This window comes from Nitrospira sp. Vd2, from assembly GCF_979581665.1.
On the sequence record NZ_CEFZSK010000001.1, the window covers coordinates 56,373 to 111,630 of the forward strand.

57 protein-coding genes and 1 tRNA gene (2 of these 58 only partly in view) are annotated in these 55,258 nt (G+C 60.9%); 35 read left to right on the top strand and 23 right to left on the bottom strand.

All coding sequences use genetic code 11. The features are described from left to right. Together AC1U7K_RS00285 and AC1U7K_RS00290 are read left to right on the top strand one after the other, a co-directional pair. Positions 1-121, top strand: the end of a protein-coding gene (locus AC1U7K_RS00285; protein WP_480248811.1) for an efflux RND transporter periplasmic adaptor subunit. 1,133 nt of this gene lie to the left of the window's left edge; 121 of the gene's 1,254 nt are visible here — the last part of the coding sequence; its start codon lies off the left edge, out of view; it ends in the stop codon at positions 119-121. 4 nt (positions 122-125) lie between these two features. Then, positions 126-3,296, top strand: a complete 3,171-nt coding sequence (locus tag AC1U7K_RS00290; RefSeq protein ID WP_480248812.1) for an efflux RND transporter permease subunit — start codon at positions 126-128, stop codon at positions 3,294-3,296. Positions 3,297-3,309: 13 nt separating this feature from the next. Here the strand turns inward: AC1U7K_RS00290 and AC1U7K_RS00295 are convergent, their stop codons facing one another. Together AC1U7K_RS00295 and AC1U7K_RS00300 are read right to left on the bottom strand one after the other, a co-directional pair. Next, entirely contained in the window at positions 3,310-4,476 is a 1,167-nt protein-coding gene (locus AC1U7K_RS00295; RefSeq protein ID WP_480248813.1) for a cation:proton antiporter, read from the bottom strand. 272 nt (positions 4,477-4,748) lie between these two features. Further along, on the bottom strand, positions 4,749-5,567 hold the full coding sequence (locus tag AC1U7K_RS00300) for an HAD-IIB family hydrolase (protein WP_480248814.1): 819 nt from the start codon (positions 5,565-5,567) through the stop codon (positions 4,749-4,751). Between the two features lie 72 nt (positions 5,568-5,639). Between AC1U7K_RS00300 and AC1U7K_RS00305 the strand changes: the two genes are divergently transcribed. Then, positions 5,640-6,035, top strand: a complete 396-nt coding sequence (locus AC1U7K_RS00305) for a hypothetical protein (protein WP_480248815.1) — start codon at positions 5,640-5,642, stop codon at positions 6,033-6,035. A gap of 5 nt (positions 6,036-6,040) precedes the next feature. Here the strand turns inward: AC1U7K_RS00305 and priA are convergent, their stop codons facing one another. Beyond that, positions 6,041-8,374, bottom strand: coding sequence for a replication restart helicase PriA (gene priA / locus AC1U7K_RS00310; RefSeq protein ID WP_480248816.1), 2,334 nt, complete (start codon positions 8,372-8,374; stop codon positions 6,041-6,043). Positions 8,375-8,433: 59 nt separating this feature from the next. Then, positions 8,434-10,020 (bottom strand): OmpA family protein, encoded by a 1,587-nt coding sequence (locus AC1U7K_RS00315; RefSeq protein WP_480248817.1) that lies wholly within the window; start codon positions 10,018-10,020, stop codon positions 8,434-8,436. A 138-nt stretch (positions 10,021-10,158) separates the two neighbouring features. Between AC1U7K_RS00315 and AC1U7K_RS00320 the strand changes: the two genes are divergently transcribed. From AC1U7K_RS00320 to AC1U7K_RS00380, 13 genes are all read left to right on the top strand, one after another. Beyond that, entirely contained in the window at positions 10,159-10,383 is a 225-nt protein-coding gene (locus AC1U7K_RS00320) for a hypothetical protein (protein ID WP_480248818.1), read from the top strand. Between the two features lie 201 nt (positions 10,384-10,584). Then, positions 10,585-10,968, top strand: a complete 384-nt coding sequence (locus tag AC1U7K_RS00325; protein ID WP_480248819.1) for an NADH-quinone oxidoreductase subunit A — start codon at positions 10,585-10,587, stop codon at positions 10,966-10,968. A 79-nt stretch (positions 10,969-11,047) separates the two neighbouring features. Next, positions 11,048-11,563, top strand: coding sequence for an NADH-quinone oxidoreductase subunit B (locus AC1U7K_RS00330; RefSeq protein ID WP_447978936.1), 516 nt, complete (start codon positions 11,048-11,050; stop codon positions 11,561-11,563). Between the two features lie 11 nt (positions 11,564-11,574). Continuing rightward, positions 11,575-12,069 (top strand): NADH-quinone oxidoreductase subunit C, encoded by a 495-nt coding sequence (locus tag AC1U7K_RS00335; protein WP_480248820.1) that lies wholly within the window; start codon positions 11,575-11,577, stop codon positions 12,067-12,069. After that, positions 12,056-13,339 carry an NADH dehydrogenase (quinone) subunit D gene (gene nuoD, locus AC1U7K_RS00340; protein ID WP_480248821.1) on the top strand — a complete coding sequence of 428 codons (1,284 nt, stop codon included), beginning with the start codon at positions 12,056-12,058 and terminating at the stop codon, positions 13,337-13,339. Before AC1U7K_RS00335 ends, nuoD begins: the two co-directional genes overlap by 14 nt. A 99-nt stretch (positions 13,340-13,438) precedes the next feature. Continuing rightward, a complete protein-coding gene (locus tag AC1U7K_RS00345) occupies positions 13,439-16,123 on the top strand; it encodes a molybdopterin-dependent oxidoreductase (RefSeq protein WP_480248822.1) in 2,685 nt (894 codons plus the stop codon). 10 nt (positions 16,124-16,133) lie between these two features. Continuing rightward, complete coding sequence (gene nuoI, locus AC1U7K_RS00350) at positions 16,134-16,721, top strand: NADH-quinone oxidoreductase subunit NuoI (protein ID WP_480248823.1); 588 nt, start codon at positions 16,134-16,136, stop codon at positions 16,719-16,721. Positions 16,722-17,047: 326 nt separating this feature from the next. Beyond that, positions 17,048-17,572 (top strand): NADH-quinone oxidoreductase subunit J, encoded by a 525-nt coding sequence (locus AC1U7K_RS00355; protein WP_480248824.1) that lies wholly within the window; start codon positions 17,048-17,050, stop codon positions 17,570-17,572. Positions 17,573-17,647: 75 nt separating this feature from the next. Next, positions 17,648-17,950, top strand: a complete 303-nt coding sequence (nuoK, locus tag AC1U7K_RS00360; RefSeq protein WP_480248825.1) for an NADH-quinone oxidoreductase subunit NuoK — start codon at positions 17,648-17,650, stop codon at positions 17,948-17,950. Beyond that, positions 17,944-19,956, top strand: coding sequence for an NADH-quinone oxidoreductase subunit L (nuoL, locus tag AC1U7K_RS00365; RefSeq protein ID WP_480248826.1), 2,013 nt, complete (start codon positions 17,944-17,946; stop codon positions 19,954-19,956). The genes nuoK and nuoL overlap by 7 nt, the downstream gene beginning before the upstream one ends. A 52-nt stretch (positions 19,957-20,008) precedes the next feature. Beyond that, on the top strand, positions 20,009-21,628 hold the full coding sequence (locus tag AC1U7K_RS00370; RefSeq protein ID WP_480248827.1) for a complex I subunit 4 family protein: 1,620 nt from the start codon (positions 20,009-20,011) through the stop codon (positions 21,626-21,628). Positions 21,629-21,632: 4 nt separating this feature from the next. Further along, positions 21,633-23,363: a complex I subunit 4 family protein gene (locus AC1U7K_RS00375; protein WP_480248828.1), complete on the top strand. Its 1,731-nt coding sequence runs from the start codon at positions 21,633-21,635 to the stop codon at positions 23,361-23,363. A 3-nt stretch (positions 23,364-23,366) separates the two neighbouring features. Beyond that, positions 23,367-24,863: an NADH-quinone oxidoreductase subunit N gene (locus AC1U7K_RS00380; RefSeq protein ID WP_480248829.1), complete on the top strand. Its 1,497-nt coding sequence runs from the start codon at positions 23,367-23,369 to the stop codon at positions 24,861-24,863. Positions 24,864-25,055: 192 nt separating this feature from the next. On the opposite strand, the gene AC1U7K_RS00385 is transcribed toward AC1U7K_RS00380, so the two are convergent. Both AC1U7K_RS00385 and AC1U7K_RS00390 read right to left on the bottom strand, forming a co-directional pair. Further along, positions 25,056-25,667, bottom strand: a complete 612-nt coding sequence (locus tag AC1U7K_RS00385; protein WP_480248830.1) for a hypothetical protein — start codon at positions 25,665-25,667, stop codon at positions 25,056-25,058. Next, positions 25,664-27,136, bottom strand: coding sequence for a sensor histidine kinase (locus tag AC1U7K_RS00390; RefSeq protein ID WP_480248831.1), 1,473 nt, complete (start codon positions 27,134-27,136; stop codon positions 25,664-25,666). The genes AC1U7K_RS00385 and AC1U7K_RS00390 overlap by 4 nt, the downstream gene beginning before the upstream one ends. Before the next feature lie 153 nt (positions 27,137-27,289). Here AC1U7K_RS00390 and AC1U7K_RS00395 point away from each other — a divergent pair, with 153 nt between their 5' ends. Next, positions 27,290-28,159, top strand: coding sequence for a phosphodiester glycosidase family protein (locus AC1U7K_RS00395; protein ID WP_480248832.1), 870 nt, complete (start codon positions 27,290-27,292; stop codon positions 28,157-28,159). 2 nt (positions 28,160-28,161) lie between these two features. On the opposite strand, the gene AC1U7K_RS00400 is transcribed toward AC1U7K_RS00395, so the two are convergent. Continuing rightward, a complete protein-coding gene (locus AC1U7K_RS00400) occupies positions 28,162-28,596 on the bottom strand; it encodes a rhodanese-like domain-containing protein (protein ID WP_480248833.1) in 435 nt (144 codons plus the stop codon). Between the two features lie 37 nt (positions 28,597-28,633). Between AC1U7K_RS00400 and AC1U7K_RS00405 the strand changes: the two genes are divergently transcribed. Further along, complete coding sequence (locus tag AC1U7K_RS00405) at positions 28,634-28,972, top strand: hypothetical protein (RefSeq protein WP_480248834.1); 339 nt, start codon at positions 28,634-28,636, stop codon at positions 28,970-28,972. A 10-nt stretch (positions 28,973-28,982) separates the two neighbouring features. Here the strand turns inward: AC1U7K_RS00405 and AC1U7K_RS00410 are convergent, their stop codons facing one another. After that, positions 28,983-29,816, bottom strand: coding sequence for a FecR family protein (locus AC1U7K_RS00410; protein WP_480248835.1), 834 nt, complete (start codon positions 29,814-29,816; stop codon positions 28,983-28,985). 438 nt (positions 29,817-30,254) lie between these two features. Here AC1U7K_RS00410 and AC1U7K_RS00415 point away from each other — a divergent pair, with 438 nt between their 5' ends. After that, positions 30,255-31,226: a PrsW family intramembrane metalloprotease gene (locus tag AC1U7K_RS00415; protein WP_480248836.1), complete on the top strand. Its 972-nt coding sequence runs from the start codon at positions 30,255-30,257 to the stop codon at positions 31,224-31,226. 12 nt (positions 31,227-31,238) lie between these two features. Here the strand turns inward: AC1U7K_RS00415 and pyrE are convergent, their stop codons facing one another. Then, positions 31,239-31,808, bottom strand: a complete 570-nt coding sequence (gene pyrE, locus AC1U7K_RS00420) for an orotate phosphoribosyltransferase (RefSeq protein ID WP_480248837.1) — start codon at positions 31,806-31,808, stop codon at positions 31,239-31,241. Between the two features lie 415 nt (positions 31,809-32,223). Here pyrE and AC1U7K_RS00425 point away from each other — a divergent pair, with 415 nt between their 5' ends. The 7 genes from AC1U7K_RS00425 (at position 32,224) to AC1U7K_RS00455 (ending at position 38,168) form a co-directional block, all read left to right on the top strand. After that, positions 32,224-33,858, top strand: coding sequence for an SGNH/GDSL hydrolase family protein (locus tag AC1U7K_RS00425; protein WP_480248838.1), 1,635 nt, complete (start codon positions 32,224-32,226; stop codon positions 33,856-33,858). A gap of 581 nt (positions 33,859-34,439) precedes the next feature. Then, positions 34,440-34,775: a hypothetical protein gene (locus AC1U7K_RS00430; protein ID WP_480248839.1), complete on the top strand. Its 336-nt coding sequence runs from the start codon at positions 34,440-34,442 to the stop codon at positions 34,773-34,775. Positions 34,776-34,822: 47 nt separating this feature from the next. Continuing rightward, entirely contained in the window at positions 34,823-35,263 is a 441-nt protein-coding gene (locus tag AC1U7K_RS00435) for a hypothetical protein (RefSeq protein WP_480248840.1), read from the top strand. 165 nt (positions 35,264-35,428) lie between these two features. Beyond that, positions 35,429-36,154: a hypothetical protein gene (locus AC1U7K_RS00440; protein ID WP_480248841.1), complete on the top strand. Its 726-nt coding sequence runs from the start codon at positions 35,429-35,431 to the stop codon at positions 36,152-36,154. A 149-nt stretch (positions 36,155-36,303) separates the two neighbouring features. Next, positions 36,304-36,672, top strand: coding sequence for a hypothetical protein (locus AC1U7K_RS00445; RefSeq protein ID WP_480248842.1), 369 nt, complete (start codon positions 36,304-36,306; stop codon positions 36,670-36,672). 276 nt (positions 36,673-36,948) lie between these two features. Further along, positions 36,949-37,446 (top strand): response regulator, encoded by a 498-nt coding sequence (locus AC1U7K_RS00450; RefSeq protein WP_480248843.1) that lies wholly within the window; start codon positions 36,949-36,951, stop codon positions 37,444-37,446. A gap of 227 nt (positions 37,447-37,673) precedes the next feature. Further along, entirely contained in the window at positions 37,674-38,168 is a 495-nt protein-coding gene (locus AC1U7K_RS00455; RefSeq protein ID WP_480248844.1) for a response regulator, read from the top strand. Between the two features lie 315 nt (positions 38,169-38,483). Here the strand turns inward: AC1U7K_RS00455 and AC1U7K_RS00460 are convergent, their stop codons facing one another. Next, a complete protein-coding gene (locus AC1U7K_RS00460; RefSeq protein WP_480248845.1) occupies positions 38,484-38,831 on the bottom strand; it encodes a hypothetical protein in 348 nt (115 codons plus the stop codon). A 247-nt stretch (positions 38,832-39,078) separates the two neighbouring features. Here AC1U7K_RS00460 and AC1U7K_RS00465 point away from each other — a divergent pair, with 247 nt between their 5' ends. Beyond that, positions 39,079-39,657 carry a response regulator gene (locus tag AC1U7K_RS00465; protein WP_480248846.1) on the top strand — a complete coding sequence of 193 codons (579 nt, stop codon included), beginning with the start codon at positions 39,079-39,081 and terminating at the stop codon, positions 39,655-39,657. A 23-nt stretch (positions 39,658-39,680) separates the two neighbouring features. Here AC1U7K_RS00465 and AC1U7K_RS00470 read toward each other — a convergent pair whose 3' ends face one another. From AC1U7K_RS00470 to AC1U7K_RS00490, 5 genes are all read right to left on the bottom strand, one after another. Then, the gene (locus AC1U7K_RS00470; RefSeq protein ID WP_480248847.1) at positions 39,681-39,824 is read right to left on the bottom strand and encodes a hypothetical protein; all 144 of its coding nucleotides are present in this window, start codon (positions 39,822-39,824) and stop codon (positions 39,681-39,683) included. A 19-nt stretch (positions 39,825-39,843) separates the two neighbouring features. Next, positions 39,844-40,131 (bottom strand): hypothetical protein, encoded by a 288-nt coding sequence (locus AC1U7K_RS00475; RefSeq protein ID WP_480248848.1) that lies wholly within the window; start codon positions 40,129-40,131, stop codon positions 39,844-39,846. A gap of 216 nt (positions 40,132-40,347) precedes the next feature. Next, positions 40,348-40,812: a GAF domain-containing protein gene (locus AC1U7K_RS00480; protein ID WP_480248849.1), complete on the bottom strand. Its 465-nt coding sequence runs from the start codon at positions 40,810-40,812 to the stop codon at positions 40,348-40,350. A 71-nt stretch (positions 40,813-40,883) separates the two neighbouring features. Continuing rightward, complete coding sequence (locus AC1U7K_RS00485) at positions 40,884-41,540, bottom strand: hypothetical protein (protein ID WP_480248850.1); 657 nt, start codon at positions 41,538-41,540, stop codon at positions 40,884-40,886. A gap of 121 nt (positions 41,541-41,661) precedes the next feature. Then, on the bottom strand, positions 41,662-42,087 hold the full coding sequence (locus AC1U7K_RS00490) for a response regulator (protein WP_480248851.1): 426 nt from the start codon (positions 42,085-42,087) through the stop codon (positions 41,662-41,664). Between the two features lie 608 nt (positions 42,088-42,695). Between AC1U7K_RS00490 and AC1U7K_RS00495 the strand changes: the two genes are divergently transcribed. Together AC1U7K_RS00495 and AC1U7K_RS00500 are read left to right on the top strand one after the other, a co-directional pair. Next, positions 42,696-42,899 carry a response regulator gene (locus tag AC1U7K_RS00495; protein WP_480248852.1) on the top strand — a complete coding sequence of 68 codons (204 nt, stop codon included), beginning with the start codon at positions 42,696-42,698 and terminating at the stop codon, positions 42,897-42,899. 39 nt (positions 42,900-42,938) lie between these two features. Next, positions 42,939-43,217, top strand: a complete 279-nt coding sequence (locus tag AC1U7K_RS00500) for a hypothetical protein (RefSeq protein WP_480248853.1) — start codon at positions 42,939-42,941, stop codon at positions 43,215-43,217. 403 nt (positions 43,218-43,620) lie between these two features. Here AC1U7K_RS00500 and AC1U7K_RS00505 read toward each other — a convergent pair whose 3' ends face one another. After that, positions 43,621-43,803, bottom strand: coding sequence for a hypothetical protein (locus tag AC1U7K_RS00505; protein ID WP_480248854.1), 183 nt, complete (start codon positions 43,801-43,803; stop codon positions 43,621-43,623). 717 nt (positions 43,804-44,520) lie between these two features. On the opposite strand from AC1U7K_RS00505, the gene AC1U7K_RS00510 reads away from it, so the two are divergent. Beyond that, on the top strand, positions 44,521-44,847 hold the full coding sequence (locus AC1U7K_RS00510; RefSeq protein WP_480248909.1) for a hypothetical protein: 327 nt from the start codon (positions 44,521-44,523) through the stop codon (positions 44,845-44,847). Between the two features lie 148 nt (positions 44,848-44,995). Here AC1U7K_RS00510 and AC1U7K_RS00515 read toward each other — a convergent pair whose 3' ends face one another. Together AC1U7K_RS00515 and AC1U7K_RS00520 are read right to left on the bottom strand one after the other, a co-directional pair. Continuing rightward, the gene (locus AC1U7K_RS00515; RefSeq protein WP_480248910.1) at positions 44,996-46,396 is read right to left on the bottom strand and encodes a PAS domain S-box protein; all 1,401 of its coding nucleotides are present in this window, start codon (positions 46,394-46,396) and stop codon (positions 44,996-44,998) included. Continuing rightward, positions 46,390-46,596 (bottom strand): hypothetical protein, encoded by a 207-nt coding sequence (locus AC1U7K_RS00520; protein ID WP_480248855.1) that lies wholly within the window; start codon positions 46,594-46,596, stop codon positions 46,390-46,392. The genes AC1U7K_RS00515 and AC1U7K_RS00520 overlap by 7 nt, the downstream gene beginning before the upstream one ends. Before the next feature lie 502 nt (positions 46,597-47,098). On the opposite strand from AC1U7K_RS00520, the gene AC1U7K_RS00525 reads away from it, so the two are divergent. Beyond that, the gene (locus AC1U7K_RS00525; protein WP_480248856.1) at positions 47,099-47,737 is read left to right on the top strand and encodes a response regulator; all 639 of its coding nucleotides are present in this window, start codon (positions 47,099-47,101) and stop codon (positions 47,735-47,737) included. A gap of 295 nt (positions 47,738-48,032) precedes the next feature. Here AC1U7K_RS00525 and AC1U7K_RS00530 read toward each other — a convergent pair whose 3' ends face one another. The 5 genes from AC1U7K_RS00530 to AC1U7K_RS00550 all read right to left on the bottom strand — a co-directional run bounded on the left by AC1U7K_RS00530 (position 48,033) and on the right by AC1U7K_RS00550 (position 51,439). Then, positions 48,033-48,605 carry a response regulator gene (locus AC1U7K_RS00530; RefSeq protein WP_480248857.1) on the bottom strand — a complete coding sequence of 191 codons (573 nt, stop codon included), beginning with the start codon at positions 48,603-48,605 and terminating at the stop codon, positions 48,033-48,035. Positions 48,606-48,819: 214 nt separating this feature from the next. Then, positions 48,820-49,128 (bottom strand): hypothetical protein, encoded by a 309-nt coding sequence (locus tag AC1U7K_RS00535; protein ID WP_480248858.1) that lies wholly within the window; start codon positions 49,126-49,128, stop codon positions 48,820-48,822. 132 nt (positions 49,129-49,260) lie between these two features. Then, positions 49,261-49,623, bottom strand: coding sequence for a PilZ domain-containing protein (locus tag AC1U7K_RS00540; RefSeq protein ID WP_480248859.1), 363 nt, complete (start codon positions 49,621-49,623; stop codon positions 49,261-49,263). Between the two features lie 179 nt (positions 49,624-49,802). Then, positions 49,803-49,889, bottom strand: a tRNA-Leu gene (locus tag AC1U7K_RS00545). A 62-nt stretch (positions 49,890-49,951) separates the two neighbouring features. After that, entirely contained in the window at positions 49,952-51,439 is a 1,488-nt protein-coding gene (locus AC1U7K_RS00550; RefSeq protein WP_480248860.1) for an AAA domain-containing protein, read from the bottom strand. A 137-nt stretch (positions 51,440-51,576) separates the two neighbouring features. Between AC1U7K_RS00550 and rplI the strand changes: the two genes are divergently transcribed. The 4 genes from rplI to AC1U7K_RS00570 form a co-directional block, all read left to right on the top strand. Further along, complete coding sequence (rplI, locus tag AC1U7K_RS00555) at positions 51,577-52,050, top strand: 50S ribosomal protein L9 (protein WP_480248861.1); 474 nt, start codon at positions 51,577-51,579, stop codon at positions 52,048-52,050. An 82-nt stretch (positions 52,051-52,132) separates the two neighbouring features. Next, positions 52,133-53,389, top strand: coding sequence for a serine hydroxymethyltransferase (locus tag AC1U7K_RS00560; protein WP_480248911.1), 1,257 nt, complete (start codon positions 52,133-52,135; stop codon positions 53,387-53,389). Between the two features lie 310 nt (positions 53,390-53,699). Beyond that, complete coding sequence (nrdR, locus tag AC1U7K_RS00565) at positions 53,700-54,164, top strand: transcriptional regulator NrdR (RefSeq protein ID WP_480248862.1); 465 nt, start codon at positions 53,700-53,702, stop codon at positions 54,162-54,164. A gap of 96 nt (positions 54,165-54,260) precedes the next feature. Further along, positions 54,261-55,258, top strand: partial view of a sensor histidine kinase gene (locus tag AC1U7K_RS00570; protein WP_480248863.1) — the 5' portion only. 127 nt of this gene lie beyond the right edge of the window; 998 of the gene's 1,125 nt are visible here — the first part of the coding sequence; its start codon is at positions 54,261-54,263; the stop codon falls past the right edge of the window.

Consider the following 55,258-nt stretch of genomic DNA (forward strand, 5'->3'; position numbering starts at 1 on the left):
GAAGCTCGGGGAATCGAACGGCGAGATGGTGCGCGTCCTGAACGGCCTCCGCGAAGGCGAGGCGGTCGTCACCGACGGAGGATTCGTGCTGAAATCCGAACTCTTCAGCGATCAGATCTAGCCGCATGCTTGCCGCCTTCCTCGGTGCGGTTCTCCGCCAGCGCGTGCTGATCATCCTGTTCGCCGTCGCCCTCGCCGTCGGCGGCCTCTATGCCTTCGACACCATTCCGATCGATGCGTTTCCCGACGTGACCACGATCATGGTGCAGGTCGTGACGAAGGCGCCCGGCCTGTCCCCGGCCGAGATCGAACGCTTCGTGACCTTTCCGCTCGAGCTGCAGCTCACCGGCGCGCCGGGCCTTGTCCAGATCCGCTCGTTGTCGAAGGTCGGACTCTCGATGATCGACATCATCTTCGAGGATTCCGTCGACATCTATCTCGCGCGCCAGATCGTGCTCGAACGGGTGCTCGAGGCGCAGGACCGGCTCCCGCCCGGAACCGTCTCGCAGCTGGTTCCCAATACGACCGGACTCGGCGAAGTGTTCCAATACTATCTGGAAGGCCCGGAGGATGCGGTCGAGGGCCACCGCGCGAGCGAGGCCGACTTGATGGAGCGACGCACGCTGCAGGACTGGGTGATCCGCCCGCTGCTCAAAGGCTTGCGCGACGTCGTCGAGGTCAATTCGATTGGCGGGTACGTGAAACAGTATCAGGTGATGGTCGAGCCGGGGTTGCTCCGCAAGTACGACCTCGCGCTCCACGAGGTCTTCGGCGCGGTCGCCAACAACAACGCCAACGCCGGCGGCAACATCCTCGAGAAGGAAGACGAGAAGTACATCGTGCGTGGTGTCGGGCTGATCAAGACATTGGAGGACATCGAGAACATCGTGATCAAACAGGTGCAGGGCACGCCGGTGTACGTCCGCGACGTCGCGGAGGTGCGCATCGGCCATGCGATTCGGCACGGGGCGGCCCTGCTGAACGGCGATCGCGAGGTCGTCGTCGGAATCGTGTTGATGCTGCGCGGGGCCAACGCCCGCGATGTCGTGCAAGCGATCAAGGGCAAGGTCGACGAGATTCATCAGAAGCGCATCCTGCCAGAGGGACTTCGCATCGTGCCGTTCTACGACCGGATCGATCTGATCCGGAAGGCCCTGAAGACGATCTACCAGGCGCTCATCGAAGGCATCCTGTTCGTCATCGTCGTGCTCTTCGTGTTTCTCGGGAACGTCCGGAGCGCGCTGGCCGTCACGATCATTCTGATCGTCGCGCCGCTCGCGACGTTCATCGCGATGAAGGTCTTCGGCCTGTCGGCGAATCTCATGTCGTTGGGTGGGTTGGCGATCTCGATCGGCATGATCACCGACGCGGCCATCATCCAAGTCGAAAATGTCGAACGCCACCTCGCCGAAGCCGCCAGCGAAGCACGCCGCTGGGTGGAGGCGCGGTTGCCGATCGTTCAGCGCGCCGTGCTCGAAGTCCGCGCCCCGAGTCTCTTCGGAGAGCTGATCATCGGCCTGACGTTTCTGCCGGTCCTGGCGCTGGTCGGCATGGAAGGCAAAATGTTCCACCCGTTGGCGCTGACCATCATGCTGGCCTTGTTCGCCAGCCTCGTCTTGTCGTTTACGCTCTCGCCGGTCTTGTGCTTGCTCATGCTGAAGTCGGGCAGCGAGGAAGACACCTGGCCTGTGCGTCTGGTTAAACGGGCGTACTTGCCGTTGTTACGGTGGGCGCTGGCGCATCGCGCCGCCGTGGTCGCCATCGCGGCCGTGGTCTTAGCCAGCAGCCTGGCGCTCTTTCCGTTCCTCGGCGGTGAATTCATCCCGATTTTGAACGAGGCGGCGATCACGCCCCAAACCATCCGCCACCCGAGCATTTCCCTCGATGAGTCGATCGAGATCGAGAAGGAAGTCCAGCGCGCGATCCTCGAGTTTCCGGAAGTTGAGAAGGTCGTCTCGAAGATCGGGCGATCGGAGTTGGGGAACGACCCGCAGGAGCCGAACGCGAGCGATCCGGTCGTCACCCTGTATCCGATGGACGAATGGAAGACGGCCAAGACCAAACCGGAACTCGACGATGCGATCCGGCAGCGACTGGAGAAAGTGCCGGGCGCGAATTTTCTGTTGAGCCAGCCCATTCAGCAGCGCGTCGATGAGCTGCTCTCCGGCGTGCGATCCGAAGCGACCGTCAAAGTCATCGGCGAAGATCTCGATGTCCTCCGACTAACGGCCGATAAGATTCAGGCGATCCTGCGCTCCGTCCGGGGGGTCAAAGACGTGCGAGTGGAGCAGCTCTTCGGGCAGTCGTATTTGACGATCGACATCGACCGCAGCAAGATCGCCCGTTACGGTATCAACGTCTCCCACATCCGGGAGATCATTACGACGGCGATCGGTGCCGAGCCGGCGACGCAGGTCTACGAAGGGCAGCGACGCTTCGATCTCGTCTTGTGGTATCCCAAGAAGTATCGGGACAGCGTCGAAGACATTCGCAATATTCTGTTGACGACGGCGACGGGCGCCCTGATCCCCTTGGGTGATCTCGCAACCGTCGAGCTGCGAGAGGGGCCGGCGCTCATCAGTCGCGAGGACCTCCAACGCCGGATCTACATCGGCTTCAACACGTTCGGCCGCGACATCGAGAGCATCGTCACGGAAGCGCAAAAGAAAATCGAGAAGCAGATCCGCCTGCCTGCGGGCTACCACGTCGTCTGGGGCGGGTCCTTCGAAAACATGCAGCGGGCGATGGCACGTCTGAAGATTATCGTCCCACTTACGATTGGCCTGATCTTTGTGCTGCTGTACATCTCGTTCAACTCGCTCCGGTACGCGGCATTGATCATCTTGAATCTGCCGTTCGCGTTGATCGGCGGGATTGTGGCGTTGTGGGTGACCGGCGAGTATCTCAGCGTTCCGGCCTCCGTCGGCTTCATCAACCTGTTCGGGGTCGCCGTGCTGAATGGCATCGTCTTGATCTCCTACATTCGTAAACTCCACCAGGAAGGCTTGTCTCAGGAAGAGGCGGTGGTCAAAGGCTGCCTGTTGCGGCTCCGGCCGGTGTTGATGACGGCGCTCGTCGCGCTGTTGGCCTTGATGCCGCTGGCCTTCGCGACCGGTGTGGGCTCGGAAGTGCAGCGTCCGCTCGCGGTGGTCGTGATCGGAGGGTTGCTGAGCTCCACCGCGCTGACACTGCTCGTGTTGCCCACCCTGTACGGATGGTTCGAAGAAGAATCGCGCGCCCGTGTCCCACGAACTCGACCCCATCCCGCCGAGCAGGCCGTCGAGCAGCCGGTGTGAGCGGCCATCGCTGTCATGGCGTCGCGCCGTGACGGCTGATGATCCATTTCAGAAGGATCGGCGCGAGCAGGGTGGTGACGACGACCACGACCAGGATCGCGCCATACTGGGCCTTGGAAATTATCTGCGACGAGAGCCCGATCCCGGCAAAGATCAGGCCGACTTCTCCTCGTGGCAGCATGCCGATGCCCACCACCCAGCGATTGCCCTTCCCGAGCACGCCCCATCCGGCCACGATTTTCCCAACGATGGCGGTCACGAGCAGGCCGCCGGTGAGGAGTAGCACGGACTGGTTCCCAGGATCGACCGGATTGAGCGCGTGGAGATCGGCGGCGACGCCGACCAGGACGAAGAAAATCGGCACGAAGGCTTCCGTGACCGGCTTCGTTCGTTCCTCCACGTGCGCGTGCTGTTCGGAACGAGCGAGGACGAGCCCCGCGGCGAATGCGCCGACAATCGCGGCGAGTCCGACGGCCTCGGCCAGGGAGCTGAGGAGCAGCACGAAGGCGAGCGTGAGGGCGACGAGCGCGCCGCGTGTATGCATGCGGTTGACCACTCGGCTGAAGAGGGGGCTATAGCGAATGCCGAGGATGACCGCTACGACCAAGAAGCCCACCGCCAAGGTCGCGGTTTTTGCAACGCCGAGCCACGAGATCGCGCCGGTCTTCGCAAGATCGACCAGGACCGAGAGGATGACGAGCCCGAAAATATCGTCAATGACCGCTGCGCCCAGGATGATGTTGCCTTCGCGCGAGTGCAGGCGGCCGAGATCGGTGAGGACACGGGCCGAAATGGCGACGCTCGTCGCGGTGAGCGTCGCGCCCATGAAGATCCCCGGCAAATGACCGACATCCAAGAGCACCGACACGGCGTAACCAAGGGCAAACGGCACCGCGACGCCGATGGTCGCGACGATGACAGCCGACGGGCCGACACGCAAGAAGGCATGCAGATCGGACTCGAGACCGACTTCGAAGAGCAGGAGGATCACGCCGATCTGGCCCAACACCTTCAACGTCTCCGTTTCCTGCACAAGGTCGAAGACGCTCGGGCCGATCACGATCCCGGCGAGCAGCTCGCCCAGCACGGCCGATTGACCGAGGCGGGCGGCCATCTCGCCGGCCGCTTTCGCTGCCACGTAAATAATGAGAAGGGTCAGGAGAAAGTGTTGGAGTTCCATCGCGAGGCCTTACACGACGCGGTGCCGTAGCTGCCACAGGATGTTCAAAAAGGCCGTCCAGCAAGGCCGCAGTGAGGCGCACGGCGTTGCGGATAAGTGACGCCACGTTTGTGCGCGCCGGCGAGGTGGTGAGCCGGCCGTGTCTTGAGGCGAGGCGTCACCATTTCACCCGCCCACCCCTCGCCCGCCAAGACGGGCTCTTGTCCCGGGTGTGTACGTTGAGCCTCCGAGCGATGCGAGAACGAAGCTGGCGGCCTTCTTCAACATCCTGATTAGGCCGCGTTGAGGATGTCCAACAGCGCTCGTCCCCATCCGTCAGGGCCGATGCCGTGGGCTCGGATGAGATGCGGCAGGTGAATGTCGTTGTCGTAGCAGCCGTCATGCTGCTGAACGAGCACCGGGATATCGACCGCGGTCAAGAGCGGGAGATCGTTCAAACTGTCGCCGATACCGACGGCAATGAGGTCAGACCGCCGGTGCGCGCGATACTCGCTAAGCAGCCGCCTGACGGCTTCACCTTTACTGGTCCGTCCCAGAAGATGAAAGAACCGGCCGCCCCTCGTGCACTGTAATCCGTGCGGCGCCGCTGCTCTCCGCCAATCATCCAGCGTCACGTGCCCACTGACGACGAGGAACGGCTCATCGTATTCGCGTTGCTTGGCGAGCGCGGCCTCCTCAGGCGAAAGGCCGGTCAGGTGTTCGACCTCAGCGACCGTCATATCGCCGAAGCCCTGTACGGCCACCCCCAAGGTGTGGGCGATGTCGTGCAGCGCACGACGCACACCGGCATAGTTCGTGCCGAACTCGATGACGTGATAGCGATCGCGGAGGATGGCGCCTGTCGGGGGGGATGGAAAGAGATCATCGGGGATATAGAGCGCGCCGCCATTTTCCACGATAAATGCACCGTGGTGATCGAGCGCCCGCCGGGTGGCGATGATTTCCGCTTTCGTCTTGCTCGATGCGAGGACGAGGTCGATCTGCCGGGTCTTGAGCGCGTTCAACGCGCGGGCGGCGGGCTCCCACTGATAGCGACGGTAATCAAGGAGTGTGCCGTCGAGGTCGGTGATCACGACGAGAGACCGGCTCATGGCGGTACGATACTGAAACAACGCCGACAAAACAATCGCGGCCGTCGACAGCCAAGGATTGACTTCAGAGACTTGGCTCTGCAGACTTCCGGCATGGCGTTGCGCATCCATGCCATCGTGGGCAGTATCGTCGTCACGCTCGGCTTCTGGATGATGTGGGGCGAGTTGCCGACGACTGCGGCGGCCGCCGTCTCGATCGTCGTCGCACTCGTGCTGTTGTATGTGGGCGGCTCTGCGGCCGCCGTATGGGGATGGGTGACGGCCCTCCTCGGGCTTGAGAGCCTTGCATGGCCGATTCTCACGATGGTCTCGATCCGGATGACGACGGCCACGCCGAGCGATCAGCAGATGGGCGACATGCTGACCGCGATTCTGTTCGGAATTTTTTCTTCTATCTTTTGGTTGACGTTTTCCTACGGAATCTTCAAGAAACTCCGCAGCGGCTCCGAGCCGTCACAGCCGGAGTGAGTCGATCACGACATCGACACTGGATCGACGTCGATCTCAAACTTCACACCCCGCCACCCCGGCGTCTTCTCAAGCTCTTGTACGCTCTCACCTACGGCGCCACGGGCCGCCTCGGGCTCGGTCGACTTGACCACCATCTGCCAGCGATGCTTCCCCCGCACATGCTCGATGGCGGCCGGCACAGGCCCCCAGATCGTCAAATGACCGGCTCGGTCCATCGCTTTCAGTAGCTGCGACCACCGGGTGGCCGCGGCCTGGGCTTTCTCACGGGATGGGGCCGACACCCGTAAGTTGATGAGTTGCGCGAAGGGCGGGTACGACAGCGCCTTCCGAAAACCGAGTTCCTGTTCGTAGAACAAGGACGGGTCACGCCGTGCGATCGCTTGAATCACGTGATGCGCCGGAAGTCGGGTCTGCAGGACAACCGCGCCTCCTCTCATCGCCGGCAGCGCGACTGCTGCAGCTTCGCGCAACGTGTGGTATGTCTGCTCGCCGGCACGGTAGTCGGGGACATGCAGGCCGGCATCGGCGTGAACAAGGCCGACAAATCCGACCGGCGGTAGCGGCCATCCCTGGAAAAGCATCTGCGTGCCGATGAGGATATCAATCTCGCCGCGCACAATCGCTTCTTGCAGTGCCCTGTGGTATCGCGTGGAGGAGGTGTCGCGATCCATGCGGGCGATGGTGGCTGTCGGAAACAGCCGACGGGTCAGCTCTTCGACCGCCTCGGTGCCGACGCCGATGGGTTCCAGTCGGGGAGCAAGGCATTCAGGACAGGTATCGGGCAAGGGGAGCAGGAGCCCGCAGTAGTGACAGCGCAGCCGGCCGTCACGTTTGTAAAAGGTGAGAGCCACGCTGCACTCCGGACAACGGGGTGTGGCGCCGCACTCGCGACAGATCAGCGCGGCCGCAAAGCCCTTGCGGTTCACGAACAGAATGACTCCGGCACGCCGGCTCAGCGCGGTATGGATGCCCTCGATCATATCGCGGGAGAGCAGCGTTCCATAGGGCTCGTCGCGCAGGTCGACAATCGAGACGCGGGGCCCGGCTGCCTCGTCCTCTTCCTGCGGTGCCTTGAGGTGCTTGTGTTGGTCGTCCCCTGTCTTGAAACGCTGGTACGTTTCCAGCGATGGATGTGCCGAGCCGAGCACAAGAAGGCCGTTCGTGAGTTGCGCGCGAAGCCATGCGACCGTCCGCGCATGATATTTCGGCTCGGTCTCTTCCTTGAGCGATGGGTCCTCTTCATCTTCAATCACGATCAAGCCGATCGAGGGCAACGGGGCGAACACCGCCGACCGCGTCCCGACGACGATGCGGCAGCCGCTCGATGCAATCCGATGCCAATGCTCGCGCTTTCGGACAGGACTGAGCGCGCTGTGGAAGACCTCGACCGCGTTCGGCCAGCGCGCCATCATGGCCGCTGCCAGTGCCTCCGCACGGGCCACTTCAGGAGCAATGATCAGCACCCGCCGATTTCGCCTGAGAGTGACGTCGACGAGATGGAGCAGGGGTGCCCGCCGCATGTGCCGCGACGCCTGCAGCAAGAATTGCGTGGGGCGCGCGGCATCAAGCATCTGGGAAAACTCGCTGAGCCATGGGATCGTCTGAGAGCCGGCCGGCGCGTCGCCTCTGTACTGCGGCCCCGCAATGGCCGGATCTGACGCCCGTCGAGAGCGGCGAGCCGAGGTTCGATCGACTTCGGTCTGGACCTTCTCGATCAACCCTTGACGCTGCAGTGCCGCCAGGTCACGCGTTACCGAACCGCCCGACGTCCGGTGTATCGTAGCGCTCGAGAGTCCTGTTCGGCGTGATGCGAGCTTGCGCAGCAAGTCCCGCCCGCTCTCCGTGAGGGAAGTTTCGTTCGTCTGTTCGTCGAGGAGGGCTCGTCCCGCCGGTGTAATCGCATAGCGGCTCGGGTTACGGGCGGGAACGACGGGCGGCACGATCAAACGAACGGCCTGACCCCATGGCGATAAATAGTAGTCGGCCACGAGGCGGCTCAAGGTCAGCAAGTCAGGTGGTATCCCGCTCTCCCCCAAGTCCTCGTAGGTGCCAGCGATCTCGCGAAGTTTGAAGGGCACTCCTTCGTTGGTGGAAGGCGTCTTCGGGCTCTCCAGTGCTGCACGGGAGATCACGATTCCATTGAGGGTGGTGCGCCCAAACGGGACCCGGACAAAGCTGCCGACCGCTACGCGATGGGCAAGTTCAGGCGGGATCCGGTAGGTAAAGACACGATGAAGGTGACGAGGGATCAGGACGTCGGCCAGGAGCGGGAGATTGGAATCAGGGGAGGGATGATTGCCGGAGCGGCCGTCTGGGCGGCTCTCATCGTCAGGCATGCGGCATTGTAGCAACCGTACCGGAGCATGACAATGAGAGGCGCCGGGAGCGGCCGGCCTTAATTGGTCGGGACTGAGGCGGGCTTCCCGATGGCGGCCGACTTGTGCTCCGGGTTGCCGGAAGCCGGAGTCGAGCTTGGAGCAGGCGTCCCTTCGTTCGATTCCACGCTGTTCGTACTGGCTGGCTCCATAGGAGGCGCTTGCGGATCGAGCGGCTTTGGAAGATTCACGCGCAGCGGCTCCGAGGCCGGTTCTGTCGAAACGGCCTCCGGGTGTTGCGTCTTCTGCCCCTCGACCGGGGCGTGGTCCTTTGGGCCTTCGGCTTTGGGCTCAGTCGTCTGGCCCGGCTCCGCGGCCGTCGGGTCAACCACCTTCGGTGTGAGCACGACCTCGATTCGTCTGTTCTTCCGGCGGCCGGACTCCGTAGCGTTCGAGGCGACCGGCCGGGTGTCGGCATAGCCGACGGAGCTCAACGAGGCCGGCTCAATCCCCGTTTCCACAAAGTATTTGACGATCAGCTTGGCTCGCGCCTCGGACAGCTCCTTATTGGTGGGGTAACGCTTGGTCAACGTCGGGCCGATCGCCATGTTATCGGTATGGCCTTCAACCAGAATCTGCTGATCACCCTGTTGCTTGAGGTACTCACTGATCTGTTGAAGGATACGCACGCCGGTGGGTTTGATCTGCGCCTCACCCGGCTCGTACTCCAATTGATCGACGAGATCGTTGAGACTGATCGTCATTTTGTCGCCCACCTCGGTCACGCTCACGTCCCCTTTGGCAATCTCCGAGGCGAGCGATTGGCGCAGCTGCGCGCGGGCCGCTGCGACGCTGGTGTCAGCTTTTCGCGACGGACCGACAGTCACCATGTTGTTGTCCAGCTGCGATGCGACTGGTGCCGACCGTTCCTTGGGCACGATCAGATCACCGATCGCTACCGGCGTCGCCGACCATATCACGACGGCCGCGGCCGTCGTCTCTTCTACATTCAGGACCTTGACCTCACCGATCGGTTCCACCGGGAAGCCGCTTCGGCGCCGAAGGACTTGCAGGCGGTCGCCAGGACGTGCTCCCTGCTCGCGGCCCCAATCCAGGTAGACGATGTGCATCTGGGCCACAAGCGTGTACGGATGCTGGATGTCAACGATCATGCCCGGTGTATCAGGCAAGGCTTGGTCGCGCTCTGTCGACTCCATGCCGGGCAATTCAAACGTCATCAGTGAGTCCCCGGGATAAATCGTCCCATACGCGCGCTCGATCTTAGCGGTCGCGATCTCGCCATCCGTTTTGACAACACGGACGACACCGAGGATTGCGTAGAGATTGCCCAGATACCGAGAGCCGGCTGGGTGGAACACTTTCCGGATCCGTCGGTACACCGTAAACAAGCTATCGACCTCGACCTGGTCCGGTTGCTTCGTGCGCAGGTACAGCGTGTCGGATTGCCCGAGGATCTGCCGGTTGTATGCGGTCTTTGCGACCACGCCATCGACGGGTACGTCGGTTCGGATGAATCCTGATGAAAAGGCGAGAGCCTGTTCTCCAAGACGCACGGCCGTGTGGGAAGGAGCGGCGGCAATTGTCGGCGTACCGGAGATTGTCACGAGCATCGCCATTACGACACTGATTTGTCTGATCTGCGTCATCTGCCGTCCTCCCCGCTAGATGCCATTACGCGAAACCATAGCAAATGACGTGGTTCTGTCAAGAGAACTGCCTGATTTGAAGCGGGTTTGACACGCTTTTGCAGCGGGTGATAAGGTGCACGGCCCATTGGAGTAGAAGTGGTGAGTGGCCAAAGCGGAGAGAGTAAGGAGCAGAGCCCCGCCGGCAAAGACGTTTCATCCGGGAAGGGTCGCGCGACGCAGCGGATTGAGACGCAAATCCACCGTCGGAAGAAAGCCAAGGCCGTCTATCCCCTTGAAGCCGAGTGGCAGATGGAACAACGCGAGGCGCCGTCGCTGCGCATGTCTGCGGGTCGAATGAACAGCAAGCCGAAGCCGAAGTGAAGAGTCGACAGTAAGGCTGGCCGGACTTCGGTGAGGCGTCGCAGGCATTCCGCGCTGTTAGGGCTTTCGGGAGATGCCGCTTAGGTCCTTTGTGCGCTTGAATTTCTAAAGATCGCGTCGCTAAACTGACCAAATCTCTATTACTTCTCAATGAGTTCTTGAAGACGGTCGTGAAGCGGTTTGGCGTCATTTGGAGTGATCGTGACCGGTATTGATCTGTTGCGCGACTATCTGTCGCGCTATTTTCCGATTCTTCTCTTCATCGGGATCGCGCTGGCGTTCGGCGTCGTCACGCTGGTGCTGAGCTATCTGGTTCAGCCGAAATATCCGGAAGCCGAAAAGCTGAGCCCTTATGAATGTGGGAGCGAGCCGTTTTCGGATGCGCGCATGCCGTTCCCGGTTCGCTATTACATTTTTGCGATGCTCTTCGTGATCTTCGACATCGAGGTCATCTTCCTCTATCCCTGGGCGATCGTGTTCGACAAGATCGGGTTCATCGGGCTGCTCGAGATGTTGATCTTCATCGCGCTTTTCGTGGTGGCTTACGTCTACGCGTGGCGGAAGGGCGCGCTGGAGTGGGACTGACGCGCGGTCGGGTTGATGTCACATCAGCTTCTCGCGGCGAGGTTCTGGTTTAGCGGGTAACGAGGACGAGGCGTCCGGAATGGGGCTCATTCAATTAGGGCGACACGAAAAAGACGGCCAGCCGGACGTTATCGTGACGACGGTGGAGAAGGCCGTGAACTGGGCGCGCAAGGGCTCGCTTTGGCCCATGACCTTCGGTCTCGCCTGCTGTGCGATTGAAATGATCGCCGCCGTCTCCTCGCGGTATGACATGGACCGCTACGGGGCGGGGGTCTTTCGCGCCTCGCCGCGGCAGTCGGATCTCATGATCGTCGCCGGGACGGTGTGCCGGCGGATGGCGCCGGTGATCAGGAAAATATACGACCAGATGCCCGAGCCCAAGTATGTGATCGCCATGGGGTCCTGCGCGACGTCGGGCAACATCTACGACAGTTACAGCGTCGTCCAGGGCGTCGATCGGTTCGTACCCGTGGATATCTACGTGCCCGGCTGTCCGCCGACTCCCGAGGCGTTGTTCGACGGGATTCTGAAGCTGCAAGAGCGGATCATGCAGAAGCGGGTGTTCACGAAGCAGCCGGAGCAGGTGAAAGCCTAATCATCGTCTTTATGCATGCGTTGGCCGAGCGAATCCAGCAAGAATATCCGAAAGCGTTCATCCACGCGGTGGAGTGGCGCGGCGATATCGCGGTGACGGTGAAGCGCGAGTTTCTCCACGATGTCGCGCGATATCTCCATGATGACCCTTCGATGGACTTTGACTATATCGTTCACGTCAGCTCGGTGGATTGGCCGGACGACGAGGAACGGTTTGAGGTCGTCTACGAGTTCTATTCGATCCGCAAGCGCCACCGAATTCGATTGAAGGCGCGGGTGCCGGAGTCTGACTGCATCGTCGATTCGTTGACCGACATCTGGAAGGGCGCCGACTTCATGGAGCGGGAAGTGTACGACATGATGGGGATCCGGTTTCGCAATCATCCGGACTTGCGGCGCATCCTGATGCCCGACGAGTACACCGAGGGTTACCCCTTGCGAAAGGATTTCCCGCTCCAGGGGAAGGGCTGGCGGGATACGTTCGAGTTTCTTGATGAAAGAGTCTAGAAACGGCAAAGACGGGCGTGCCCGGCAGGCGCTCGAGGATCAGCGGTCCACGGTCTACAAGGTGGATCCTGACCATCCGGAGAGCGAGACGCTCCCAACCCTCCGGACGGAAGAGCTCTTGCTCAACATGGGGCCGCAGCATCCCAGCACGCACGGCGTGTTGAAGGTGATTCTCGAGTTGGAGGGTGAACGGATCATCAAGTCGACGCCCGTCATGGGGTTTCTCCACCGGGGCGTGGAGAAGCTGGCCGAAGAAGGGACGTATCACCAGTTCATTCCGCACACGGACCGGCTCGATTACGTCTGCGCGATGTACAACAACTTCGCCTACTGTCGGGCCGTCGAAAAGCTCATGAACATCACGGTGCCGGAGCGGGCGGAGTACTTGCGGACGATCGTCGCCGAGGTCCAACGGATCATCGGCCATCAGTTCTGGCTCGGGACGCAGGCGCTCGACATCGGCGCGATGACGGTCTTCTTCTATACGTTTCGTGACCGCGAGATTCTGCTCGATTGGTTCGATGAGTTGTGCGGTGCTCGATTGACGACGAGCTGGTACCGGATCGGCGGGGTGGAGCGCGACTTAACGCCCTCGCTCCTTCAGAAGCTGAAGCAGTTCGTCGACTATTTACCGCCGAAGATCGACGAGTATGTCGTCTTCCTTGAGAAAAATCGGATTTGGCTGGCCCGAACCAAGGGTGTGGCGGTGATCTCGGCCGAGGATGCCGTGAGCTTTGGCTTAAGCGGGCCGACCCTGCGCGGCTCGGGCGTGGACTACGACCTGCGCAAGTACGAGCCCTATGCGGCGTATCCGAAGTGCGAATTCAGCGTGCCGGTCGGGAAGAACGGGGACACCTACGACCGGTATTGGATTCGGGTCCAAGAGATGTACGAGAGCGTGAAGATCATCCGGCAGTGCCTCGAGCAAATGCAGGACGGCCCGATCATGGCCGATGTGCCGAGCGTCACGTTGCCGCCGAAGGAGCGTGTCTTTACGAACCTCGAGTCGATGATCCAACAGTTCAAATTGTTCTCGCAAGGATTCGACGCCCCGCCAGGCGAGATCTACTGCGGGACCGAAGCCCACAAGGGCGAGTTGGGGTTTTATATCGTCAGCACGGGAGGAGGAAAGCCGTACCGGCTGAAGATCCGCGCACCGTCGTTCATCCATATGGGAGCGTTCGACTACATGTCGCGGGGCTACATGATCGCGGACGCCGTGACGATTTTCGGGACGTATGACATCGTGATGGGAGAATGCGATCGGTGAGGAAGACCTCAATTGAGCAATGTGAATCGTGAACCGGACATTCGCGTGACGGTCTCACCTTTTAACGAATAACGGTGAACGAGTAACGGTGAACGAAGAATGGCTTTGAAACCAGTAACGAGTCCGGATACGGAAGCGGCGACGATTGAACTGACGATCGACGGTCGATCCGTGACAGCAAAGGATGGCGTGTCCCTGTACGACGTCATTGCGAGCACGGGCAAGATCGTTCCGGCGATGTGCTATCACTACACGTTCGATCCGTTCGGCTCCTGTGGCATGTGCCTCGTGATGGTCGAAGGGAAGAAAGCTCCGGTGAGATCGTGCACGGCTAAGGCCACCGCCGGGATGGTCGTGCGGACGGAAGGCGATGATCTCTTTCAAGCGCGCAAGAAGGCGGTTGAGAAGCATCTGTCCGTCCATCCGCTCGACTGCCCGGTGTGCGACGCGGATGGTCATTGCGAACTGCAAGATATGGCGTTTCAGCACCAGGTGACCAATCTCGCCAACGCCAAGCAGAAGTTCATTCCCGAGGACACCCGAAGCCTCGTCCTCGACTTCAATATGAACCGCTGCATTGCGTGCGGTGAGTGCATCAACATCTGCAAAGACGTGTTGATGGTCGACGCCCTGCAGTTCATGAAAAAGGGCGGCTTCAATCAGGTGGTTGCCAAGGGCGATCAGCCCCTCTCGTGCGAGTTTTGCGGCGACTGTCTCGCGGTCTGCCCGGTCGGCGCGATCACGAACAAGTTCTCGAAGTACCTCTATAAGCCGTGGCAGCTCAAGAAGACGACCACGACGTGCAATTACTGCGGCGACGGGTGTCAACTGCACATCGAGACCAAGGATCGGGAAGTGGTGCGTGTCACCTCGCCGCTATCCTGGAAGAACAAATGGGGTGACCGCTCGGAGACGGCCAAAGGGCACGGCGGGATCTGCGTCCGAGGACGCTTCGGGTTCGAATACATCGACAGCAAGGCTCGCCTTCAGCAGCCGCTCGTCCGGCGTGAGGGGCGATTGGTGGACACGCCCTGGCTCGATGCTGTCCATGGTGTCGTCGATCGGCTCGCGGAGATCAAGGCCAAGTACGGAGCCAACGCCATTGCCGGTCTCATCACGGCCCGCTGCACGAACGAGGAGCTGTACCTGTTCCAAAAGCTCATGCGGGCCGTCATCGGCACCAATCAGCTCGACAGCAGTGCCCGGTACGGTCATCTAAACTTCGTCAAGGCGGCCCGGCATGCCTTGGGCGTCGGGCGCTCGGTGAATGGTTGGGAAGACTTGACGAAGGCGAAGGCGATTTTGCTGGTTGGAAGCAACCTCACCGAGACGAACCCGCTGACAGCCGTGCGGGTCAAGGAATCGATTCGCGTCTACAAATCGCAAGTCATCGTCGTGGATGCGATCAATACGAATATCGCCAAGTTGGCCTCACAGCCGATGCTCGTCAAGCCGGGGACCGAACCGTTGTTCGTGCAAGGGCTCGTCAAGTCGGTGATCGAGCAAGATTTGATCGATAGCGACGCCGTGGGGAAGCACCCGACTGCATTTGCCGCGCTCAAGGAAGCCATAGCAGGGCTCACGTGGGAGGCCATCACGTCGGGAACCGGGGTCGAAGTCGAACAGATCCACGCGGCGGCGACGGCCTTTGCAGAGGCACCGCGGGCCATCATCCTGTGCGCCGAAGGGATCGTGCGGCGGCTCGGCGGTTATCGCAACGTGCTGACGCTCGTCGATCTCTTATGGATCACCGGGAAGCTCGGTCGTCCGGGCTGTGGCTTGAGCACGGTGACCGAAGAAGGAAACGAGCAAGGCGCGGTGGATATGGGTGTGGCTCCCGAGTTTCTCCCCGGACAAGCGTCATTTGACGATCCAGTGGCGCGAGAGCGGTTTGCCAAAGCGTGGAGCACCGAACTCCCGCGAGCGGGGAGCGGCGCCACTCTCACGCACATTCTCGAGCGCTGCCGGAGCGGTCAGATCAAAGCGCTGTACGTGATCGGCGAGAATCCGGTGGGGACATTTCCGGCGTCCATGCAGGTCAAAGCGGCGCTCGAACGGCTCGAATTGTTAATCGTTCAGGATCCATTCCTGACGGAAACCGCGCAGTTGGCCCATGTCGTGCTGCCCGCGACCAGCTATGCCGAAAAGGAGGGCACGTTCACGAATCTGGAGGGTCGTGTGCTGCGGGTGCGGCCCGCGTTGGACCCCGTGGGCGAGAGCCTGCCCGATTGGCACATCATGACGGCGATTGCATCCGGCCTGGGCTACTCCGTAGACTACGAGTCTCCGCATGACATTCAACGGGAGATTATGAAGCTGTTGCCCGGCTACTACAATCTTGGCCAGCCGCGGAAACTGACCCCTGGCGCCGATGCCTATCTGTCGAACGGCTACGTCGCGGAGGTGCGGAGCCGCTATCAGTCGTCGGCGGTATCTCATGGTGATTTTCATCTCATGCTTGGGCAAGTTCTTTACCATTCCGGCAAGCTTTCGACCTATGCTGAGGGTCTGATCAAGATCGCGCCCAATACGGGCGCATTGCGAATGCACCCCAAGGATATGGAGCGGCTCGGTGTCGCAGATGGCGCAAAGGTTCGGGTGACGACGGCGGCCGGCTCTTTGGTCCTGCCGGTTCAAAGCGACACGGCGATGATGCCGGGCGTGCTGTTCTTCCCTGAGCATTTCAACGAACCGGCGGTCAAGGATGTGATGGCGGTCGAGGTCGACCCGGAAAGCCAGGTGCCTTACTTCAAGCTGACGGCGGCCGCCGTGGCGAAGGCCTAAAGGACGTTCCATGAGTGTCGGCACGTTGACAAAAAAGGTCCTCCAGGCGGCCCTGTTTTACGAAATTTGGGACGCGATGAAAGTGACCTTCAAGCACATGTTCTATCGGCCGATCACCTTTCAATATCCTCGCGAGCAGCGGGCGATTCCCGACACGCATCGGGGGGCCTTGGGCCTGCTGCGCTACGACGACGGCCGTGAGCGATGCGTCGGCTGTGACCTGTGCGAGGCCGCGTGTCCCTCGCACTGCATCAAGGTGGTGAGCGCCGAGGACAAGTCTTTGCCGCTCCAGCGCTATGCCAGCGAGTTCTATATCGACATCACGAAGTGCGTGTTTTGCGGCTATTGCGTCGAAGCGTGCCCCGTGAACGCATTGGCGATGACCAAGATGTACGAGTACTCCACGCACGACAAGCGCACGCTGCTGTTCGACAAGAAGCGTCTATACCAGATCGGCGAGCAGCACCTGACCGACGCGAAAAAATATCTCTATGCCCACAATCAGGAAAAAGATAGCCCCGACAGTCGCGACTACCGCTACTTTTTCCCCCAGTCGGTGTTGAAGCCGACTCAGCCGCCACCCAAACACCTCACCTAACAGGGCTGATGAAAAAGGTCCCCAACTTCGTTCTCGGCTCGCAAAAGTTCCGGCCGCCTCACCATCTCGGCGGCGCGCACAAGCTTGGTGTGGCTTATTCGCCGCACCGTGCGCCCTCAACGTACCCCCTACGGGATGGGAGCCCGTCTTGGCCGGCTCGGGGCGGGTGGGTGAAAACCGGTAACGCCTCCGGTTTTTGCTCGGCTGCGGCCTCCCCGGTGCAAGAGTGCGTCTCGGCGCGCTTGGGGTGGGCGGGTGAAAAGTGCGACCTTTTTGATCAGCCTGTCTTGATAATGGTGGGTTTTCTTCAGGATCCACGCTAACCCATGGTGCCCGTTTTCTTCGTGTATTTCTCACTGGTGAGCATCCTGGCCGGGGTGCTCACCGTGTCATTGCGCAACCCCGTCCACTGTGGGTTGGCGTTGCTCACCTTGCTGCTGCACGTCGCCGGACTATTCGTGCTCTTGAATGCAGAATTCCTCTTTGCCGTCCAAATCATCGTGTATGCCGGGGCCATTCTCGTCCTCTATCTGTTCGTGCTCATGCTGCTCAATTTGAAATCCGATGAGCGCTACTTGCATTCCAAATACGCGATCATGCTCTTCGCCGGCCTCGCGATCTTCGGCGAGCTGTTACTCCTGATGCTTCGCTCGCCATTCGGCGGCGTCAAAGGCGACGCGCCGGCGGATGTCGTGCTCAAGGATGGCGCCAGCTATGCGGTCGGCATCAAAATGTTCGGCGAATATCTGTTGCCATTCGAGATCGTCGGGATTTTCTTGCTCGGCGCGATCATCGGCGCAATCGTACTGGCGAAGGCGCCCACGTCGGCGGGCGAGGAGGAACGGCGGTGAGCGTTGAGTCGGGTCGGAAGAGCGATCTCCTGCCGCAGCATATTCGTCGTCCGCACCGTATGTGAGGTCACCGCAGTGATTCCGTTGTCCGCCTACGTCGCCGTGAGTGCCGTCCTGTTCATGACCGGCTTGATCGGCGTGTTGATCCGGCGCAATTTCATCATCGTGCTGATGGCGGTCGAGATCATGCTGAATGCCGCGAACATCAATCTCGTCGCGTTCTCGCATTACTTGGAATCCATGGCGGGGCAGATCGTCGCGCTCTTCGTGATCGCGATCGCGGCTGGCGAGGCCGCCGTGGGCCTCGCGATCATCATCGTCGTGTTCCGCGGGAAAATTTCGACGAACGTGGATGAGATGAACCTGCTCAAGTGGTAGCCGCGATGATGTTCAATTGGCTGGTCCTGTTGATTCCGATTTTGCCCTTGGCGGCGGTACTCCTCAACGGCCTTCTCGGGCGCCGGTACTCGCACGACACCGCGCATCGTCTCGCCTGGGGATCGGTGGGCGCCTCCTTCATCTGTGCCGTGATGGTCTTCATCGATACGCTGCAGACCGGTGCGGCACGGGAAGTCGTCGCCTATCGGTGGATTTTCGGCGGCGACCTCACGATCAACCTGGCCTTCCTCATCGATCCGCTCACCTGCATGATGTTGCTGATCGTCACCGGCGTCGGGTTTCTCATCCACCTCTACTCTGTCGGGTATATGCACGGCGAAGAAGGGTTTACCCGCTTCTTCACGTACATGAACTTGTTCATGGTCTCGATGTTGCTGCTGGTGATGGGCAACAACTATGTCGTCCTGTTCATCGGGTGGGAGGGCGTCGGGCTGTGTTCGTACCTGCTGATCGGCTATTACTTCGACCGCGTGTCGGCGGCCAAAGCGGCGACGAAGGCGTTCGTCGTGAACCGCATCGGCGACGCCGGCTTTCTGCTCGCGATTTTTCTCGTCTTCGTCAACTTCAAGACACTCGATTACACGCAGGTCCTCTCGCATGTGAGCCAGCTCTCACCCGAGATGGCGACGGCCATTGCGCTCTGTCTACTCGTCGGAGCCGTCGGGAAGTCGGCGCAGATCCCGCTCTACACCTGGTTGCCGGACGCGATGGAAGGTCCCACGCCCGTCAGCGCCTTGATCCATGCGGCGACGATGGTGACGGCCGGCGTCTACATGATCGTGCGCAACCATGCCCTCTATGATCTCTCGCCAATTGCCATGACGACCGTGGCCTGGGTGGGCGGCGTCACGGCGCTGTTCGCAGCCACCATCGGCCTCGTCCAGAACGATATCAAGCGTGTGTTGGCGTACTCGACGGTGAGCCAGCTTGGGTACATGTTCCTGGCGTGCGGGATCGGTGCGTATGCCGCCGCGATTTTTCACCTGATGACCCATGCCTTCTTCAAGGCGCTGCTCTTCTTGTCGGCCGGCTCAGTGATCCACGCGTTGAGCGGCGAGCAGGACATTCGGAAGATGGGCGGGTTGAAGGATCGGATTCCCTGGACGCATGCGCTCTTCTTGATCGGCACGCTGGCGATCGCGGGCATCTTCCCGTTGTCGGGGTTCTGGAGCAAGGACGAGATTCTCGGCCATGCCTTCGTCCATCATCGGTATGTCCTCTACGGCATGGCGGCGATCGGCGCCTTCCTCACGGCCTTCTATATGTTCCGGTTGACGTATCTGACCTTCTACGGCCATCCGCGAATGGATCACCATACCGCCGAGCACGTGCACGAGTCGCCGACCATCATGATCGCCCCGCTCGCCGTTCTCGGTGGTCTGGCGGTGATCGGCGGATTTCCCGGCGTGCCGCCGGAGCATGGCTGGTTCCATTCATTCCTGCAGCCCGTCGTTGGCAGTCCCGAGGCGACCGGTGAACATGCGGGCGCGGGCACGATCATCATGTTGATGGGGATCGCGACCGTTATCGCGTTGCTCGGGTGGGGCCTCGCCCACTACCTGTATGCCGTCCGCGCGGAAGCCGCACCGGAGCTGGCGGGTCGGTTCCCGATCGCGTATCGGACGCTCCTGCACAAGTACTACGTAGACGAGCTGTACGACTTCCTGTTCGTCGAGCCGACCAAGCGCCTCGGCGAGCTGTGGGATTGGTTCGATCGCCACGTGATCGACGCAGTGGTCGTGGGGGTCGGCCGACTGGCGGAAGCAGGAGCCGCGGGCAGTACCTGGTTCGAGAAATACGTGATCTACGGCGCGTTGAACATCATCGGATATGGCAACCACTTGGCGGCGCGGTCCTGGCGTAAGTTGCAAAGCGGCATGGTGCACCACTATGCGGCCATCATCGTTGCCGGTCTGTTCATCCTCGTCCACCTCGTCCTGTTGCTCTGGACCGGCGCTGGCTCGGTGGGCGTGGCGTTGAAGTGAGAACAAGGAAGAGCGCTTAGAGGCGGAGCGGCGGCTCCGTTCTTGTTCCCTCATGCTGGAAGAACTCGCATTCGGATTTCCGATCTTGTCGCTGGTTCTCTTTTTTCCGCTCCTCGGGGCGATGATCCTGTGGCTGCTGGAAGATGAGGATCTGATCAAGAACGCCGCGCTCGGCATCTCGGTCCTCGAACTGATCCTCGCCGGGATGGTGCTGTACTACTTTCAGCCCGGCACCCCGGCGATGCAGTTCGTCGAGCGCGTCCCCTGGATTCCTCCGCTCGGCATCAGCTACCACCTCGCGGTCGACGGCATCAGCGTCTTGTTTGTCGGCCTGACCGCGCTGCTCACGACGCTGATCATCCTGTATTCGTGGGACACCATTCGCCACCAGGTCAAGGCGTATTACATGGCGCTGCTCGCGTTTGAAGCGACCACGCTCGGCATCTTTCTCTCGATCGACCTGATCCTATTCTTCGTCTTCTGGGAACTGATGCTGATCCCGAGCTATTTTTTGATCAAGCTCTGGGGGCCGGGTCTCGACCGGCACTATGCGGCGCTCAAGTACGTGCTCTACACGCTCCTCGGCAGCGTGTTCATGCTCGTTGGGATCATCCTGCTCGATATCAACTATCATGACTGGGCGATCACGCGTCATGTCGAGCCCGCGTATACGTTCGATCTGCTCGATCTGCTGACGGTGCCGATTTCACTTGAACAACAGATATTGATCTTTTGGCTGATGTTCCTCGGCTTGGCCTTCAAGGCACCCATGTTCCCATTCCATACGTGGCTGCCGAACGCGTTGTTGGAAGGGCCGATCGGTGTCGCCGTCATCCTGGCCGGCGTGAAAGTCGGCACGTACGGCTTTCTGCGGTTCAGCTTGCCGCTGTTGCCGGACGCGTCCAAGAGCGAGACGATCGTCACGGTGATGGTCACGCTCGCAATCGCGGCGATCCTCTACGGGGCCATCATCGCGCTGATTCAGCCCGATTTCCGGCGGCTGCTCGCCTTTAGCAGCATCAGCCATTTGGGCTTCGTCGTGCTCGGTCTCTTCGCGCTCAATTTTCAGGGAATCCAGGGCAGCTTGCTGACGATGATCAACCTCGGTTTCAGCACGGCGGGATTGTTCTTCGTCGCGGGCTTTCTTCTCGCACGCCGGCACACGACGACTTTGTCGGGCTTTGGTGGGCTGGCGAAAGAGGCCCCGCTGCTGGCGACCTATTTATTGATCATAGGCCTGGCCTCAATCGGGCTGCCCGGGACGAACGGCTTCGTGGGCGAGTTTCTGATTTTGCTCGGGGCCTTCAAGGCGATTGGATTCTGGTCGGCCTTTGCGGTCTCGGGCGTCGTCTTCGGCGCGGCGTATTTTCTGTGGTATTACGAACGCGCGATCTTCGGACCGCTCGCCGAGAGCGTCAAGGGCTTGGCCGACCTGACGCGGCGTGAGCGAATCATTGCCCTCTCCCTGACCGTCATGATTTTTTGGATCGGGCTGTATCCCGCCCCCTTCTTCAATATGATGAACGGGTCCGTACAGGCGGTGGTGGACCGGCTGGAACACGGCGCCACGACGATGGCTGAGACAGCCGGCCGTCCGGTGGTGGCCGGGGTTGTCAGTGAGGCGAGCCGTCCCACGCCCGCCGTCCACGAGATGAGCACACGTAAGGATTGATGGGATGAGCGAGTATCTGCTGCTGTATATCCTGTTTGCGCCGTTCGTCGGTTCGGCGATTCTGCTGTTCATTCCCAATTCGCGCGCCTTGGAGGTGCGCCTCGTCGCCGCCGCATCGGCGTTCGTGTCGCTCGTCGGGTCGTTCTACCTGTTTTACGCCTACGATCCGGTCAAGGCCGGCTTCCAATTCATCCAGCGCTACGAATGGTCGAAAGAACTGGGGATTGCGTTCTATCTTGGCGTCGACGGCATCGGTACGCCGCTGGTCTTGGCCTCGTCGATCCTTCTGTTCGCCGGCATCTTCGTCTCCTGGCACATCAAGGATCGCATCAAGGAGTTCTGCATCACGCTCTTGATCCTTGCGGCGGCGACCATCGGCGTGTTCATGTGCCTGGATTTGTTTTTCCTGTACTTCTTCTACGAAATGTCCGTGATCCCCATGTATCTGCTCCTGGGCATCTGGGGCAGCCACACCAAGGGCTACCTCGAGATGACGAGCGCGGAGGGCCGCGAAAAGCGCGACTCGGTCGGCTTCATTTTCAATTTCGCGTCGAACAGCAAAGAGTATGCGGCGATGAAGCTCGTGTTGTTCCTGTCGGCTGGCGCCGTGGTCGCGCTGATGGGGATTCTGCTGATCTACAAGTTCTCAGGCCTCAATACCTTCGACATCCTCGTCCTCCGGGAACACGCGAAGTTTTCCGACACGCTCTCGCGTATCATTTGGCTCCTCGTGTTCTTTGGCTTTGCCTCGATCGCGCCGATCTGGCCGCTTCACTCCTGGTCCCCGGTTGGCCATGCGGCGGCGCCCGCGGCCACCAGTATGCTGCACGCCGGCGTCCTGATGAAACTGGGGCATTTCTCCATCATCCGGGTCGCCTATGAGATTCTGCCGGAGACGACCCGCGAGTTGATGCCGATCGCGGCCATCCTGTGCGTCTTCAGTATCGTCTACGGCGGCTTCGTGGCCTTCTATGCCCGAGATACGAAGTACGTCATCGGCTACTCCAGTTCGAGCCACATGGGTTACGTGTTTCTCGGAATGGCGGCGCTCGATTACATCAGCCTGAGCGGCGCCGTGCTCTATATGTTTGCCCATGCGATGGCCACCGGGATGCTCTTCGCCATGGCGGGATGGGTGTACGATCAGACCCACACCCGGGACATTCCGTCGTTGGGCGGGCTCGTGAACCGCATGCCGTTTCTCGCGTCGTGTTTTATCGTGGCCTGTATGGCGTCGATCGGCATGCCCGGCACGGTCAATTTTATCGCGGAGGTCATGATCATCGTCGGCAGCTGGCATAAGTACCCGCTGCAAGTCCTGGTCGCGGTGGTCGGAATCGTACTCACGATGGCCTATCTGTTCCGCATGATGCGGGGGATTTTTTACGGGCCGACGGTGGGGCACTACAGCCATGCGCACGATACTGTGACGTTCGTCGATCGCATGCCGTTGTTGCTGATGATCGCCACGAGCATCTTTTTTGGAATTTTCCCTGGGCATTTCTATAGCGTGATCCGGTCGGGTGTCGATCCGTTGATCGCAAGAATCACCCAAGTGGTGCCGCTTAAGGCGGAAGGCATGAGTGCCGAGTCCGTGCGAAGTGCCGGGGCCGGGGAGTTTCCTTCATCAGAGGCTTCGCATGCCGCATCCCGTACACTGAACTCGGGAAGCAGTACCGAACACCTCTTGCCTGCTGCTCAGCATTCAGCACTCGGCGCTCAGCACTTGAGATAAGCGATGAATTTCTCTCTGAACCTGTCGACCGCCGATCTGCTCGTCATGTTGCCGGAGCTGTTGCTCACGCTCTGGTTGTGCGTCGTGCTGATCGTCGACTTCAGCTTCCCGCGAATCCCCAAGGAGCGGCTCGCCTATCTCAGCGTCGTGGGCTTGGCGGCCGTGCTGGGAACGCTCATTTGGTTCGATGTGGTGCACGTCACGGGCACGCTCTTCAATCGGATGTTCGTCGTCGATGGGATGGCGGTGTTCTTCAAAATTTTGATCGTCGGCGCGACCATCCTCGTCGTCCTGGCCTCGATCGATTATGTCGAGCGATTCCGCTTCTTCAAAGGGGAATATTATTTCCTGGTCCTGATGTCGGCGCTCGGCATGATGTTCATGGCGTCGGCCAACGACCTCCTTTCGGTGTTCATCACGTTGGAGTTTTCGACCTTCGGCTTTTACGTGCTGGTCGCGTATCTGCGCGAGGACCTTGCGTCGAATGAGGCGGGGCTCAAGTTCTTCATTCTCGGCGTCTTTGCCGCCGGGCTCCTGGCCTACGGCATCAGCCTGGTGTATGGCGAGACGGGGAAAATCGTGCTGGCCGATATCGCGACCACCTCGTGGACGCCCGGGTTCGTCATCGGCTTTCTGCTGATCTTTGCGGCGCTGGGATTCAAGATCGGCGCGGCCCCGTTCCATAGCTGGATTCCCGACACTTACCATGGCGCCCCGACCCCGGTGACGGCCTTTCTGTCCATCGCGCCCAAAGGGGCGGCCATCGCGATTCTCCTGCGGTTGTTTTTCGTCTCGATGGCGGCGTTCAAGCCGGCCTGGGTTCTGTTGCTGGTCGGCGTCTCGATCCTCTCGATGACCTACGGCAATATCGTGGCCATCGCGCAGAAAAATATGAAGCGGCTGTTGGCCTACTCCGGTATCGCGCAGATCGGCAATGTGCTGATCGGTCTGGCCGCCGGCACCAAGATGGGCGAGGACGCCATCCTCTTCTATCTGTTGACGTACCTGTTCGCGAATCTTGGGGCCTTCGCGGTGGTCATCGCGGTGGGCAATTTGATCCGAAGCGATGAAATCGAAGATTACAACGGCCTGAATCGTCGCTCGCCGTTCTTGGCGTTCGCCATGCTGGTGTTCCTCCTGTCCCTCGCCGGCGTGCCGCCATTGGCCGGGTTCATCGGCAAGCTCTACATCTTCCTCGCCGCGATCAAAGAAGAACTCTATACGTTGATCATCGTCGGCCTGATCAACGTCGTCATCTCGATGTACTACTACCTCGTCATCGTCAAAAAGATGTACATCAACGAGCCGATCGATCGTTCGCCGATTCAGATCTCACCCGCCATGCAAACCGTGATCTACGTGGGCTTGGCGGGCACCCTGATCCTCGGCATCTACCCCAAGCCCTTTATTGAGTGGGCCGTCGCCGCAACCATGATGTTCTCGAACCTCACGGTCCCGGCTGCCGGGATCATCCCTCCCGTTTCGCCGTCCGGCGGATGACGGTCGTCTCGCGCTGATCGAGTCTCTTCATGTTCGAGTGCCGCTTTCCTCCCATCGGCTTCCTCGGGCTTCATCATGCCGAGCATCGGATCAGGGTTGAACTGGCTTGGATGCCCGGTTGTCAGCGGTGGCCGCGGGCGAAGCCTTTGGGATAGGAAGAGGTGCGCAAGTCCTCGAGGGACGGAAGGGGCGTTAGTTCCCCGGGGGGAAGCCGGGTGCTGGCTTCGGCTTTGGGCGCGTGCGGGCGCTTTTTTCGTTCATTTCCTGATCGATCTGCTTCAGGATCTCGATCTGTGCCGTCAGCTCTTCGAGTTTCTTATCCCGCATCGTAAGCTCCTGCCGCATGTTTTGCTCGCGATGCGCCACGTCCTGCTCATGCTGCAGGAGCTCGAGCAAAGCCGCTTGGGTACTCTTCATGAACGGCGTCTCACGCTCCTCCTGGGTACGCTTCTCGGAGAGCACCTTCAACCAGGCCTCACTGATCGATGACAGCCGGCCCCGAGGAGCGAGCGCGATCACGTCCTGAAAATGTTTGGCCGCTGTTTGTTGGTTTTCAAACAAGGCGATCAAACCCCGCGTGAAGTGCGCCTGATCGCACGAGCGGTCCTGCGCGCACCGGGCCAGCCGAGCGTCTTGCTCCTTCGCGAGTGTTTGATAGAGCTTGGCGTCGTTCTCGTCGACGACGAACAGGGGGGCGGTTGACGGAAGCGAAGGCTCCGGGGGAGGGGGCGTCATCGGCTGGCAGGCGGTGAAACAGCCGACAAGCACCGCGAGAGAGGCGGCACCGCGGAGTGACATGCTCATGCGAGAGGCAGGACGAACGTCATGGTCGTTCCCTTCCCCAGCTCACTTTCCGCCCAGATCCGGCCGCCATGTGCCTCTACGACTTTTTTAGCGAGGGCGAGGCCAATGCCGGTGCCTGCCGCTCCGCCGCGTGCCCGCATCGTCCCCTGGTAGAACCGCTCGAAGATGTGCGGCAGCGATTCCGGCGAAATCCCACGGCCGGTGTCGGAGACCGATATCCGGAGCACGCGTTCCTTGGCGTCCGGCTCGACTTTGACGTGAATCGCGCCGCCCTCGCGACTGAACTTGACCGCATTGGAAAGCAGATTGTCCAATACCTGCTGAATACGGGCATCGTCCACGGGGGCGAACACCGGCCCCCGCGGCGCCTCGATGCTGAGACGAATATGCTCACGGTCGGCGAGAAGCCGGATCTTGTTGATCGCCGTGTCGATAATGCGTTTGACGTCCGTCGAGACGATCCGATACTCCATCATGCCCGCTTCGATCTTTGAGAGATCCAGCAAGCTGGAGATCATATCGATCAATTGCCGGCTGCTCTCCACCATCAACTCGAGCGTCTCGCGCTGCGCCTGAGTCACGGGCCCCGGAATCTCTTCCAAGAGCAGTTGTGTGCCCGCATGGATCGCGGTCATCGGTGACCGCAGTTCGTGGGTAATGTGGGAGACGAACTCCGCCTTGAGGTCGTCCAGTTCCTGGAGTTTCTTGGCCATGACGCCCACGGAGTCCACGAGCTCTTGAAGATCGCTCGGCGCGGGCACGTCGACCGCCGTCTTGAAATTGCCTTGTCCGATCTGCCGGATGTGTTCCTGAAGCCGCCGCAACGGCGCCAAGATGCTGTAGGTGGCCAGTCCGGCCAACAGCAGCCCCAGGAACAAGGCGATGATGCCGAGCTGCTTCGTGATGATCCCGGCCTGCTCCGACCGGCTCCGCGCATCGTTGACGACCGTCTCGACGGTGGCTTCATGCCGTCCGATGAATGATTCCAGTAGGCTCGTCATCCGGTTGACGAGCTCATCGCGCCGGGCGTCGTATTCCTTGCTCATCTTTTGCGTCCGCACCGGCTGGAATCGCGCTTCGCTGTGAAAGAGAATGCGGTACTCGTCGTGCAGTGTTTCGACCTCTTTCAGCGCCTGACGCGCGTCGGACGGCATGTCCTGGACGAGGAGCAGGGACAACGTCTCGCGAAACTTCTTCGCATCGTCATCGAAATGCGCCAGAAAGCCTTCATCCCGCACGGCCAAATACTTCTTCTCGTTCCGGACCTGGCTGTAGAGGCTGTCGATCATCCATTTGGCGCTCTCGATCGCGGGGTAGTGCCGCGAGACGAGTTGGGTGCTCAATTCGGTGATCTGGCGGATTTGATGCAACGCAAAGAGGTTCACGGCCGTGACGAGCGCAATGATCGTCACGAACCCGATGGTCAGTCGCCAGAAGATCGAGAGCCGGGTACGCCGGGGCGATTCCATAAATTGGGGTCAGTCTAGCAATGATCGTGGATAAGTCAATAACGGTCTTCGCGGATCGTCTGGGGGAAATCAAGTAGGTCGTTGACGCGTGGCGCGCTCGTCATTATACTCAGCCGTCCCTGGCCCCGACGCGCGAACCCCTTCCGTCTCCGCATGACGTTGTCCTGTGTCGAACGAGCCGGTGCCCGTTGGTCGCCGCGCGCCGTCTTGATTGTGCTCTCGGTCCTGCTCGCCGGAACTCCGAATGCGTCGAGCGAGGACGGTCTCTCCTGGCGCCCGCTTCGTGACGGACTCATGCTCGCCGTGTGGGAGCCGGGACTCCAGTGTGATGAGGACGTCCCTCCGCTCGTGGTGGTCAAGATCGACCCCGAGCAGTATCGGTTTGCCACCTACCACTACGTCGATGAAAAATTGCCGGCGCCGTTGACGACGAAGGAATGGCAGCGTCGCACGGGCGCCGTCGTGTTGTTCAATGCCGGCTTGTTTCGAGATGACTATTCCTACCTGGGCTGGCTCTTCAAGGATGGGCGGGCGCTGGGTGCCAAGCGCCATCCGCAGTGGCAGGGATTGTTCGTCGCGGAGCCGACGGTGCCTGGTCTGCGCAAGGCGCGGGTCGTCGATCTGGCCGCCGAACCGTTTTCCGTCGAGACGATGGCGTATCGGGAGGCGGCACAATCGCTCATGCTTCTGGATCAGAAAGGCAAGCCGCGCGTCCGACAGAGCGGCAAGCGCGCACATCAAACCATTGTGGCCGAAGACCGTGACGGCAACATCCTACTGATGAAGACGACGGAAGGGGTCGGCCTCTGGGACCTCGCCCTCTGCCTGCGGGATCAACTGGCAGATATCCATCAGGCCATGGTGATGGACGGAGGCGGCTCCTCGGACCTCCTGATAGATCCTGAACTCGCAGAGGCTCATGCGGAGGCGCTCAAGAGCTATCGACCGTTCATCGACGGGAGCGGCATGGGCCACATTCCGCTCCCGTCGGTCATTGGCGTGGCGCCTCGGCAGAATCCGTGAGCTTATCCGGGCCGTCGTGGCCGTGCGACCGGATAGCCGGCTTCCATCCAGGCGTCCATGCTGCCGCTCACGTTATAGACGTGGCGGTAGCCGAGGTCAGCCAGCGCTTCCGCCGCAATGTTGCTCCGATGTCCCGACTGGCAGTAGACGACGATATGGTCGTCGAAGCTCGCACGCAGCTCCCGGTGGCGCGCTTTGATTTCCCGGAAGTCAATGTTGAGATCGGTGCCGGGAATCATGCCGGTCGCGTGTTCCTGGGATGAGCGGACATCGACCAGGATGAACCCTTTGCGGCCCGGTGAGGGTGCCTTGTCCAGCCCGGCGCGCAACTGGGCAACCGTAAGGAGGTAGGAATGATAGGCCGACACGCCGCCGACCATCGCAAGGCCGAGCGCGACGGCGAGCAGCAGCGAGGTGAAGAATGTCCGTGGTGCCATCGTCAGCCTCCTGGTTCACCGTTATCTTAGGTCCCCGATGAGAAGTGGGTCAAGGACGTCCGTTGCGGCCCTGGGGCTGCTCATCCTCACCCTGTCGGCATGCGATGGCGGCGCGCGTCTCGTTCAGAGGACCGAGAACGGCGGCGTTGTGATCTATCCATTCAAGGAAAGCGGGTCACTGCTGTCGCCGTTCCGTAGGGACGCCATGAGGCTCATGGAGCAGCGGTGCGGTGGTCCGTATCGCGTCGTCCGGGAAGGGGAGACCAAGGGCCGCAACCGGATCAGTGAGAGCGCCGGAGGAATGGAAATGGTCGAGGAGCGCCGCTGGGGAATCGAGTTCGTGTGTAAGAGCGGGAGCGAGAGTTCCGGGCCCTGATGACGCCGCGTCAGACACATCGAATGGGACGGCGTTTCCCGTGCAATTTCTTCGAGGAGGGCAGCTGGCGTGCCTGGGGGCGGCACCCCTTGATCGTCGCGCCGGCACTCGGGACGGTCCGACTTTTCATCGCCGGTTTGGGACTCGTGGCAAGAGCCGGGGTTGGCAAGACGAGAAACGACGTCGCCTGCACGACCGTGTTGGTCAGGTCCTGCGCTTGCTGCAGCGGCACGGGCAGGATTGGCGGATAGTCGCTGAGTGCGGCAGAAAAGAAGCCCGGCGGAATGGACAGCGGGACGCCCGCCGAACCGAACACCACGGGACGTGCGCTGCCGATATTGAACGCCCATGTCTGCCGGGCCCGGTCCTCGGGATCTGGCGGCGAGGCGCCCACCGGCTCCTCAACCCATACGATGAAGTCTTCTTCTCCGGTCGTCCGGACACCGTTCGCGACGACATGGACGGGCGTCGAGCGCAATGGAGCTTCGGGCGCTTCACCGTGAGGATGGCTGCGCACCGTTCCGCGGTCGAGCGTGAACGTCAAGCCATCTTCGGCGGATTGCTTGGCGACGGCCACGCGGCTGTTCGCGCCGATAGTCACCTGCCTCGCCCCTTCGAGGGCGATGTTGAGGCGTGACCGCGGTTCAGTCTGAAGGACGTCGCTCACATACAGGCCGTCGCCGAACGTGATGCGAAGCGGGCGCGGAAGGCCATCACGAGCGACATAGACGTTTCCCTGCACGCGGCTGACCGTGCCGATCCGTTCCGGCGAGACGGACAGACACCCCGACATGCTGAGCGACAGCACGGCGACGCGAGCCGCGGACAAGGGGATCGTGAGCATGTCCCACCATAGATGGCACCGTTGTCATTAGCCGTCGGGCCGTCGGTGGCGATGACGCCGGGTTCTCTTTACTTACGTCGTCGGTAGTATTCCTACTTGCGACGCGTGGCAGTCCCCGACTGCCCATGGCTCTCCTCGCTGTCACGTTTCCCTGGACGCATCTCTTCGGCATCGCTTACAATTCCTGCCGATGAACGGGAATGTCGCTCCTGCCGAGAAATCCTGGCTCCTCTATTGCCTGTCAGGCCCCGATCAGGGCATGCGCTTGGCGATTCGCCCTCAGAAGGCCGTGGTCGGGCGCGCGGGCCGAAAGCTGGACGTGTCGCGGAGCGACATCCGGATCGTCGCTCAAGAGATTCACTTCCGCGGATCGGCCGCTCGTTCTGGCAACTGGGCACCGCCCTGCCTACCGACGGGACAGCCGGGTGGATCGATCAGTTGAGCGGGCACATCAGCGCCGCCGTCGGTGTCAACAAGGTCGAAGGCTTCAGCGTCCGTGAGACGTTCTCGGATATTTTCAAGAAGCGCAGCGACGAAGAAATCGAAGAGTACTTCAATGTCGGCACCCGGACGACGCCTCCGCTCCCTGAGGTCACCACGACCTGGCCCAAACCCTGGGTCTTCTTCAAGCTGTTTACGGTCTCGGTGCTGGTCTATCTCGGATTCGTTTTCGCGCTCACGGAATTCCAAAACCTCATTCTGGTGCCCGGGCTGATCTCGATCGGCTCGCTGCTCATACCGTTTTCCATCCTTGTGCTGTTTTTCGAAGTGAACGTGGTGCGCAATGTCCCGCTGTATCAAGTGATCCGCCTGCTGTTCGTCGGCGGAATCCTGTCACTGATCCTGTCGTTGTTTCTCTTCAAGGCCACCCACCTCGATAGTTGGCTTGGCGCGATGAGCGCGGGGATTATCGAAGAGGTCGGCAAGGCGAGCGCCTTACTGCTCGTCGTCAACAAGCTGAAGTACCGGTGGACGCTGAACGGGCTGCTGTTCGGTGCCGCCGTCGGGACGGGTTTCGCCGCGTTCGAATCCGCGGGCTACGCGTTCATCTTTGGGTTGCAGGGTGGGCAAGAAGTCATGCTGGACGTCATCACCCGCCGCGGGCTCCTCAGCATGCTCGGCGGACATGTGCTGTGGACGGCGCTCGTTGGTGCGGCGCTGTGGAAGGTGCGCGGGGATGAGCCGTTTCGGCCGGATATGCTCCGCGATCCTCGATTTGTACGCGTGCTCGCGCTAGCCATGGGCTTGCACATGGTCTGGAATTCACCGCTCGATCTGCCGTTCGATGCGAAATATGTCATCTTGGGCTTTATCGCCTGGGTCGCGATCCTCGGGTTTGTTCAGGATGGGCTCGGGCAGGTCCGGAGAGAGCAAGAGCGGTTGATGCCGGCGGGGGCCAAGTTAGGGTAAGACGGCCAAGTGTTAGGCCGGATTCGCCGCTGCCTGAAGGTCCTCCACGGTGAGAAGGCTCAGCAGCCGCACGCCCGTCTGTTCGACGGTGGCGCGACCGTCCTGCTCCTTTCGATCCACGATGACGAGCGCATGGGAGACAGTGAGCCCGGCCTCCCGCGCCGCGGCGATGGCCTTGAGCACCGACCCGCCGCTCGTCAGCACGTCGTCCACGATGAGCGCGTGGTCGCCGACCGTGATGGCCCCATCGATCAGCTTTCCCGTCCCGTGGGCCTTCGCCTGTTTACGCACCACAAACGTACGCCAGGCGCGGCTTGGGTCTCCTCGATACGCCTCATCGGAGATTGCGGTGGCGATCGCGATGGCCCCGATCTCGAGGCCACCGATGCAGTCCAGGGGAAGATGCTGAATCATCGAGACCGCCATCTGCGCCACGAGTCGGCGCGGTCCAGGGTGGGCCATCAGCACGCGACAATCGACGTAGAACGGGCTCACCGCTCCCGAGGCCAACGTAAATCCCTTCGGGTCGGTCCTGAACGACTGCGTCTCAATGAAGGCACGTGCGAGATCGTCTCGTAGCATGGCTATCCGGCGCGCGGATCATACGCGGCGCCATGAGACGAATCAACCGCTCCTTGGGTAATCATGGGGAACCTGTAGATTTCCCGCTCGGGCCTTCGGTAGACTGCGCGAGCCTTCATAGCCGAACACATTGCTAGAACCTATCTTACAGCGGGGCGGGGACAGCGGCGCAGCGCCATCAGAGCGGGGTGGGGAACCGCTCAGCGAAAGCGCGGCGAGGAAGACGCTGACTGTTCGAAGCGGCGTTCAGCGAAGCTCGGACGCCGCGAGTTTCAGCGGCGCGCCGCACGAAGCGTCCGAGCGGTCCACGCCGCTCTGTCTTTCAAGCGGAGCCGCTGTCCCCGCTCCGGCTGCCCTACGTTCGAAAAGCGGGCCGCGGCCGCGCGCATGACGCACCCCGATCAGATCTAAACTAATGACGATGTCACGGCGATTCGGCACTTCTCCCCGCCTCCTCGCGGCCATGTGTGCGATCACCGCCGTCATGCTGGCCGCAACCGCCGTGGACCTCATCACGTTCATCGTGCCGGCGTTCTCGCGAACCGGGATGTCGGGCACCTGGGACCCGGTGAAGCTGGCGTGGCTGGGCCTTCTATGCCTGCTCGCCTCACTGCTGTGCGGGTGGAATGGGTGGCGTCTGCTGCAACCGGCGTCTCGGCAAAGCGCGATGGCCGAACGCTGGTCTCCTCTCGGATGCATCCTGTGGTGGGGGCCGGTCGTGCTCACGCTCCTCGTGTATTATCCGCTTCCATATTTCAACCATCACATTGATCGATTTCTGTTGAGCCTTGTCCTCGTTCTGCTCTGGGCAGCCTGGATGCTCCTGCACCCGGCGAGCTTGGAGCGGATGGTGGCGAGCCGGCCGTTCCACTGGCTGCGTGTGATCGTGATCAACGCCCTCATTTTTCTCATACTCGCCGAGGCCGTCATGCGGCTGGCCGATCCGCTGCTCGCGCAGAGCGGGCTCTTCAGCGCCACCGCCCATACGCCGGGCGGGGGCATTCCCGGGCACGTGACCGATAGTTCGGGGATGCGGACCAATTCCAGAGGCTTTCGCGATCGCGAAAGAACGTTGGCCCGGACAGCACAGGGCCTGCGAATCGTGGCCCTTGGCGATTCCTTTACGTGGGGCTCCGGCGTTCGATACGACGAGGCGTTCCTCACGCTCGTGGAGCAGGGACTCGATCGATCCACAGGTCCAACAGAAGTCATTAATTTGGGTCAGGTCGGCTATCAGCCGGAAGAGTACCTCTCGCTGCTCACATCACATGGCCTGGCCTATCGGCCGGATCTCGTGCTGCTCAATTTTTTCATCGGCAATGACCTGATGCCGGCGCAAGGCACCCAAATTGTCGTCGCAGGGCATCGGCATCGCGTGCACATCAACGGCAACTGGTTCCACGATCATCTGTCGTGGGACCACTGGTATCTCGCACATGACCTCGAGTATGCATGGATTCTGGCGAGAGGGCAGATCCAGCGCGCGATGGGCCGCTCGGAGCTTGGCATGTTCGGGGCCGGTCAAGATGGATCTGAAGTTGCCACGACATCCCGACCATTTTCCGGATGGACGCCTCGGTACGTGCGCATGATCCAAGGCATGGGGGATCAGTTTCTGAAGCAGGACACACCGACATTCCTGGAGCGATGGAACGACACGAAGCAGATTCTGGAGCAGTTCAATGACGTGCTGCAGGAACGCGGCATCCCCTGGGTCTTGGTGTTACTGCCCGCCGAAGAGCAGGTCGACGCAGGGTTGCAACGGTTGTACGTGGACATGCGTGGAGGAGCCCCCGAGGCGTACGACTTCGACAAGCCGCAACGCCTATTACAGGCGTGGGGCAGAGAGAGAGGCGTGAAGGTCATCGATCTCACGCCTCATTTTCGCGCGAAGGTCGACGATCAGCGATTGTACGTGGACAACGATATTCATTGGAACCGCCATGGCAATGCACTCGCCGCTCGGATCCTCGTCGAGGCGCTTGGGCAAGAAGTCGCGCGGAACGGGAAGGTGAGGAGTGTCACTGCGAATCAAGCAGCCGTGCGATAGCGCCAGGTCCCGGACAATCTCACGGTGTCGGTGGCCGGCGGACGAGGCGTTTCGGAGGGCTTGCTATTTTCCCGACCTCCGGCGCGGTAGGCTGTGGAGAAGGAGGTGCACCATGACGCGACGATCACTGGCAGCGACCTCGTTCGTTCTTGCGATGGTTTCAAGCGCCGTGGCCTACGGGCAAACGGCACCCGGTGGGACCGGCGGCGGTGCGCTCGGACCCTCTTCGTCGCCTGGGACGACGCGTGTGCCTGGGATGCCGAGCGGCGGGCTGCCTCCCGGCCCTCCCGGTTCCACGCCAGACTCCAGCATACGGTTGGGAACACCCGGTCCATCGCCATCGACTCCATCGACCAGTCCATCGACGACCCCCAGCCCAAGCCTCTCACCGGGAACGGGAACCGCCCCGTCCACGGGCCCTGGGTCAAGCGGGCTCGGATCCTCTGGGTCAGGCTCCAGCGCCGGCGCGGGCGGCGGTGGAATGGGGGCGGCGGGCGGAGGCAGATGACCTCAGCCGACAAACTGCGTGCGAAACGGTGGGGAAGAGGCGTAAGGTGATGGGGACGAACCGGAGGTGCACCATGCGCACGACCGCCACATGGCTGATCGTCCTCTCGACCATCTTCGTCGCTCCGATCATCCGAGCGCAACCCTACCTCGGGCCGGTCCCAGGCGGGAGCCGCTTCGGGCCTGGCATCACAGCCGGAATGGCGCCAATCCCCGGCATCACGACACCGGGACGGACGCCGAATACGACTGTCGATATTCCGGGTCTCGAACCCGTGTCACCGCCCCCACCCGCAGTGCTCGGTGAGACAGGCGCACCGGGTGTGGGGCAGCGCCGCAGTCGCGAAGTTTCTCCCCCAACGGGCGAGGAACAACGCTCTGTCGGAGAGAGAGGCGCGGAGAATCCGTGATGAGGATCGCAGAACGCTGCGGCAGTCTTTGTCGTCGGTCACATCCGATGGGGATCAAACCAGCAGCGATCACGACGGCAATCGTCACAATCGTGGTCGCCGGCAGCCTGCTGCTTTCGCCACTCGTTTGGTCGCAGACCAGCCCGCTCCCTTCACCCCAAGGGGTGCCGAATCCAACCGTGACGCCGAATGGAGCCTTCGGTCCGGCGGGGAATCAACCACTTGCCGGCCCGAATACACCGCTGCTGCCCTCGCAGCCCACCAACGCTCCTCGGATATTGCAAGGGTTTGCTCCCGGTGCCGGACCGACCTCCGGCGTGGCACAAGGCGCCGGACCAGGACAATCATTTGGCGCGCCACTGTCCTCCGCGACGGGGAATCCCATGCAATCCATGCAAGGTGTCGGGCGCGGCCTGCCCGGCATGCCGGGCGGCCCACCCTTAGATGAACCCATGGGCGCCGGCGCTGTGCCGTGTCCGTACTGCTAGATCATCGAGAAGATTTTCTTCCAGCCAGCCGTCATTCCGCCGTTCTTCTCGCGCCTCGTTATATCGTAGGATAGATGCCGACAGAACCGTGTCGGCATCGATCCTATAATGAGCTGCCGGCTCTGACCACACCGTTCACCAGCCACTAGGATCACGAGGTCGCCTATGTCCAGTAGTTCCCTCTCGACGTTGCCTCACGGGTATTGTTTGCTGTGGGACTCTTCGCTTCTGTGGACCCCTGTGATTTCGGACACGCTGATCGCCACGGCCTATTATTCGATTCCGGCGGCCCTCGTGTACTTTGTGATCAAACGCCGGGATCTGCCGTTTACCTGGGTGTTCTTTTTCTTCGGCGCGTTCATTCTCGCATGCGGGACGACCCATATCATGGGAATCTGGACGATTTGGCAGCCGAAGTACTGGCTCGATGGCGCGATCAAAGTGGTGACGGCCGGGATCTCGGTCGCGAGCGCCGTCGCGCTGTGGCCACTCATTCCCAAGGCAGTCGCTCTCCCAAGCCCGGCTCAGCTCGCGCTCGTCAATCAAGAACTCACATCGCTCAATCTCAAGTTGCAGAGTGAAATTGCCCGGCGGGCCGAAATTCAACAAGAGTTGGAGGCGGAACGAGCCCAGCTCGCGGCTCGTATCGCCGACCGAACGGCGGAGATCACCGAACAGAACGAGAAGCTGAAGCAATCAGAACGAGACCTTCAAGCCGCGAATGAACGTTTGAAGGAACAGGTGATGGAACTCGAAGCGTTCCATGATGTGGTGGTGGGACGGGAACTGAAAATGATGGATCTGGAAAAAGAGGTGTCCCGCCTGCAGGCTGAACTCATGAGGGTGACACACGGGACAGCGCTCCGTGATCATTCGAATGGAGCCTCATAAGCTTCACCTTTGCGCGACCGCGACACCGGACAAATCCGTCGTTGACCCAACGACAGTATCCCTCCCACAGATTCTGCAGCGCTGTCCTCTAGTGCAACATACAGACCGACTGGTACCCCACGCTGGGCACAGTTCGCTATCCTGGCCGTATGCGGATAGGGGTACCACTTGTCGCTGCCATCCTCGCCGTCTTCCTGTTCTTGCTGGATGTCCAAGTCCCCCTCGGGTTCGCCACGCCGGTGCTCTATGTCATTCCGGTCGCGCTCGTTGCGGTGTTCACGCCTCCGACGGCGTTGCTTCCGCTGTTCATCACCGCAACGCTGGGCAGCGTGCTGACCTTCGTCGCCTTTTTTCTTTCTCCTCCAGGCCATCTCGACCTGGCCGTGGGCAATCGTGTATTGGCCCTCTGCGCCGTCTGGGCGATCACCATCATTGCCGCGATTCGCAAAGGGCGCGCGAGCAAGACGCCGGCTATCGGCCGCGGCATACCGCATCCGATGATACCGAGGCGGGGGTGATGAAACGAACCGCCGTGATACCCCGCTTCTCGTGCCAGTCGAGGATGGCTCGCCTCCCGGCAGGCTTCGAGAGTCGGGACGATGCCGTACGGGCGCCGAGCGGCATGAGCGAGAGAGGCTTGCTGGTCCGCAGAAAGGGTGGCTTCCCCGAGGCCTGCTCGCTTCCGCGTGCAGGCGAGTCGGCGTCGCTCCTACTCAGCCAGGTTCGACATTACGGAAAAGTGGTTCCCTGAAAACCGACTTGTCCGAATGCCGCTCGCCTTGTAGCCTAGGATCATGCGTGTACTGTTGCTCGACGATAACGTGACGTTCTTGCAGGCGGCACGCGAATACCTCACCGGACGCGACGCGGACGGCCACGTCGATATTCTGTCCGATCCAACACAGGCGTTGTGGGCCGTCGAGCACGGCGACTACGACGTAATCGCGACGGATCTCAGAATGCCGGGGCTGAATGGCATGGAGTTTCTGGGTGCCTGTCGTAACTTGCGCCCCGATACTCCCGTCATCCTGGTGAGTGGATACGGCGATGTGGATTTGGCCGATCAGGCCGCACAGTGCGGCGCCTATGCCTTCCTGCACAAGCCGGTCGATCCGGACGCCTTCTACTCCGTCGTGAAGCGCGCCGCGCTCCGTTCGAGCATCAGGCGGCGGTCCGAGACGTACCGCGAGAATCCGTTCGTATGGCCGCCGAACGAACGCATTCGGGAACGGCTCGAACAGCTCAATGAACGACTACGGCGGACGCTGAACGCCGAGCAGGACAGCGAGTAGTCAGCGGCCTACGACTAAATTACTACCCGCCCTCCCAGACGCCGACCGCGAGTACGATACACCGGCCCCATATCCGGGAATCGGATCAGCCGCTCTGCAGGTTACCCTCCCACAACAGTACGGAGAATCGGGGAGAAGGTCCATGTCAGATAATTGGAAATCCGGGCTATTCGTCCCCTACTTGCGCCAGAACGAGGCGCGCCATCTCCTGCGCCAGGAGCATGAGGATGCCGGTTATTCTCGCCATAGACGATGAACAGACGTTCCTCATCGCGCTTACGGAAGCGTTGCAACGGAGCAACCGAGATGTTGTGATCGAAACAGCCACAACAGTGGAGCACGGGCTCTCGCTCATCACGCGTCGGCACTTCGATGTGATCGTGACGGACTTTCGGATGCCGGGTCGTGACGGCCTGGATCTGTTGAGAGACATGCGGGTTCTTGCTCCTGATACGCCGGTGCTTCTCCTGACCGGCTACGGCTCGGCGGCACTGCAAGAAGAAGCGCTGCGGTGCGGCGCCTATGCGGTGCTCGAAAAACCGGTCGATGTGGACGTGCTCTATTCCGCCGTGACTCGTTCTCTTCTTCGCTCGGAACTGCTGCGGCGCGCGGCGCCGCCGATTTCCGAGTCACTTCTCAGCCGCACTGAAGAACAGGACCTTCACCAGCGCATCGAGCAGCTGAACGAACGCCTCAACCAGACCCTCCGTCGCGCTTCGTAACCCTACCGGTTGATAGTGCTCCACAATAGGAAATCGAATGTACGACCATCCCTGGCTGCCGGGCCCATCGCACTCTGCTATCTTGACATCACGATGTATCCCCACAAAGCACGGCAATTGAGGCGGGAGTGGGAAAGGAAGCGGGTGGGAAGCGAGCCGTGTTGCCATGCTCGAGTCGAAAAAGAAATCACTGTATCCGGCTATGCGACCGGCGCGACCATCTGTAGAACGTGTGGCGTCGTGATTCGGCAGGAGACCGACGAGACGACACCGCACGGAATCGGGTAGAGAGTTGGCAGGCCACGTGGTGAGCCGCTACCACGTCTCAAACCAATCGACGACCCGACCGTCTCGAATCAACAGCCACTCGGTATACGGAAGGGTGAGTTGCTGCGGTCCCAGGTCGGCGGTTGCCTTCGCGAGGGCGCGTTGCACGTCGCCGTCGGAGGCAAGCCGAAATAGGCCGAGATCGGCTTCTGTAAAGTAGCGACTGTAGCGGCCTTTCTCACGACCACGTAACCACCGCACGCTGAATGCCCACGGCGAGTCTTTCCGCTCTTCTCGGACCAGATCGACCGTTCCTACTGTCCCTCGTGGCGTCCGATCAACCGTCACGACGGTTGTGACATGTACGCCGTGAACAATCCTTGCGCGCTGCAGCATGGCGGTGAGCCGTAAGGCCGACCCTCATACCACAGTCCCATGAAACCCGCTACGTCCGGATCTTCCCGTCAAAACGATGGTGAGGTCGAATGGGCTGCCGTCCGTTGAAACGGCATGCGTGGCGGAACACGTCGAATATGTGATCGCACTAAGGACCAATGGCCTTCCGGTACTGCCATCTTCCCACATGCCTCTACGCTCGGGCGGGATAGAGCGCGGCGTGCGGACGAGGGATACTGACTGCATCATGCCCGAGAAGCCTCCATCGGTCATCCTGATCATCGAAAACGAGGACGAGACACGCCGTCTCTACGCGGACGCGCTCTATCCGCTGAATCGGCCCGTTGTGGAAGCCGCGAATTCCTACGAAGCCTTTGAGCAGGTCGCCAAGCACGACGTCGCGATGGTTGTCACAGACATCTACATGCCAGGCGGCGGGGTTGACTATCTCAAACAGCTACGCCGCCGGATGCCGGGATGCCCCATCCTGGCCGTGAGTGGCAGCGTGACCGACGCCGTCCACGATGAGGTGGTGGGCGCAGGCGCGGACGCCTTTCTCCGAAAGCCCTTTACGACGGCCCGGCTTCGGAGTGCGGTTCAGGACCTGCTCATGAAGCGCCTTCATCGCGATCAGACGGTACGGACTCTTTCGGACGATTCTGATCACGACTGGCTCTTCATCTGTGATGAATGTGAGCAGCAATGGCCCTTGAGCCACCGTGACGACGTGCGCGCACACGAGCAGCACTACGGCCACAGCGTGTACGAGCGATACAGACCGCCCTCGGTGAACCGCAGGAACGACGACCGCGAAGAGTGCGCATAGCTGTAGGCGCTCGCAGGCTTGCGTTACGGCTCCGTGCTCCGTGGTTTCTTCTGCTCGTTCTCCTTCTTCTCCTGGTAGACGGTGTGCTTGTGTCTCGCTTCGTGCTTTCTCGCCTGTTCCTCATCCTCTAATCGCCACTCCTTGCCACATTGTTCGCACACGAGCATCCATGTCTCCATTCCGTCGCTACGCACGAGGACGACGTGTGTGCTCAGGGCTCGGCACGACCTGCAATTCAAAGTCGGCTTCACCGAAATTTAGATGGAATCGAGACAGGCAAGCCGTGCTGCTCTGAGGCTGGAGCACCGGGCTGGTTCGACGACGCTTCTTGGCCTCGTACTTCGCCTTGTGCCGTTGGTACACCGCATGGCCGTGTACCAGTTCATGCTCCCCGACGTGCGCCTTCTCGGATATAGGCCACTCTTCGCCGCATTCATCACAGACAAAAATCCACTCCGCGTCATGATTCGCCATCACTCACCTCCAGGCCGAAAATGGTTGCATTTCTAAGGGAGGTGCGTCGGCCAGGTCAGTCGGACACCGGAGCAATATCATGTGGAAACACGCCGTACACCAACGCCTATAGGAAGAGCTGCGGATGAATGCGAGGGACGCGCTTGGGAAGCGTCTCGAACGGGGAGGCGGGTTTTCGCGAGCTGGGAGAATCGTGCGGGATCGAGGGGGAGGGGCTCAACGGTCCGGAAGCCGCTCGAGGACGGAGTCCGCCATCTCGGCAAGCCGATGAAGCTTTGCCATCTCGCTGGTTGTCGCCTGATGGTACCTCTTCCAGTAGGCTCCAATCGCGCCACGCGCCGCACCATTGCCGATCGGCGTGATGGCTAAGCTCTTGACGAAGGTCGGGAGATAGAGTTTCGTCGGGATACGCGGGTCTTCCGCGATGTCTGGCACGATCACATCCGTGTGGTTCAGAAGGGCGTGACCCGAGACACAGGCCGACGCGGGAAAGATCTTGCCCTTCCACAGCGGGGCAAACGCATCTTCGTCCACATAATGCACCATGTCGCCTTTACGCAAGACAAACGTCGCACCATCCGCTCCGACGATCCGCCGGGCGGCCTGTGAGACGAGTGACGTAAGGTCGTGAAGGCATCGGCAGTCGCTCAGCAACACGGTGATCTTCTCGAATTCCGGCATCTCCGTCGTGCCCCGTCAAGAAGGCGATGATGAGCGGCCTGCTCGCTGCGCGCAGGACGCTGGTCGAGCACTCATGCCACTTCTCGAAGTCGTTGGCGCAGGCGCTCGTGTGCGGCGACGGTCGCGTGATCGAGCTGTGCCGTGTACTTCGCGACGACCTCCTCACGAGCGCGAAGTCTCGCCTGAATGATGCCTATGGCCTGGTGCGAGAGCACGCAGCTTTGTGCAGCGGCCCACCGCGCACGCTCGAATTCCACTCGTTGCTTGTGTTGCACTTCTCGCATCCGCTCGTGTGCTACCCGCAGGAGACCTTCCAGTCGCTGTACCGATCGTTTGGCATGGGCCAAATGCCGCCGTAGCCGGTACAGGCTGATGGCCTCTCGCAGACTCTTCATGAGATCGAGTGGGCCGAGCGGCTTCCACAACACCTCGAACAGCACGTCGCTGGCTGCCTCGATAATCCTCTCGCGCTCGCGTGTGTCTATGAGTGCGATGAGCGGTGTGTCGGGTGCATTCCGCATGAGGTCGCTCACTGGAATAGAGCCATCGCCGTTCGAGAGATCAGACACGACGACACTGCATGGCGAGTGCTGCAAGGCATGCATTGCGCGGCTGGAAGAGTCGTACACCTCGGCGTCCACGTACGGCAATTGGGCTCTCACCCCTGACACCAGGTGCAGGCATTCGGTGTCTGTGGTCACGACGATCAGTCGTTCTCGCGGCCGCATCCCGCCTCCCCCATGACTGGAGTGTAGCGATCTGTCGTTGGATTACTACAGGTGGCGAATGACGGTCTCTGTCAGACGAAGACATTATCATGCAGAGACCGCGTGCGAAGAAAGAAAAGGACTAGGGGACGACCGTCCTGTTCACTGCAGGAGCGAGGGATCGCGGGTCACCGCTCGTAGCATCCAGACTCAGAGCGAACGCCACGAGCTTCCGCAGTGCGGGGAAGTCAATGGGCTTCGCGAGGAGGGCGCAGACCCCGAGCCGCTCGAAGGACTTACGGTCGTCGTCACGGCCACTCATCAGGATCACGCGCGCATCCGGCTGCCGCTCTCGAACCTGTTCCACAAACTTCAACCCGTTCACACCCGGCATGACGACATCGAGCAGCAGGCAGTCGTAGGCATGTTCGCCGGCGAGAATCAATCCCGCTGACGCTGCGTCAGCCGTATCGATGATCGGCTTGATCGCTCGGAACCAAAACGCGAGTCGGGCCGCTAAGGCGTCCAAGCTTTCTCGGTCATCTTCTAAAACAAGTACGCGTGGCATCGGATCATCCCCTGTCTGTAACGACTCTAACATTTGCGCGGTGCGCTTACCTTCGGCCGCCAACGAAGGGAGAGACCAGGATCGCCATTTTGATGTGTCAGGCAACTGGACAGCAGCGAAGGCTTAAGGCCTGACGGGAGGGCCGACATAGAGAGAAGCGGACAGGGACAGCGAGCATGATGATTCAAAAGTGTTGTACGAGCTTGCTCAGGCGCCTGAACCCGCTCTTCGGCGGTTCGCCGCGTGCGACTCCAGAGATTCTAAGCTCGGCTCATGCAGGATGACGCGACCTGACTCCAATTCCAGGGTCGCGAATCATCCGCGTAACGACGACGAGATGCTCGCCGAGTTGGCCAAAGACCGCGAGACGGTCATTCGGCTCGCCGTTGTAGCGCGCAGCAATACATCGGTTCACGTTCTCGAATGGCTGGCCGGGGCTGACCGTCATCGTGCTGTCCGCCGTTCAACTCTCGCGCGATCGCGGGAAAGGAGGCATGGCAGCGCAGCGGACCAGCTTGAGTCAAGGGTCGATGCGTAGGCGGCCCGCCCGCAGCAATGTGTGGCGGTACTGATATACGACGTTACGCTTCTCTCATTACTCTACGCGTATGGCGTCTACGCTGCTCATCGTCGATGATGACCCGGATCTCCTCATCGCCCTGCCCGACACGATCGCGTTGCGCGTCAAAGATCTCCGGGTGTTGACCGCCGTGGACGCGCACAAGGCCGTTGATGTCGTCAAGACCGCGCACCCGGACATCGTCTTGACCGACCTCATCATGCCCGGTGCCAACGGCGCGTGGCTCTTGTAAGCGCTGCTGCATGTCCAACCGCCACCGGTCACGTTGCTCATGTCCGCCCATCTCGACGCCAAGGACTTGCTGCAAGGACGCGGCGCGTTCGCCTTTGTGCCGAAACCGATAGACCGCGAGTTTCTGGCCGAGACGCTTCACCGTGCGATGCGGGTCGCGCGGGCACGGCGTCAAGCGTACCGAACGGCGAGCCTGGTGGGGGAAACGGCCGCGGAAGCACACCGAGTGCTCGCGGCAGGCAAGGACCAGATGGAACGGCTCAGAGACACGCTCCGAGCTTGGCGGGACAAAAAGCAGGACCGCTCGCTGCCCATGTAAGGAGCAGGCGACTTCGGCACGGCGGCGGCGTAGCCGCTGGCGGGCAGCGCTGATGGCCTCGTCCAGTTTCTTGTGCTCCGTCTCCAGGACCTGTTCGCCTGCCCGAATCCTCGACTGAATCAGTTCCACGGCTTGCTTGGATCGCCCGGGACTTGCAGCAAGGCGACCGAAACCGCCTCGCAAACTCTTCCAAGCTGTCATCGCTACGGCGGCCGCTGAAACAAGGGGCAGCGGCACAGCATGCAACTCCCGCCGAATTTCCGCCGACCCCTGAATCGGTGTACGGCGCGCGGATGGCTACAGCGACACAAAACATGACGTTCCTCACTGTTCAGCGGATGAGCCAGTCCCTGTGGCCGCATACCAACTCTCCACTCCGCGGGATCGATGGCATATAGTCCGGTTACGAGCGCGACCAGGCTTTGGCGGCGTTGCAGCCGCTCGGACAGCGCCAAAAATCTCGCCGGACTGCGTCAGCATCACCCAGCGGCCACGTCCGTTGGCAATGACAGCATTGCAGCCATAACGTCTCTTTCACGGTGATGCGAACTCCCACTTTCCGCAGCGCGGTCTCACTCAGTTCCATGGCAACCCTTCCCCTCCTTCCGAGACGTGACACTGACACGATAGAGCAACCATACATAGGCAGCCGCCCGCTCATCTTCATCACGGGCCTTGGTGAGGAGAGGGCGCCGCCGACTGAATTTTTCTTCCTCGTCTCGGCTCAATCGACCAGGAAGCCTGATCTTCATGAGTCCCCCTTCCTCCGGAGCGCTCCGGTTCAGCCCCGCTCATCCCCGATGTGGCAGAGGGGCCGGAGGAGTACCCGGAACTGCTATGCCCATTCGGCTCTAGAGCACAGACGTGCGGCGTGTACCACAGTGGAGGAGAGGAGAGCTATCATCGTCCCGTCGTTTTTCCTGTCAAGCGACCTGTTGCGCGCCGACCCTTACGACCCCTAGACCGGCGGGAACGTTGACTTGCTTGACTGATGGGCGAACGCGATGGCGGTTCAGCCCTGCTGAAGATGCGCGAAAGACCGGTTGTCAACTTGCAAGGATCGCCGCTTCGGCCCGTACTTCTCATCCTCTTGTCGCGGCGTCTTCTTGCTGAGACGCGCCTGCGTATTCACACTACTACGCCGCAGCGGCGGGTGTCGGGTATCGTGAAGCGCCATCCGTCCATACGTCTCCATGCCGCTCAAGGAGCGGCGCGAGCCGTTCTTCCACCGAGACTGGCTGTATGAGATCAAGCATGATGGCTTTCGCGCTTTGGAAGTCATCGGGGGGGACAATGGGGTCTCATCTCGCGCAACGGGAACCGGTTCGCTCGGTATGACGAGCTGGCAGCTCGGATCGCGCACGAATGCCAGGCCGACGATGCGGTGCTCGACGGTGAGATCGTCTGTCTCGATCCGAAGACAGGCCGCTCCGTGTTCGCCGATCTCTTGCACCGAACCGTACTTCCCGCTCACTGTCGAAGGCCACGACTTGCGAGAGAAGCCGCTCGTGCATCGAAAGCAATGGCTCAAGGCGATCATGCCGGAGCTGCCGTAACACCTGCTGTACGTCGATCACGTCGAAGAGCGCGGGGAAGAGTTCCATCGGCTCTGTCGTCAGTGGGACCTTGAAGGGATCGTGGCAAAGCGGAAGGACGGTCTCTATCTGCCGGATCGTCGGCGGTCAACCGGATCACGGTCAAGAATCGCCACTACAATGAGAATGAGAAGGAGGGTCTGGAAGAGGTATTCGAGAGAAGATCTACCGCGACAAGCTATGCTATCTCACGACCTGTGCCGCTCGCCCTTGCTGTAAGCTGAGCGGCATTCGAAGACGAACCTGCGTCCCGTGCTGCAGAACGGATGTGACGTCGACCTGCCCTCCAATACTGCTGACGCGACTCCTGACGCTCGGTAAGCCAAAGCCGCCCGCTTTGCCGGGCACGCCGGTCACACTGCTGTCAAACCCCTTCCCGTAATCCTCGACGGATAGGTCGATATGGTCCGGACTGCGATCAACGGTGACCATAGCTTCCTGCGTACCCGCATGCTTCATCACGTTCCACAATAATTCTTGCACCGCCTGATAGGCGATGATGACGACATTCGTGTCGATGACCCGGGGTTCCCCATATTCGCTGACCGTCACGGTCAACCCATGGCCCCGCATTTTCTCGGCCACCCAGGTGAGAGCCGCGCTCAAATCATCCGCATCACCGAGGAGTGGGGGCCGAAGCTCGACGATCAAATTGCGGGCCGAGTCGAGCGCATGGTCGAGCAAACGCTTGACGTCCATCAGCGCGTGCCAGGACTCTTTGAGGTCTTTCTTGTGCTGAATCCGTTCGAGTTTCATCTTGGAGAAGAGAAGCAACTGTGCGAGGTTCTCGTGGACGGCTTGCGCGAGACGCTTACGTTCCCGGTCTTCCGCGACGCTTAACTCGACGGTCGCCGCTTGCAACTGCGCCTGTTTCGACTCGACATCCTCTCGGCGCTGCTTCACTTCCTCGGACAGCCGGTCCACCACCGCCTGGAGGGCCTGGTACCCTTTGACGTGTTCGGTCACGTCTTGGCACACGGCGAGCCAGGCGCGCCGATCCTCAAACGTTAAGGCATGGAGGATGATGTCGACAAAGATCAGCGTGCCATCACGCTTCAAATGCCGCCACACCCCGCACTGTCGCACCCGCTGGCCGGCTGCCTCGCCCAGTGCCTTCAAGACACGGTCGCGATCCTCGTGCGGGCGAATGTCCAAAACGGTCATTCTCAGGAACTCGTCCCGCGAATAGCCGTACTGCGTGACGGCCGCGTCATTGACGGTCAGATACTGGAGCGTCTCTGCATCAATGACGGTGATCGGAATTGGACTCTCTTCAAAGAAGGTCCGATAGCGGGCTTCCGATTCACGGAGTGCAGCTTCCGCCTGCCTTCGCTCCGTCACCTCTTTGGCAAGCGCATCGCGCTGCTGCGTGACCTCGCGCAGCAGCTTGCGACGACTCTCGGTGACAACCATCGCGATCGTCGAGACGCTCAGAAAAAAGACGAACCGAACAATGTCTTGCGGGTCCTGCACCTGAAAGGACACGCGCGGCGGCAGGAGGAAATACCACGCGCCAAGCCCGGACAGCGCAAGTGCCACGCTGCCGGTGCCGAGTCCGCCAAGCCAGGTGCTGAGGGTCACCACCGCCAAGAGAAGAGCAGCGTGGCGCGGTTAAAGAGCGGGTCGAGCAAATGGGTGATGACTAAGGCAAGCGCGACGCACGCAATGGCCATCGTGTACTTCAGGGCGGAAGAGTGCCTTTGGCGTTGCTTGCCTTGAATCGATTCAGGATGCACGGAGGTCGTGTAATGAACCGACCGTTCGAAGAGCTGACCGCCATTCATTCATGGACCTCCACTCTTGGGTGTCGATGATGGGGGACAGAACTTGGGAAGCAAGCTTCAGTAGGATGGCAAGGTAGCGGCTCGTGAGTGCCGTGGCTATCCTTAGCGCTACGATTCTCTTGTCGTGCAGACAACTGCTCAGAAACATCTAGATGGAAAGTAAGAAGGCGCCGAGGCGAACTAAAAGCTGTGGCTGCCCTTAGCCCTGAAAGTCTTCAGCGGGACTTCTCTTCTTCACCCGTCAATCAAGCCATACTCTTCTTTGCTCGTTGACCCTAAGGTGGCGTGCCGACAACGGGGCACTGCTTGCAAAGGAGTGTGTCATTTGACGAGGGTACCGCTACCTGACACATGGTGAGCGACGACCCATTTGCGCCTATCATCCGCTAGAGCAGCTCCATGGCAGGCAGAGGACGGATTCTTGTCAGTATGACGCCACGATGGGCACCGATATGTGATCGCACGGAGGAGAGATGGCCCTGCCCTAATGCCTTCTTCCCACATGCCGCTACCCTGGAACGGGATATACCGGGACCAGTGGAAGACCGATACTCCCGACGTCATGGCCGAGAAGGACCGATCGGTCATCCTGATCATTGAGAACGAGGACGACACACGCCGTCTGTATGCCGACGCGCTCTACCCGCTGAACCGGCCTGTGGTGGAAGCGGCGAATTCGTACGAAGCCTTCGTGCAGCTTGGTACGCATGACATTGCTCTTGTCGTGACGGACATCTTCATGCCAGGCGGTGGTCTGGAATATCTCGTGCAGCTACGCCGCCGCGTTCCTGAGTGCCCCATTCTTGCCGTGAGTGGGAGCGTCACGGATCAGATGCGGGACGAGGTGATCGGTGCGGGAGCGGATGCGTTTCTGCGGAAACCCTTTACCACCGCCCGGCTGCGTAGTGCCGTCCAAGACCTGCTGGCCCAGCCCCGGCGCGGGGCGGAGGTGCCCGAACCGGTATCGGACGAGCAAGATCACGACTGGGTGTTTGTCTGTGATGAGTGCAGTCAGCAATGGCCGCTCAATGCGCGTCACACGGTACGCACACACGAACAGCAACACGGCCACAGTGTGTACCAACGTTATAGAGCCGCCTATGAGAACCGTCGGAACGGCGACCGCGAAGAGTGCGCGTAGCGCTGCGCGGCTCTAGTTCGCTCTCGCTAGGACACAGGTAGCTCTTGCATCCTACCCAACACACGTGTAGCTGTAGGGGATGGAAGAGGAATGGCACTTTGTCTGTGAAGTCTGCGGCACCCGGTGGGAACTAGACGATACCGCCAAAAGTCTAACAGCACGAACAACGACACAAGCACGCGGTGTATCAGCGCACAAGCGTACCGGTGACCAGCACAAGAAGGCCCCCCAAAGGGGATAAGAAGTAAGAGCGGCGGTTCTCTCGGCGATGCGGCTTTCTTCGTCACCCCACTACTCAGGCGACCTGCGGTAATTGGCCCATGGCGCTCTTCACTTGTTGAAGCTTCATACGCGTCTCGTCCAGGCGTCGTTCCAGGTCCTGTCGTGCGAGCACCAGGACATCATGGTGAAGTGCGGCCCGCATCGACAGTGCTCGCCCGCCCATCGCGGCGAGCAGGGACAACTCCCGTTCTAACTTCCCACACTCCTGTTCGAGCCGGTGTACTTCGATGGCGCTCGCCACAACCGCGGTCAGTTGCTCGCGCTCAATGGGCTTGTCGAGCAATGCGAACGCGCCCAACTCCGTGGCGGCGCGCATCACCGCATCATTGCCATAGGCTGTCAGGACCAGCACGGGCGTCTGCGGCCATTTGCGTCGGACGGTCGAGAGCAGACTGAGACCATCGCCCGGCATCTGCACATCAGTAATGACGGCGTCATACTCAGTCAGCTCCATATAGGAGACGGCGATCTCGGTAGACGGACACGTCTCGACCGCGATGCCAGGCAAGCGGTATCTCAACGTCTCTGGGAGTGCTTCGCGGAATGCCGGATCATCATCGGCAACCAGTACCAGCGGGTGAGGCATCGTCGTCCTCCGAGAACACTGCAGGGGGTGGCCTTGGTGCGGGCAGTTCCACATGGGTTCGACCTTGTAGGAGGGAACGGTACAGCAGCGTGCGGGGGCCAGCTATCGTCGGCCTTACGAAACTGCTGTAGTGCAAACAATGGCGGGGCGAACTGGGAGCACTGCCGAAGCATCGACGGTCGCAAGGGAGGCCGGGGAGGACGAGGAGTGCCGGTTAGAGGTAGCGTCGGAGTTGACGCATGGTCGCCCGGAGCTGTGCCTGAAACTCTCCTACCTGGTCGAGATGATGTCGAGCGACAAATGCCGCCCATTCGGATCGTCTCAACGTGTCCAGGCGGTGGTTGTCCTTGGCTGTCGCCTTTGTCACTTGCGTCCCCCGATACGTGCATGTGTGGCGTTGGTAGACTTCGTGGCCCTGCGCCAGTTCATGCTCTTTCACGCGTTGCGGCTGAGAGGTAGGCCATTCGGTCCCGCAGTCGTCACACACATAAATCCAGTCTGGGTCATGGCGAGCCATCGGCACCTCGAATCCTTGACGAATGGTTGCATTTTTACACGCCATTGCTAGGCAGGGTCATTCGGACGGCAGTGCTGCTCCGTGTGCGGGCGCACCGTACGCCGTCACCAATAGGAAGGGGTCAGGCAAGGTTTACGGCTAGGTGCAAGGGGGAGACAGAAGCGTGGTTGACTCGCCGTCTTGAACCTCAAGTCCCGCAATCACGGCATCGAGGCGTTGTCGCTGGGCATCGGCGATGACGAGGAATTCGAGGCCCATCTCGGTTCCTTTGACCCACCGGCTCACGGCTCTGTCAATGGTGATGGCGTAGCCATGCGCCGTGAAGATGTGCAGCGTGAGCACGATATGTGACAAGAACGGGCGGGCAAGCTGGAGGCCGCAGCCACCCGCCGACAGGTTGTACACGACGCCTTCTTCTTCGTTGCCATCGGGTCCAAGGACGATGCGAAAGCGGACCGGGAAGCGGCGATGTTTGCGCAGCTCGACTAGTGGTGTGGGCATGATGGTACAACCGAGTATCGGCTGGTTGCCGTCTTCACTTCAGCCCAAAGGCCCGTGGCAATGCCAATTGGAGCTGTTCGGACTTCGGTAGAGAGTGAGGATGGTGACCCGGCCGAATTGCAGCTGTTTCGGCTCGTCGCTGGCAAAAGACGGCAGGAGGTCGAATGAGTTCTGAGTAATGGTGCCGAAGCCGGGATTTGAACCCGGACACCCTTGCGGGCGCCAGACCCTGAATCTGGTGCGTCTGCCAGTTCCGCCACTTCGGCACAAAGGAGTTGCATTATCGTCAATGACCGGGGAATCCGTCAAGGTTGGCGCGCCGCTGGCATTACCGTACCGATGCGACGCTTGGGGTCGGCATGCGAAGTGGTGATGCCCAGTCGACGCGGGGTGGAATATCGCGAGTGTCACCTCCGAGGACCACCTTCTCTCGGACCAAGGCCGCGGCGGCCATCAAGTATGGCGAGGGCACCCACGGCGCTTCGTCGACGAGCAGTGCATCGAAGCGGACCCGGCTGAACAGCGGATCGGCCATCACCCGCGCCGCGGTGGTGATGAGGATGCGTTTGTTCTGAATGAAGGCTTGACGGTTCGTGCCTTCTTCGGCGGTCAGCAGCTCACGAATTTTCTTGGTCCCTCCGAGCCGGGTGATCTCCTCTTTCAGTTCATCGTACTCGGGGCGCATGTCCTTCGGGATGGCGGCCTCGGGCTTCAACTCCTCGATCCGGCGTTGCGCCGCTTCCAACTCCGCCATCAGCGCGCGAATATTCGCGGTATAAATCTCCCGATACTCCGGCAGCGACTGAACATTCTTGCCGACCGTCTGAAACGCCAACCGCTTCCAAATCGGGAGCTGCTCGTATTCAGCCAAGATGCCGTCGATCTCTTTGACCTTGCCCTGGAGCTCGCTGATCTGAGTGAGGAGCCGCCACTCCAGGTGTTTGACCTCGTCGAGGTCCCGCTGCTTGTCCGCCTTGTAGGCCAAAAGCGGGGTCAACTCACGGAACCGCTCGTACTTCTTCCGGAGCGCTGCCTTGTCGCTCCGAGACTTCGCGTAGAACTGATGCATCTGGGCTTCGAAGCCGAGCTCGGTGAGCGGGATGCCGGCCACCGCCGGCTGGACGGCGAGTTCGTACCGACTCACCAGGCTTTTATATGGCAGATTCACGGCACGCAGGGTTCGTGCAACGATGCCGGTCAGATCGTCGGCTGATCGGTGGTCTCGGCAGACGACCAGGAGTCGCTTATTGGCTCGGGCGAGTTCTACCGCCGTAGTAGCCAGCTTCGCCCGGCGCGCTGTGAGGTCGTCGGTCCAAATGGTCGTCAGCACTGCTGTTGCTGCCGCCGTGCGGCTCTCGCGTTCGGACTCGGTGAGCTGGGGATCGACCCATGCGGCTAGACGCTCGGCGGGACCAAGCACGAAGCGTTCCGGCTTGGCTGCGATTGCGAGGAGCCGACTGCCGGCAGTCTCCAAAAAGCCGGCGCCATCCGGGATGAGCGTGGCGGCGTGCAGCGGCCCATTTACCATTTCGAAGGTCTGGATCGTCAGCGTCGATCCCTGCCGGCTCACGACGTAGCCTTCGGTCGGCTCCTCGTCGCCGGAACAGACAAGGGAGATCGGCATATCTTCGAACGGGAGGCGAGTCTCTGCGGTGTCTGCGGCGACGTCGAAACTGTAGAGATGCAGCGTGCCGACGGTCGCGAGATGGCGTCCAGCGGTCACCGCGAGCGGCGCATCGAACGCCTGGATCGTCGGGCTCTGTCGAGCGTCAGTCGTAACCTGTGCGAGGTGCTGCAGGAGATCTGTGAGTTTCATGCTGCGGATTTTGTATCTTAGTCGTTCCTCCGACGGGGTGTCTAGCGAACGCCGGCGCTTCGGTCGACCGTATATTCATTGACAATTCATGGTGCGGTCAGTATTCTTTTCGCTTTCTCAGAGAAGGAGTTAGGGTTATGAAGGTGATTTTGCAAGAGACGGTGGAAGGGATCGGCCATCTAGGGGATTTGATCGACGTCAAGGACGGCTTTGCCCGCAACTATCTCCTCCCACGCAAGAAGGCGCTCGAAGCGAATCCGCGGAATGTCAAGGCGCTCGAGCACGCCAAGCGGCTGATGGCGGAAAAGGCCAAAAAGGAAAAGCTGGAAGTCGAGGGGCTCGCCAAGCACATGTCGGCTGTTTCCTTGACCATGACGGTGCAGGTCGGCAAGGACGACAAGCTGTTCGGATCGGTGACGGCGAAGGACATCGCCGAGGGGTTGGCGGCCAAGGGGTACACCGTCGATCGCCGAAAAATTCAACTCGCCCAGCCCATCAAAGAGTTGGGCACGTTTACCGTGCCGATCAAGTTGCATCATCAGGTGACGGCGAGTGTCTCGGTGACGGTTGAGAAGAAGGCCGAGGCCGAGGCTGCCGAAGCATCGTCGTAGCGATAAACTTTCTTATCGATTTGCCGCTCCATGCGGAGTGGGCAGAGCAAGCGGTGAAGACATGAGTGACGCCGTTGGATCACTGAAGGCACTCAAAGCGACCGACCCTGCCGTCTATGCGGCCATCCGCGCCGAGGAAAAGCGGCAACGTGAAAAGCTGCTCTTGATCGCATCGGAAAATTTTGCCAGCTCGTCGGTGCTCGCGGCACAGGGCTGCTTGATGACGAACAAGTACGCCGAGGGCTACCCGGGGCGCCGCTATTACGGCGGGTGTCAGTTCGTCGATACGGTGGAGAATCTGGCGATCGAGCGCGCCAAGCAGATCTTCGGCGCCGAGCACGTGAATGTCCAGCCGCATTCCGGTTCCTCCGCCAACATGGCTGCCTACCTCTCGGTGCTCAAACCCGGTGATGTGATTCTCGGGATGGACCTGGCCCAAGGCGGCCATCTCACACACGGAAGCAAGGTCAATTTTTCGGGCATGCTGTTTCAATCGTTCTCCTATGGAGTCGATCGGACGACCGAGACGATCGATTACGACGCCGTGCAGCGCAGAGCCGAGGAGGTCCGACCCAAGATGATCGTGGTCGGCGCGAGCGCCTACGCGCGCACGTTGGACTTCCCCCGGTTCCAGGCGATCGCCAAATCGGTGAACGCGTACCTGCTCGTCGATATCGCGCACATCGCGGGGTTGATCGCCGCCGGTCTGCATCCCAACCCCGTCCCCTACGCCGACTTCGTGACAACGACGACCCACAAGACGCTGCGCGGCCCGCGGGGTGGGATCGTCATGTGCAAAGCCGAGCATGCGAAGGCCCTCGATAAGATCATCTTCCCAGGCCTGCAAGGCGGTCCCTTGATGCACGTGATCGCCGCGAAAGCGGTCGCGCTGAACGAAGCGCTGTCGCCGGCGTTCAAGACGTATCAGCGGCAAGTTCTCGCGAATGCCAAAGCCCTCGCTGCCGGGCTCCTCGATCGCGGCTATAAGGTCGTCTCGGGTGGGACGGATACCCATCTCATGCTGCTCAACCTCACGTCGAAGAACGTGACTGGGAAGGATGCGGAAACGGCGCTTGATGCGGCGAGCATTACGGTGAACAAGAACGCCGTGCCCTTCGATGAAAAGCCGCCGGCGGTCGCGAGCGGGATTCGGCTCGGCACGCCGATTGTATCCACACGGGGCATGCGCGAGAAGGAAATGGGGGAGATCGTCGAGTTGATCGACCGGGTGCTACAGCATCCCAAGGAGAAGCGGATCCAGCGCGAAGTCCGTCAGCAGGCCAAGGCGCTCTGCAAACGCTTTCCCCTCTTCCATGCGTATGAGGCGCCCCCGAGCTAACTGCGACCATGATAGGCCACAGGAGGTTCAAAAAGGCCGTAGATTTCACCCGCCCGCCCCAGGTGCGCCAAGACGCGCCCCTTCCCGGCCGAGGCCGCAGCGAACGAGGAGGCGAGGCGTATTTATTTTCACCCGCCCACCCCGAGCCCGCCGAGACGGGCTCTTTTCCCGGGCTGTACCATGAGCCTCCGAATGATGCGAGGTGCGCGAGGCGAGGAATCACTCGCCTCACGTCTGCGCACGGGCGCGAGACGGTGAGCGTCCAGTGGAAGCTGGCGGCCTTTTTCAACATCCTGAAGGTGACACCAGTGTGAAGTGCCCCTTCTGTGACGACCTCGAAGACAAAGTCGTCGACTCCCGAATGGCCAAGGAAGGCCAGGTGATTCGACGGCGCCGCGAGTGCCTCTCCTGCAAGCGACGCTACACGACGTATGAGCGCGTCGAGGAAATCCTGCCGATGGTCGTCAAGAAAGACGGCCGCCGGGAGCCCTTCGATCGGATGAAGATTCTCTCGGGCATCAAGAAAGCCTGTGAGAAGCGACCGATCAGCGTATCGACGATGGAGGCGGTGACCGATCGTATCGAAAAGCGCATCCAGGAAATGGGCGAGACGGAGTTGGCGACGAACGTGATCGGCGAAGAAGTCATGAAGGAATTGCACAACCTCGATCAAGTCGCCTACGTCCGCTTCGCCTCGGTGTATCGCGAGTTCAAAGACATCGATCAGTTCATGGAAGAACTGAAGTCGCTGGCCAAAGAACGCCGCGAGAAGTAGTCGCCTGTCCCGCCGCCCGTGCTGTTTTCTCCTCGTCAGCGTATGGTATTCTCTAGCGTTTCCTCGTATTCTTTTTGGCTCTCGTGAACAGTGACCATGCCCGGCTCAGCGGTGCGCGCGCGAAAATCATCGGAGTCCAAGAACGGTCGGGCTGCGGCCGCGGCCGGCGCCGCGACGAAAGTGGCGATTGTGGGGGCCGGCCGGGGCGGCACGGCGCTCATGGAGATTTTTGCCCAAGACCCGCTCGTCCAAATCGTCGGTGTGGCGGAAGTCAACGCGAAGGCGAAAGGCCTCAAGCTCGCCCGCCGGCTCAAGATCCCGGTTACCCGCGACTACCGCGATCTGCTGGCGATCGAAGACGTCGATTTGATCATCGACGTGTCGGGGAACGAAGAGGTCGAGCGCGTCCTCCAAGAGTTCGACCGGATGGGCGTGACGGTGATCGGGGGCGCGAGCGCCAAGTTCATGTGGCAGTTGATCGAGGCGCGAATTCGAGCGACGGCCGAGATCGAAAAGACGCTCAACAAATATCAATCGCTGTATCGCCTGTATGTGAAGGAGGCCGGCGCGGCGGTCACCGAGGAGCGCACCCGCATCGCCTGCGAAATCCACGATGGGCTCGTGCAAAGCCTGGCCGGCGTGAACTTCAAGCTCGACCTCTGCGAAGAGCTGATGCTGAAGGACCCCTCTGCCGGCCGGGAAACGCTGCGCCGGACGCGGGAGGAGCTCAAGCTGGCGATCCAGGAAGCGCGACAAGTCATCTTCAATCTTCGCCCGCTGCACTACGATCAGATGGAGCTGATTCCGGCGCTCACGAACTATTTGAAGTCGTACGAGACGCAGTATCACATCAAGACGGACTTTTCCGTCACGGGCGATGAGACGACGATGCCGCCGCGGACAAAGATTTTTCTGTTCCGCATTTTGCAGGAGGCCTTGAGCAACGTCGAAAAGCACGCGAAAGCGACGGCCGTCACCGTGCATGTGGCCATCGGCCGAGATATGCTGACGGCGACCGTGACCGACAACGGCATCGGCTTCGACGTCGAGGCGGTCTCCAAGAATCCGGAGAAGTGGGACCATTTTGGACTGCG

What these genes read in the sequence shown, in the direction of transcription:
- AC1U7K_RS00460 (WP_480248845.1), bottom strand. Translation starts at nt 38,831, where the DNA reads ATGCTGCAGCGCGCAAGGATTGTTCACGGCGTACATGTCACAACCGTC.
- AC1U7K_RS00395 (WP_480248832.1), top strand. Translation starts at nt 27,290, where the DNA reads ATGACGTTGTCCTGTGTCGAACGAGCCGGTGCCCGTTGGTCGCCGCGC.
- AC1U7K_RS00470 (WP_480248847.1), bottom strand. Translation starts at nt 39,824, where the DNA reads ATGCTCGTGTGCGAACAATGTGGCAAGGAGTGGCGATTAGAGGATGAG.
- AC1U7K_RS00385 (WP_480248830.1), bottom strand. Translation starts at nt 25,667, where the DNA reads ATGAGCATGTCACTCCGCGGTGCCGCCTCTCTCGCGGTGCTTGTCGGC.
- AC1U7K_RS00390 (WP_480248831.1), bottom strand. Translation starts at nt 27,136, where the DNA reads ATGGAATCGCCCCGGCGTACCCGGCTCTCGATCTTCTGGCGACTGACC.
- AC1U7K_RS00490 (WP_480248851.1), bottom strand. Translation starts at nt 42,087, where the DNA reads ATGCCACGCGTACTTGTTTTAGAAGATGACCGAGAAAGCTTGGACGCC.
- AC1U7K_RS00495 (WP_480248852.1), top strand. Translation starts at nt 42,696, where the DNA reads ATGGCGTCTACGCTGCTCATCGTCGATGATGACCCGGATCTCCTCATC.
- nuoD (WP_480248821.1), top strand. Translation starts at nt 12,056, where the DNA reads ATGAAAGAGTCTAGAAACGGCAAAGACGGGCGTGCCCGGCAGGCGCTC.
- AC1U7K_RS00500 (WP_480248853.1), top strand. Translation starts at nt 42,939, where the DNA reads ATGTCCGCCCATCTCGACGCCAAGGACTTGCTGCAAGGACGCGGCGCG.
- AC1U7K_RS00295 (WP_480248813.1), bottom strand. Translation starts at nt 4,476, where the DNA reads ATGGAACTCCAACACTTTCTCCTGACCCTTCTCATTATTTACGTGGCA.
- AC1U7K_RS00290 (WP_480248812.1), top strand. Translation starts at nt 126, where the DNA reads ATGCTTGCCGCCTTCCTCGGTGCGGTTCTCCGCCAGCGCGTGCTGATC.
- AC1U7K_RS00300 (WP_480248814.1), bottom strand. Translation starts at nt 5,567, where the DNA reads ATGAGCCGGTCTCTCGTCGTGATCACCGACCTCGACGGCACACTCCTT.
- AC1U7K_RS00405 (WP_480248834.1), top strand. Translation starts at nt 28,634, where the DNA reads ATGAGAAGTGGGTCAAGGACGTCCGTTGCGGCCCTGGGGCTGCTCATC.
- AC1U7K_RS00525 (WP_480248856.1), top strand. Translation starts at nt 47,099, where the DNA reads ATGCCGCTACCCTGGAACGGGATATACCGGGACCAGTGGAAGACCGAT.
- AC1U7K_RS00465 (WP_480248846.1), top strand. Translation starts at nt 39,079, where the DNA reads ATGCCCGAGAAGCCTCCATCGGTCATCCTGATCATCGAAAACGAGGAC.
- AC1U7K_RS00410 (WP_480248835.1), bottom strand. Translation starts at nt 29,816, where the DNA reads ATGCTCACGATCCCCTTGTCCGCGGCTCGCGTCGCCGTGCTGTCGCTC.
- priA (WP_480248816.1), bottom strand. Translation starts at nt 8,374, where the DNA reads ATGCCTGACGATGAGAGCCGCCCAGACGGCCGCTCCGGCAATCATCCC.
- AC1U7K_RS00450 (WP_480248843.1), top strand. Translation starts at nt 36,949, where the DNA reads ATGCGTGTACTGTTGCTCGACGATAACGTGACGTTCTTGCAGGCGGCA.
- AC1U7K_RS00520 (WP_480248855.1), bottom strand. Translation starts at nt 46,596, where the DNA reads ATGAATGGCGGTCAGCTCTTCGAACGGTCGGTTCATTACACGACCTCC.
- AC1U7K_RS00435 (WP_480248840.1), top strand. Translation starts at nt 34,823, where the DNA reads ATGGGGATCAAACCAGCAGCGATCACGACGGCAATCGTCACAATCGTG.
- AC1U7K_RS00375 (WP_480248828.1), top strand. Translation starts at nt 21,633, where the DNA reads ATGAGCGAGTATCTGCTGCTGTATATCCTGTTTGCGCCGTTCGTCGGT.
- AC1U7K_RS00335 (WP_480248820.1), top strand. Translation starts at nt 11,575, where the DNA reads ATGCATGCGTTGGCCGAGCGAATCCAGCAAGAATATCCGAAAGCGTTC.
- nuoI (WP_480248823.1), top strand. Translation starts at nt 16,134, where the DNA reads ATGAGTGTCGGCACGTTGACAAAAAAGGTCCTCCAGGCGGCCCTGTTT.
- AC1U7K_RS00455 (WP_480248844.1), top strand. Translation starts at nt 37,674, where the DNA reads ATGCCGGTTATTCTCGCCATAGACGATGAACAGACGTTCCTCATCGCG.
- AC1U7K_RS00485 (WP_480248850.1), bottom strand. Translation starts at nt 41,540, where the DNA reads ATGCGGCCGCGAGAACGACTGATCGTCGTGACCACAGACACCGAATGC.
- AC1U7K_RS00540 (WP_480248859.1), bottom strand. Translation starts at nt 49,623, where the DNA reads ATGCCCACACCACTAGTCGAGCTGCGCAAACATCGCCGCTTCCCGGTC.
- AC1U7K_RS00430 (WP_480248839.1), top strand. Translation starts at nt 34,440, where the DNA reads ATGCGCACGACCGCCACATGGCTGATCGTCCTCTCGACCATCTTCGTC.
- AC1U7K_RS00480 (WP_480248849.1), bottom strand. Translation starts at nt 40,812, where the DNA reads ATGCCGGAATTCGAGAAGATCACCGTGTTGCTGAGCGACTGCCGATGC.
- AC1U7K_RS00475 (WP_480248848.1), bottom strand. Translation starts at nt 40,131, where the DNA reads ATGGCGAATCATGACGCGGAGTGGATTTTTGTCTGTGATGAATGCGGC.
- rplI (WP_480248861.1), top strand. Translation starts at nt 51,577, where the DNA reads ATGAAGGTGATTTTGCAAGAGACGGTGGAAGGGATCGGCCATCTAGGG.
- AC1U7K_RS00355 (WP_480248824.1), top strand. Translation starts at nt 17,048, where the DNA reads ATGGTGCCCGTTTTCTTCGTGTATTTCTCACTGGTGAGCATCCTGGCC.
- AC1U7K_RS00550 (WP_480248860.1), bottom strand. Translation starts at nt 51,439, where the DNA reads ATGAAACTCACAGATCTCCTGCAGCACCTCGCACAGGTTACGACTGAC.
- AC1U7K_RS00400 (WP_480248833.1), bottom strand. Translation starts at nt 28,596, where the DNA reads ATGGCACCACGGACATTCTTCACCTCGCTGCTGCTCGCCGTCGCGCTC.
- AC1U7K_RS00370 (WP_480248827.1), top strand. Translation starts at nt 20,009, where the DNA reads ATGCTGGAAGAACTCGCATTCGGATTTCCGATCTTGTCGCTGGTTCTC.
- AC1U7K_RS00440 (WP_480248841.1), top strand. Translation starts at nt 35,429, where the DNA reads ATGTCCAGTAGTTCCCTCTCGACGTTGCCTCACGGGTATTGTTTGCTG.
- AC1U7K_RS00380 (WP_480248829.1), top strand. Translation starts at nt 23,367, where the DNA reads ATGAATTTCTCTCTGAACCTGTCGACCGCCGATCTGCTCGTCATGTTG.
- AC1U7K_RS00445 (WP_480248842.1), top strand. Translation starts at nt 36,304, where the DNA reads ATGCGGATAGGGGTACCACTTGTCGCTGCCATCCTCGCCGTCTTCCTG.
- pyrE (WP_480248837.1), bottom strand. Translation starts at nt 31,808, where the DNA reads ATGCTACGAGACGATCTCGCACGTGCCTTCATTGAGACGCAGTCGTTC.
- AC1U7K_RS00315 (WP_480248817.1), bottom strand. Translation starts at nt 10,020, where the DNA reads ATGACGCAGATCAGACAAATCAGTGTCGTAATGGCGATGCTCGTGACA.
- AC1U7K_RS00345 (WP_480248822.1), top strand. Translation starts at nt 13,439, where the DNA reads ATGGCTTTGAAACCAGTAACGAGTCCGGATACGGAAGCGGCGACGATT.
- AC1U7K_RS00425 (WP_480248838.1), top strand. Translation starts at nt 32,224, where the DNA reads ATGACGATGTCACGGCGATTCGGCACTTCTCCCCGCCTCCTCGCGGCC.
- AC1U7K_RS00505 (WP_480248854.1), bottom strand. Translation starts at nt 43,803, where the DNA reads ATGGAACTGAGTGAGACCGCGCTGCGGAAAGTGGGAGTTCGCATCACC.
- AC1U7K_RS00530 (WP_480248857.1), bottom strand. Translation starts at nt 48,605, where the DNA reads ATGCCTCACCCGCTGGTACTGGTTGCCGATGATGATCCGGCATTCCGC.
- AC1U7K_RS00330 (WP_447978936.1), top strand. Translation starts at nt 11,048, where the DNA reads ATGGGGCTCATTCAATTAGGGCGACACGAAAAAGACGGCCAGCCGGAC.